This window comes from Bradyrhizobium sp. CCBAU 25360 (assembly GCF_028128695.1).
Classification (GTDB): Bacteria; Pseudomonadota; Alphaproteobacteria; order Rhizobiales; family Xanthobacteraceae; genus Bradyrhizobium; species Bradyrhizobium ottawaense.
In genome coordinates, this window is record NZ_LBJA01000045.1 from 840,751 (window position 1) to 897,104 (window position 56,354).

The following is a 56,354-nucleotide window of genomic DNA, read 5'->3' on the forward strand; positions in this document are numbered from 1 at the left end:
CAAAGCCCGCATCCGCGAGCGCTGCAGTCGCCGTGCTCGGCCTGCGCGGCAATGGCGGGCTCAAGGGAGCGCCCGATGAAATCGACGTCGTCGCGATCAAGGGCGATAAGGTCTACTTCCTCGCCACATCGGACGCGGTGAAGACCGCTGAAATTCCGGCCTGCGAGCGCGTGTGGAAACAGATGATGGCCAAACCCGTCAACAAGAAGGATCCGCGCGGCGACATGGCCCGCGAGGATCAGGCCATGGACGCCTACACGACATGCTTCGCCAAGGAAGCGCCGAGCCAGAGCTGGTACGCAGCGGCCGTGAAGAAGGCGCAGAGCCAGTTGGAGCTGCTGCCACTGCAGTAGCGCGCAGGTTAGGCCGACAATTCGACCGATCGGCCGGCCCCATCGATCAGATGCACGCGGTCGATGTCGACATGCGGCAAGAGCGATCGAATCTCATCTTCCGGTATCAGGCTGAACGCCGTCGACAATGCGTCCGCGGCGGTGGCGCTGCGGGACACAGTCGTCACGCTGCGATAGCGGTGGGCGCAGTCGCCTGATCGGGGATCGAACAAATGGTTGAAGCGCGCCCCGGAATCGAACTGGCAGCCGTAGCCGCCCGAGGTGGATACGGCGCGGTCGACGATCGGCAGCACCGTCTTCGTGCTGCCCACAATGTCGGGATCGGCGATGCCGATCTCCCAGGGCAGTCCGTCCGGACGCGCGCCGATCGCGCGGGGTTCGCCCATGTCGACCAGGCTGCGCGAGATGCCGTGCGCCCGCAGCAGGTCGACCACCTTGTCCGTGACGTAGCCCTGCGCGATCCCGTTCAGGGTGACGATCATGCCCTTGGGCATCACGATCCGGTCGCGGCTGATCGACAGTCGGCTGCTGCCGATGCGCGCGAGCGCGGTCTGGATATCGGCTGGCGCAGGACCGGCCGGATCCGCGTCATCTCGCGCGAAATGGCTGGCGTAGAGATCCCACAGCGGCTGCACCGTGACATCGAACAGACCGCCCGTCAGCGTGGAATAGTGCTGCGAGGTCGACAGCAGATCGACCATTTCGGCGGCGGGATCGATCAGGACACCGGTCCGGTTCAGCGCGACCAGGGCGGAATCGTTCAGATAAAGGCTGAACAGCCGCTCGAGCCGCCGCGCCTCGGCGCAGGCCAGCGAGACCAGCCGCTCCGCCCGGCTGCGGTCTTCGTCATGGATCTCCATCGTGGCGACCGCGCCCAGCATCGTGCCACGCCACGTCACCGTCGCGACCTCCGCACGAGCAGGATGTCCCGGGGACAGCGCGCCGAGGCCCGCTGCCGCCGCGCTGATCCGGATGAAGCGTCGGCGCGTCAGTGCTCGCGTCATGGCGTCCTCCTCGGTCGTTCGCCCGGCGGGGCTTCGGCCGCTTCGCCGGCCGCAGCGGCGCCGGTGACATTCACCGACGTCAAGACATAGTCCCGGGGCACGTCGTCGAAGCCGACGATCCTGCCGCCGTTCTCTCCGATGAACTTCTCCGCCGCCGCGCGGTCCGAGAACGGAACGGCCTCGTCTCCGCCCATGCCACTTTTGACCCGGCTCTCGATCACGTACAGCGCTTTGCGCGCCTCAATCCAGTTGTCGGCGCCGGGCTTGTCCCAGTCCGGCGCTTTGCCCATGTCGGACACGTAGATCGCCTGAATGTCCTTGGGCTCGTCCGGCAGCATGGTGAAGGCGATTGTGTCCCGCACCGACGAGAACCACACGGGCTCCATCAGGCTCGCGGCGAAGATATGGCCCTTCGGTCCCGGGTGCTCGAGCACGTTCATGCCGCAGTAATGGCCGATGTCTTCCGCGGTCATCCGATGCGGCGGCGGAATCTTCGCGGCCTGCTTCTCGTTGCAGCCCGCGAGTGCGAGCGGCACGAGCAAGGCGAAGAGGATCGTTCGGCGCCTCATAGCTCCCTCCGCGAGAAGGCGAGCGCGGCCAGCCCCAGCGGCAGCAACGTCCAGCAGAGCAGGGCGGTCAGAAGGACGGGTATCGTCAGGGATGTGGTTTGGGCAAGGCCAGCCATGCCGGCGAAGGTGCTGACATTGGCGAACCCGGTCAGGTTGATCAGCCGGTAGGCGTCGGTCGGATTCGACAGGAGCATGGCGTTGAGCACGCTCGCCGAGATGCTGCGTCCCTGATCGAGCGCAAGCACGCCCAGCAGCGCCATGTCGTAGATCAGTACCAGCAGCAGCCATAATCCGATGCAGATTCCGGCCGCGGTGCCGCGGTCGCGCACGAGCGCGCTGATCAGATATCCGATGGCGACGAAAGCGGCGCCGAGCAGCACCGAGGAGCCCACCATCGCCGCAAACGCCAGGAAGCTGTCGCTATCGATCTGGCTGCCCGTCGCCGCCAGCGCTCCGACCGCCGCGCCGTAGCCGAGGCAGGTCGCAAAGGCGAGGACGGCGAGGTGGCCCAAGAACTTGCCGAGCAGCACCTGCCATCGCGCGACCGGATAGCTCAGCAGCAACAGCATCGTCCCCCGTTCCATCTCGCCGACGATGGCGTCATGGGAGATCAGAAGCGCGATGAGCGGAACGAGAAAGATCGTCAGGCTCGACAGGCTGACGACGACCACGTCCAGCGTGCGAACGCCGACGTTCCCGGTCGGCGCGCTGCCGAGAAAGGTCAGTGACAGGGCAAGCCCGGCGAGCAGGAGCGTTGCGGCAAGCACCCAGCGATTGCGGATGGCCTGGTGGACTTCCTTGGCGGCGATGATCAGGACATTCATGGCGCCTGCTCCGATTGCCGGAGGAAATGAGCATAGAGCTCGTCGAGGGTGGGCGGGACCACGTCGACGTCCTCGACGGAATTGCCGACGGCCGTCGCACGATGCAGAAGCTCGATCTTCCGCTCCGGCGCGGCGTCGATCTCGACGATGTGGCCGTTCAAACGACGGCAGGCCACGTCTTTGGGCGCCCAGGGCGGCATCTCGCTCGGGGCAAGGCCGGCCACCTTGAGGCGGATCCTGGTGGGCAGGCGGGCGAGGCGACGCAGCTCGTCGATCGATCCGTCCGCGACCTTGATGCCGCGGTTCATGATGATGACCCGGCCGGCGCGCTCCTCGAGCTCGGTCAGCGCATGCGACGACAGCAGCACGGTCGCGCCCGCAGCGGAGAGCCGGGCGATGATGTCGTAGAAGGTCTGGCGCAGCTCCGGATCGAGACCGGTGGTCGGCTCGTCCAGCAGCAGCACGCGCGGCTCGCCAAGCAGCGCCTGCGCGAGCCCCAGCCGCTGTCGCATGCCCTTGGAGTAGGTGCCGACCCGGCGGCGGCTGGCGGCTCCGAGGCCCACGGCGTCGAGCAGCTCCAGCGACTTTGCGACCGGCTCTCGTTTCAGCCTGGCATAGAAGGCCTGCGTCTCGCGGCCGGTGAGGGCGGGGTCGAAGGAGACGTTTTCCGGCAGGTAGCCGAGCTGTCGTCGGCCGGCGAATTCGCCTGCGGCGGGATTGTCTCCGAGAACCTCGATGGCGCCGCTGGTCGGCCGGATCAACCCGAGCATGAGCTTCATGAGCGTGGTCTTGCCGGCGCCGTTGTGCCCGATCAAGGCGACCAGTTCGCCCTGGCCAAGCGTGAACGACGCACCGCGCACGGCCTCGACCCGGCCATACGCCTTGGTGACATCGCTGACGCGTACCGTGCTGGTCATCGTGTTTCCTTCGCCGAGGTCCGCGGCGGCGACACCAGCGGATGGCTGTCGACCACGCCGCCCGGCAGCAGCGCGGGAAACTGTGCCTGCGCCCAGCGGATCACCTGGACGGCAGGGCTGTTGATCAGGACCTTCGCAGCCGGCGCCGTCCACAGCACGCGATCGATGAGGTCGTTCGGCCGGTACGCCGTGTCGGCGATACCGTCGCCGTTGAGGTCGAATGCCGGATTATCGCTCCAGTAATTGCCGCGCCCCCCGGTCGACCAGTCGAGGTGCCGGGTGCCGACATATTTCACCTGGTTGGCGTTGCCGACGAAGGCGTTGCCCGTGATTTCGTTGCCTTCGGAGCCGGCCGTGAAGTGCACGCCGATGGCACAGCGTTCGAACCAGTTGTTGCGGAATTTGTTGTGATTGGTGTTGTAGATGAACACGCATTTCTCCGGGCCGCTCTTGAGAGTGGTCTCCCGTGCCTGCTGCGGAAGCATGCCTCGCTCGTCGGCGGGACCTTCCTCCGCACTCTGTGTCATCGAGCCGAGCGGGCCGCCCGTGACCCGGTTGTCCTCGATCTGGGCATAGTTCGCGTAGTTGAAGAGCATCCCATGGTCGCGGTCGTGATCGGAGGAGTTGCCGCGGATCACCAGACGGTTCGAATACATGATGGCGTAGCCGACGTGGTTGCCGATCGAGACGTTGCCGCTGACTTCGCTGTCGTTGGTGTACATGTAGTGGACTGCGAAGCGGACCTGCTCGAAGCGGTTGTCGATGAAGCGGTCCTTTCGGCTCGAAATCGTGAAGATGCCGTCGCGGCCGTAGCGGAACGTGTTGTCCGCGATGGTGACGTCGGGCGCGTTCCACAGCGAGACACCGTTGCCTGCCTCGCTGAGACGCCCGCCACGCAGTCCCTCGATCTCGTTGCGGACGACGCGCGAACCCTGGGCGCCATGCACATAGACGCCGAACAGGTTTCCCACCAGCCGGTTGTCCTCGATCTTGGCGCGTTCTGCCGTCTTTTGCAGGAATATCCCGGAATTCATCTCCTGCAGGTCGCGGCCGGATGCCCGGATGGTCACACCCCGGATCGTGACGTCGGGCGCGGTGACGGTGATGACGTTGCCGGAGCCGTCGCCGTCGAGCACCGCGCCACGGCTCCCAACCAGCTCCAGGGGACGGTCGATCCGGATCGAACCGTGATATTCCCCGGGGGAAAGTTCGACGACGTCGCCGGCGCGCGCGCCATCCAGCAGCGCCTGAAGCGGCTGCCCGGGCGCAGCCGTCAACGTCTCCGCATCGGCGAAGCCGGACAATCCGGCGGCGACCAGCGCCGCCGGAAACATGCGTAAGAGAAGACCCACGAGGTCGCTCCAATCAGACCGACGTCAAACCGACTTGGGTTCGACGAACATCCGGCCCTTCATCTCCATATGCATGGCGTGGCAGAACCAGGAGCAGTAGTACCAGTAGACTCCCGGCTTGTCGGCCGTGAAAGTCACCGACGAGGTGGCCATCGGGCCGATCTCCATGTTGATGCCGTAGTTGACGATGCAGAAGCCGTGCGTCAGGTCCTCGACCGCGTCGATATTGGTGATGAAGACGGTGACCTCATCGCCTTGCTTGACCTGGAACTGATCGAGGCCATAGGCGGGCGCGGTGGACGTCATGTAGACGCGCACCTTGTTGCCGTCGCGAATGATCTTCGAATCCGCCTCCAGATTGATGCCGTCCGCCTTGGCCTGCTTGACCGCATCGGCGAACATCGGATCCGCGCGATCGTAGATCGAGATCGGGTTGATCTTCGAGCGGTGGACGATGGTCGCGTCATGCGGCTCGGCGAAGCTCGGGCCGTCGTGCACCAGCTTCATCTGATCGCCCGAAATGTCGATCAGCTGATCATTCTCGGGCTTGAGCGGTCCGACGTTCAGGAAGCGATCCTTCGAGAACTTGTTCAGCGAGATCAGCCACTTTCCATCGGCCTCCTTGGTCTGGCCCATCGAGGAATGGTTGTGACCCGGCTGGTAGTGCACGTCGAGCTTCTGGATGATGGGATTGACCTTCTCACCCTTGAAAGCCCGCTTGGCGAGGTCGATGCTCCACTTGCAGACCTGGCTGTCGAGGAACAGCGTCGTGTAGGCGTTACCCTTGCCGTCATAGGCAGTATGCAACGGTCCGAGTCCCAGCTCGGGCTCCGCGACGACGACGTCGCGCGGCTTGATCTTGTCGTCGAACAGATCGTCGAATTTGCGCACGTCCATCACGGTCACGGTCGGCGAGAGCTTTCCGGCCGCCACGATGTGGATTCCGTCGGGCGCCGTGTTCATGCCGTGCGGATTATTCGAGACCGGAATGTAGCGGGTGTAAGCCGAGCCCTTGCGGCCGTCGATGACGGGCACGCCGTTCATTTCCTTGAAGTCGCCCTTCTTTACGGCCTCTTCGATCCGCTTGATGTTGAAGATGACGACCCAGTCCTGCTCGCTGGCGGTCATTTCGGCGAGCGTGACGCCTTCCTCGCCGTTGTAACAGGTCGCGAAGCAGTACTTGCCCTGGTAGTCGGCGTCGACATTGTCGAGATTTCCGCTGACGATCACCTGCCAGGCCACCTTCATCGTTTCGCCGTCGATCGCGCTGAAGATGGAGTGATACTGCTTGGGATCGTCGAGGACCTTGCCGTCATTGGGCAACGGCACGCCATCCTCGCCGTTGGCGAACACATAGCCCGTGCGCGGATATTTCTGCAGACGCAGACCGTGGACCGTGTGCTGGTTCGGCAGTTCGACGATCTTGTCGCATTTCATGATGTCGAGCCGCACCCGCGCGACGCGGCTGTTGGCCTTGTCGTTCATGTAGGCATAGCGACCGTCATAGGTGCCGTCCGTGAACGAAATATGGGGGTGGTGGAGATCGCCGTTCATGAACGTGCCGCCGCGGTTCTTGAGGAATTCGCGGGTGGCGGGCTGCATGCCTTCGGTCAGAACCTTGAGGCTTTCATTGGTCTGGCCCCAGCCGGTCGCACTGCAGCGGTTGAACACCGGAACACGCATCAATTCGCGCATCGAAGGAAGGCCGATGATGCGCATCTCGCCGGACTGGCCGCTCGAGAAGAACACGTAGTATTCGTCGAGCTCTCCCGGCGCGACCTCGGTCTTCTGCACCGCCGGCCTTGCCGCCGGCGCTTTCGGAGCTGCGTTCTTGGTCTGCGCGTCGGCAGACGAGACGAAGCCGCCGTCCTTCAGCGCCACTCCGCCCGCAAGGCCTACGCCCGCCGCAGCCGCCGTCGTTCCGAGCACTGCTCGCCGGCTAACGCCCTTTGCCTGTTCGTTCTCGCTCATGATTGCCTCCTCGGCTTTCGGTTCAGTTTGGTGGTGGAGTTGCGACGGGTGACGCCACGACAGGCTTGCCGCCGGCGGTGATGACGGTCGCGGGACCCTTGCCGCCTGAGCGCATCGCGGGCGAGGACATCGCCGCGAATTTCTCGCGCTTGAGCCGCACCTGGATCATGTGCGGGCAGCGGTGATCGTCGTAATAGAGTTCCTGGCAATGCATGCAGTAGATGCACTCATTGACGTTGATGTGACCCTCGGGATGGATCGACTGCACCGGGCATTCCTTGGCGCAGCGTTGGCAGGGTGACCCGCATTCTTCCCAGCGGCGGAGCCATTCGAAGGTTCGGATGCGGCCGGGGATCGCGAGCGCGGCGCCGAGCGGGCAGAGGTAGCGGCAGAAGAAGCGTTCGATGAAGAGTCCGATGACGAGCAGGGCGACTGCGTAGGCCACGTACGGCCAGCTTCGCGAAAACTTCAGGATGATCGCGGTCTTGAACGGTTCGACCTCGGCGAACCGCTCGGCCATGTCGACCGAATAGAGCGACAAGCCAAACAGACCGAGGAAGATGATGTACTTGATCGGCCATAGCCGTTCGTGCAGCCCCCACGGCACCGTTATCTGCGGCACCTTCAGCCATTTCGCGGCCGTGTTGGTGAGCTCCTGCAGTGCGCCGAAGGGGCACAGCCAGCCGCAGAACGGGCCGCGCCCCCAGAACAGAAGCCCGCCGGCCGTTGCAGCCCACAGAATGAAGATCAGCGGAGCGGCGAGGAAGAACTCCCAGCGGAAGCCCGTCACCAGCGCATTGGTAAAGGTGACGACGTTGACGACGGAGAGCTGCGCGTTTGCGTACCAGCCGAGCCAGACCAGAACGAGGGCGAGATACCCCCGCCGCACCCAGGTGTAGAACACCGGGCGGCGCACGAGCAGATTCTGGAAGAAGAAGATGCCGGTGAGGGTGGCCAGCATGAACGCGGTGATGCCGATCGAGACGGTGCTCGACCGCCAGATCCGCATCCACAACGGCTCGTCTGCATCCGGGGGCGGGGCGGCCGCAGCGGTGGCCTGCTGCGAGGCCGGAGGCGCCGCGCTCTCCGGTACCGTCACCGCACGCTGCTCGCGGCGTATATAACCGTCGGGCAGGGTGTAGCCGAGATCGAAAGTCAGGAACGCCTTGTCGCGGCCGCCGAGGCTGCGTTGCACCAGCAGTTGAAGCTGCCACGGCTGCGTCGGATCCAGGGTGAACTCAGGCGGGGTGACGAACAGGCCGATTTCCCTGAACTCGGGCGCGCCGACCGCGTCCAGTGCGCCAAGACGGGTGTGGTTGCGGTCGCGGAAGCGGGTGCTGTTGCCGTCCTGCAGGATTTCGATGCGGTCGAAGATGCCGCCGCGGACATAGGCCGACCCCTTGAAGGAGTAGGGGCCGTTGCCGGCGACGACGATGGCCTGCTGCCCCGGTTTCAGGCTGTCCTTCAGCCGCTGATAGCCGTCCTCGCCGAGCAGGCTGCGGCCGATCGTGGGCGCGGTCACGAGCGCCACGTAGAGCTCGATGAAGGTATCGCTCGCTTCACCCGGTTCGGGATACTGGCCCGCCGCGGCGCTGCCGGACTTCGCAAAGGCGTCGTTGATGTCGCCGATGCCGAGATGAAGCCGGCGTACCGAGCCATCGCCGACGAGGCTCTCCCAGTCGCGCACGTCACTGCGCGCGAGATCGAGCGTCTTGACGACGGGGGGAAGGGCTGCCGAAGCCGCCGCGCCGTCGCCGCCACCGACGCGACCGCTGCGAATGAGCTTGGATGCCGCACGGACGACACTGTCGCCCATTACCAGTACGGTGACGGTCGCGCCGCTCACGATGTCGACCTGCGGCGGCTTCTCGGCACCACTTGCGACCGGCTTCATGTCCTTGCCGATCAGGGCGTTCATGGCGGCGACGATGCGGGCCTCGGGAATGCCGACCAGCACGATCGGCTCCTTGTGATCGACGAGCTTGATTCCGGTGATGACGCCTTTCGGATCGATCCCGGCCAGCAAGTGAATCGGCTTGCCCGAGTACCCGACGGAGTTCGCGAAATCGGAGTTGAGGAAGATGAATCCCTGGAGCTGGTCGCCGCGGTACACTGGTACGATGGGCGGATCGCCTTGCGGCGGGCCGAAACGGTCCGCATTCGGGAAAAATTCCGCAGGCGTAATCTTCGGCAGGTATGTTGGTAAGTCACCGGCGGCGCACGCGGGCGAAATATAAGTCAGACACATCAGCAGCAAGCCTGCGAGCGCTAGCGCTGCACGCCTTGCGAAGGCGGTATCGTCATCCGGTCGCTTCAACATATCGATACAAATGCGATTTGCGCGACGGACAGAGGCGCGCGTGCCTTGATATCTTCTTCGATGATTTGTCGCCGCTGACATGCAACACTCATCGCGCGCGACTGACTCTGTCAACCCCGCTCTTGAGATTTGTGCGTGCGCGGAACCGGTTCAGAAATCTGCATGTGGAGTCCTTGGTATGACATTCCTACGCACATCATTGCTCAGTGCTGAGCCCGCAGGTGTATTGGAGTCTCTCGACGAGCTCTTTGCGCTAGCGCATGCAATGGAGCAGGAAGCCGCCAACAGGTACGAATCTCTCGCGCAAGACATGCGCGGGCAGGGCAAGGCTGATCTCGCCGAGGTATTCACTAAGCTCGCGGCCGCCGAGCGCGAGCACGTGGACAGCGTCACGCAGTGGTCGCAATCGCGCCGCGGCAAGAGCCCGGATCCCGCTTTGGTGCGTTGGGAAGCGCCGGAAGCGCTTGCCCCGGAAGCTGCCGCCGAAGTCAAGACATCGCGGCTGATGACACCGTACCGCGCGCTCGCCATGGCGGTCCGCAACGAAGAGCGAGCCTTCGCATTCTGGTCCTATCTCGCCGCCTATTCCAAGGACCCTGACATCAAGAGAGCATCCGAGGCGGTGGCCAGGGAAGAGCTCGGCCATGTCGCGACGCTGCGGAAGGAGAGGCGCCGCGCCTATCATCACGAACACGAACGGAGCAGCGCCGACGCATCGACACCTCGGCCGCCACAAATCGATGCGCGGCGGCTCGAGCTTCGCCTGATTGCTCAACTTGGCGATATCGAACGGCGCCTGAGCGGGCCGGCCGCGGTCCGGACACGGGACATGCGCCAACAGACGATCGCGATGGCCGACGCCGCCGCGGGCCTCGGCAGCTTTCCGGCCTCCATGGAACGAAAGGATCCACTGGAGATCGCCGAAGCCCTGGTCGATGGCTACCTCGACGGCGCCGAGCGGTCGAGCGACGCAGCCCACCTCGAAAGCCTGCAGCACCTGGCCGAGCGCGCGATCTCGAGACTGGCCTGGCTGCGATCGCTTGCGGCGGAGTGACGCGCTTACGGCAACAATCAGAGCTGCCGCACTTCAGAGCCGCATGGCCGCTTGGCCGGGGCAGTGGCCGCAGGTCCTTCGGCGGCGGAGCAGCTCAGCTCAGGCGAGATCTGACTGGCAGGCCGCGTATGGCCATAGCCCAATCCATAATTCGCATAAGGTATATTATGGAATATTCTTATATGCAATTAGATCAATTATTTAGGCGGAATTCCTGTCATCGCACCTTCGCCCTCACGCGATTTTCGGTCCGGGCCTCGACGCTGCCCCGGTTCTCGACGGCTCCTGTGCATGGGGTCGTTTTTCAGATTTTGAATCCGGCCCCATCTCTGCGAAAGCCGATATTGCCGGGACCTTGTCCGGCTGCAATAAGCGAGGCCTCGCGAGATCGCAGATGACCTTCAGGCCTTCCGTCCGTATAGGTTTGCGTCTCAGAACAACAACAAACTTCCGAGGAAGCAGACCCATGAGTTTTTCCCGACGCACGCTTCTCAAGGCCTCCGCCGCGACCGCGGTCCTGGGCGGCATCGGTGCGCCCCATGTGGCCCGCGCCCAGAGCGCCGAGTTCACCTACAAATACGCCAATAACCTGCCGGACACCCATCCGCTGAACGTACGCGCCAAGGAGATGGCGGCGGCGATCAAGACCGAGACCAACGGCAAGTTCGACCTCCAGATCTTCCCGAACAACCAGCTCGGGTCGGACACCGACATGCTGAGCCAGATCCGCTCCGGCGGCGTCGAGTTCTTCACGCTATCGGGCCTGATCCTGTCGACCCTGGTGCCGGCGGCCTCCATCAACGGCATCGGCTTCGCGTTCCCGGACTACGACACGGTCTGGAAGGCCATGGACGGCGACCTCGGCGCCCATGTCCGCGGCGAGATCAAGAAGGCCGGCCTCGAGGTCATGGACAAGATCTGGGACAACGGCTTCCGCCAGACCACCTCGTCGAGCAAGCCGATCACCGGCCCTGATGACCTCAAGAGCTTCAAGATCCGCGTGCCGGTGTCGCCGCTGTGGACCTCGATGTTCAAGGCGTTCGACGCGGCGCCCGCCTCGATCAATTTCAGTGAGGTCTATTCGGCGCTCCAGACCAAGATCGTCGAAGGCCAGGAGAACCCGCTGGCGATCATCTCGACTGCCAAGCTCTACGAGGTGCAGAAGTACTGCTCGCTGACCAACCACATGTGGGACGGCTTCTGGTTCCTGGCCAACCGCCGCGCCTGGGAGAAGCTGCCGCAGGACGTGCGCACCGTCGTCGCCAAGAACATCAACGCCGCTGCCGTCAAGGAGCGCGAGGACACCGCCAAGCTCAATGCCAATCTGCAGCAGGAGCTCGCGGCCAAGGGCCTGACCTTCAATCAGCCCACGGTGGCGCCGTTCCGCGACAAGCTGCGGACCGCCGGCTTCTATGCCGAGTGGAAGGGCAAGTATGGCGATCAGGCCTGGGACCTCCTGGAAAAGGCCGTCGGCAAGCTGTCGTAACGCGTTGGGGCCATCATGGCTCATGTCGAGGTCGAGGTGACCGCAGTGGTGGGCGAGGCGGCGTTTCAGTCCCCTCGCCGACCTTCCGTGCTGGCTTCGGTCGAGCGCATGCTCGGTCTCGTCGTCGAAATCCCGGCGGCGATCCTGGTCGTCGCCGAGATCGTGATCCTGTTTGCAGGCGTAGTCGCGCGCTACGGCCTGCACCGGCCGCTGATCTGGTCGGACGAGCTCGCCTCGATCCTGTTCCTGTGGCTCGCCATGCTGGGCGCAGCGGTGGCGTTCCGCCGCTCCGAGCACATGCGTATGACCGCGATCGTCGCCAGCGCCAAGCCTGCCATGCGGGCCTATCTGGATCTGGTCGCGACCTCGGCGGCGCTGGCGTTCCTGGTCTTGATCGTCTGGCCAGCCTGCGACTACGCCTACGAAGAGAGCTACATCACGACGCCGGCGCTGCAGATCTCCAATATGTGGCGCGCCGCCGCGCTGCCGGCCGGCATCGGGCTGATGGCGGCCTTTGCCTTGTTGCGACTGCTGCGCGCGGCCGATTACCGGATGGTCGCAGCTGCCGTCGTCAGCGTTGCCGTCATTACCGGCCTGTTCTGGCTGGCGGAGCCGTTGCTGCGGCCGCTCGGCAATCTCAACCTCATCATCTTCTTCGTCGGCGTCGCCGGCTTCTGCGTCTTTGCCGGCGTTCCCATTGCGTTCGGCTTCGGCCTTGCGATCTTCGGCTATCTCGCGCTGACCACGCGCACGCCAGTCATGGTGCTGGTCGGGCGGATGGACGAGGGCATGAGCCACCTCATCCTGCTCTCGGTGCCGCTATTCGTGTTCCTGGGGCTCCTGATCGAGATGACCGGCATGGCGCGGGCCATGGTGGCGTTCCTGGCGAGCCTGCTCGGCCATGTCCGCGGCGGCCTGCATTACGTGCTGGTCGGCGCCATGTACCTGGTCTCGGGCATATCAGGCGCCAAGGCCGCGGACATGGCGGCCGTTGCGCCCGTGCTGTTTCCGGAGATGAAACAACGCGGCGCCAAGCCCGGCGATCTCGTCGCGCTTCTGGCGGCGACCGGAGCGCAAACCGAAACCATTCCACCGAGCCTCGTGCTGATCACGATCGGCTCGGTGACGGGCGTCTCGATCGCCGCCCTGTTCACCGGCGGCCTGCTGCCCGGCGTCGTGCTCGCGATCACGCTCTGCATGCTGGTGTGGTGGCGCTACCGCCACGAGGACATGAGCCATGTCCGACGCGCCAGCGGTGGCGAGATCGGCAAGACGTTCTTCGTCGCCCTGCCCGCGCTGGCGCTGCCCTTCGTGATCCGCTACGCCGTGGTCGAGGGCATCGCGACCGCGACCGAAGTCTCCACCATCGGCATCGTCTATGGCGCCCTGGTCGGCCTCCTCGTCTACCGCCGGTTCGACTGGTCGCGGCTGTTTCCGATGCTGGTCGAGACTGCGGCGCTGTCGGGCGCCATCCTGCTGATCATCGGCACGGCGACAGGTATGGCCTGGGGCCTGACCCAATCAGGCTTCTCGCGCTCGCTGGCGGCGGCCATGACCGGATTGCCCGGGGGAGCGGCGACCTTCATCGCCGTGTCGATCCTGGCCTTCACCATCCTCGGCAGCGTGCTGGAGGGCATCCCGGCGATCGTGCTGTTCGGTCCGCTGCTGTTTCCGATCGCCCGGGCCGTCGGCGTGCACGAGGTGCACTACGCCATGGTGATCATTCTCGCCATGGGCATCGGACTATTCGCCCCGCCCTTCGGTGTCGGCTATTATGCCGCCTGCGCCATCGGACGCGTCGATCCGGCCGAAGGCATCCGCCCGATCTGGGGCTATCTGCTGGCGCTGCTGGTGGGATTGATCATCGTCGCGATCTTCCCGTGGATCTCGATCGGATTCCTTTGAGGCGTTTGACGGAGGGTGTCGATGAGTGAGCGGCAGAACCAATACAATATCGGGCTCGACAGGACACCCGCCAACTACGTGCCGCTGAGTCCGCTCAGCTTCCTCGCGCGCAGCGCCGCCGTCTATCCCGATCATGTCAGCACGGTCTATGAGGGCCGCAGCTTCACCTGGGCGCAGACCTATGAGCGCTGCAGGCGCTTCGCGTCCTGGCTCGCGCGCAAGGGCATCGGCGTCGGCGATACCGTGGCGGCGATGCTGCCGAACATCCCGGCGATGAACGAGGCGCATTTCGCCGTGCCCATGACCGGCGCCGTGCTCAACGCGCTCAACATCCGCCTCGATGCGCCTTCGATCGCATTCCAGCTCGACCATGGCGGCGCGAAGATCATCCTGGTCGATCCCGAGTTCTCGGGCGTCATAAGTGACGCGCTGGCGCAGATGAGCGGGCCAAAGCCATTCGTCGTCGACGTCGACGACGCATCGTTCAAAGGCGGCAGTCGCATCGGCGAGATCGAATATGAAGCGGCAGTCGCGGAAGGTGATCCCGCGTTCACGGCGATTCCGCCAAAGGACGAGTGGGATGCGATCGCGCTGAGCTACACCTCTGGCACGACCGGAAATCCCAAGGGCGTCGTCACCCATCATCGCGGCGCCTATCTCAACGCCGTCAGCAACATCCTTGCCGGCAATCTCGGCCAGCATCCGGTCTATCTCTGGACGCTGCCGATGTTCCACTGCAACGGCTGGTGCTTCCCCTGGACTATCGCGGCGGCCGCCGGCATCAATGTCTGCCTGCGCAAGGTCGAGCCGACCAGGATCTTCGAGCTGATCAAGAGCCGCGGCGTCACCCACATGTGCGGCGCGCCGATCGTCTACAACACACTGATCAACGCACCCGATGCGCCCAAGGGCGGTGCGGCCCGCCGCGTCGTCGGCCTGATCGCCGGCGCCGCGCCGCCGGTCGCGGTGCTCGAAGGTGCAGAGAGCATCGGCATCAAGCTGACCCATGTCTACGGCCTGACCGAGGTCTACGGCCCCGCCTCCGTCTGCGCCGAGCAGCCCGGCTGGGACGAGCTTCCGCCGGCCGAGCGCGCGCGCATGAAGCGCCGGCAGGGCGTGCCCTACCCGCTCGAGGAAGGCGTCACCGTCATCGATCCGCAGACGATGCAAGAGGTGCCGCGCGACGGCGAAACCATCGGCGAGGTCATGTTCCGCGGCAACATCGTGATGAAGGGCTATCTCAAGAACGAGAAGGCGACCAGGGAAGCCTTCGAGGGCGGCTGGTTTCACACCGGCGATCTCGGCGTGCTCGACGAGCACGGCTACGTCATCATCAAGGACCGCTCCAAGGACATCATCATCTCCGGCGGCGAGAACATCTCCTCCGTCGAGGTCGAGGACATCCTCTACAAGCATCCGGCCGTGCTGTTTGCCGCCGTGGTGGCAAAGCCCGATCCGAAATGGGGCGAAGTGCCCTGCGCCTTCGTCGAGTTGAAGGACGGCGCCAGCGCGAGCGAAGCCGACATCATCGCGTTCTGCCGCAAACACATGTCGGGCTTCAAGACACCGAAGGCCGTCGTGTTCGGGCCGATCCCGAAAACGTCCACGGGCAAGATCCAGAAGTTCCTGCTGCGCAACGAAGTGGGATCAGTGAAGGCGATCTCGGCCTGAGCTGATTTCCCATTTCAAATGCGGATCGACGCCGGCGGCGCCGGGAAGTCTCGGCAGCGTTGAGGCTCCCGCTCCATTGCCGGCGAGGCCGTATCGCGCCAGGCCGGTGCGCTCAGTGCGTCTCGAGCCGCAGCCCGTCAAAAGCGGGCACGACGCCCGCGGGCAGCGATTGCCGGATCACTTCGTAATCGACGTCGGCCGTCATGTTGGTGATGACCGCGCGCTTCGGCTTGAACCGTTCGATCCAGGACAGCGCGTCGTTGATGCTGAAATGGCTGACATGGTTGGTGTAGCGCAGGCCGTCGACGATCCAGAGGTCCAGATTCTCCAGCGCGCCCCAGCTCTCGCGCGGGATGTCGTTGAGGTCGGGTGTGTAGGCCGCATCCCCGATGCGGTAGCCGAGCGCGGGAATGTTGCCGTGCTGCACCAGGAAGGCCGTCATCGTCACGGCGCCGCCCTTCCCCAGAACAGTCTGGCTTTCGCCAGCTTCGATCGAATGCCGCGTCAGGATCGGCGGATAGTCGCTGCCCTCCGGCGAGATGAAGCAATAGGAGAACCGCGACAGGATGTCCTTGGCCGTCGACTGGTTGAAATAGGTCGGGATACGACGGCGCATGTGCATCACGACCGAACGCAAATCGTCCATGCCGTGGGTCTGATCGGCGTGCTCATGCGTCAGGAACACCGCGTCGATGTGATCGACATTGGTCGAGAGCAATTGCTCGCGCAGATCCGGCGAGGTGTCGATCAGGATGCGCGTGGTGCCGTGCTCGGAGGTCCGTTCGACCAGCAGCGAGCAGCGGCGGCGGCGGTTCTTGGGATTGTTGGGATCGCAGGCACCCCAGCCGAGCGCCGGGCGCGGCACGCCGGCGGAGGAGCCGCAGCCCAGGATGGTCAGCGTCAGCGTCATGCGGCTCCCGGTTTCAAGCTTTCACCTTCGAGAACAGGCGGAAGAAGTTTTCGCTGGTCTGGCGCGAGATCTCGTCAAGCGACACGCCGCGCGTCGCGGCCAGCACTTTTGCGACCTCGACTACATGAGCGGGCTCGTTGCGTTTGCCCCGGAACTTGCCGGGCGCAAGATAGGGCGAGTCCGTTTCGACCAGAATGCGATCGGCCGGCAGTTCGGCCGCCAGCGCCCGCAAGGTCTCCGATTTCTTGAAGGTCAGGATGCCCGTGAAACCGATATAGAGCCCGAGTGACACCGCTTTCAGCGCCAGCTCGCGCCCGCCGGTGTAACAATGCAGCACGGCGCGAAACGCCCCCTTGGCCGCCTCCTCTTCCAGGATGCGCGCGCAGTCCGCGTCGGCCTCGCGAGTGTGGATCACCAGCGGCAGGCCGGTGGTGCGGGCGGCGGCGATGTGGGCGCGAAAGCCCCTCGCCTGCGCCTCTGGCGAGCCGTTGTCGTAGAAATAATCGAGCCCGGCCTCGCCGAGCGCGACGACTTTGGGATGCTCCGTCAACGCAACCAGCTCGTCCGGCGCGATACCGTCCTCCTCATCCGCGTTATGTGGATGAGTGCCGACCGAGCAGTAGACATCGTCATAGCGTTCAGTGATGGCCAGAAGCTGGTCGAGCTTCCGGACCCGGGTCGAGATCGTGACCATGCGGCCGATGCCGGCCGCGCGTGCCCGCGATACGATCCCGTCGAGATCTTCCGCAAAATCCGGAAAATCCAGATGGCAGTGGCTGTCGACCAGCATCGCGCAAACGTCCTAGGCTGCCGGCTCGATGTAGCGCGGGAACGCCGGCGTTGGCGCCGGCAGGGTCGAGCCGGGTGCGATGCGCTTGGAACCGCCGAGCATGACGAAGTTGCGCTCCCCGTCCGGGATGCCGAGGCTGTCGAGCAGCAATCCTGAAGCGGTCGGCATCGCTGGCTGCGCCAGGATCGCGATCTGGCGCACGACTTCGGCCGTGACGTAGAGCACCGTCTTCTGCCTGGCCGGGTCGGTCTTGGCGAGCGCCCACGGCGCCTCGCCCGCGAAATAGCGGTTGGCCTCCGCAACCACGGCCCAGACGGCGTTGAGCCAGTGATGGATCTGCTGCGTTGCCATGGCCTCGCGCGATGCGGCGACCATGCCGTCGGCCATCGCCAGGATTGCCTTGTCGTTGGCGCTGAATTCGCCGGGCTCGGGCAGCACGCCGCCGAGTTGCTTGGCGATCATCGACAGCGAACGCTGCGCGAGGTTGCCAAGATCGTTGGCGAGGTCGGCGTTGATGCGCGCCACGATGGCCTCGTGGTTGTAGTTGCCGTCCTGTCCGAACGGCACCTCGCGCAGGAAGAAATAGCGCACCTGGTCGACGCCGTATTGGTCGGCAAGATTGAAGGGATCGACGACGTTGCCGACCGACTTCGACATCTTCTCGCCCCTGCTGAACAGGAAGCCGTGGGCATAGACCCGCTTCGGCAGCGGGATGCCGGCCGAAAGCAGGAACGCCGGCCAATACACCGCGTGGAAACGGATGATGTCCTTGCCGATGATGTGCACATCGGCCGGCCAATAGCGCCAGTTTTTGTCGCTCTCATCGGGGAAGCCGACGCCGGTGATGTAGTTGGTCAGCGCGTCGACCCAGACATACATCACGTGCTCTTCGTCGCCAGGCACCTTGACGCCCCAATCGAAGGTGGTGCGCGAGATCGAGAGATCACGCAGGCCGCCTCTGACGAAGCTCACCACCTCGTTCTTGCGGGAATCCGGCCCGATGAAATCGGGATGTTCCGCATAGAGCTTCAAGAGCCTGTCCTGGTATGCCGACAGGCGGAAGAAATAGCTCTTCTCCTCGACCCATTCGACCGGCGTGCCCTGCGGGCCGAGCCGGACGCCGTCATCGTTCAGGCGCGTCTCATCCTCAGCGTAATACGCCTCGTCCCGCACGGAATACCAGCCGGCATAGATGTCGGCATAGATATCGCCGCTCGCTTCCATGCGCCGCCAGATCTCCTGGCTGGAGCGATGATGCTGCTCCTCGGTGGTGCGGATGAAGCGGTCGAACGACACGTTCAGACGCTCGTCCATCTCCTTGAAGCGACCGGCATTGCGGGCAGCGAGCGCGGATACGGCCATGTTCTCGCCGGCCGCCGTCTGCACCATCTTCTGGCCGTGCTCGTCGGTACCGGTCAGGAAGAACACGTCCTTGCCGTCGAGCCGCGCAAAACGCGCGAGCACGTCGGTCGCGATCGCCTCATAGGCGTGGCCAATATGCGGACTGCCGTTGGGATAGGCGATGGCGGTCGTGATGTAGAAGACGTTGTCGCGTGCGGGGGCGGCAACGGGCGCGGCAGCCTTTGGTGCGGCTGCGGGCGCTGCGGCTTGCGGAGTTGCAGCGGGCTTCGGCGCGCGCGGGGCCTTCGGCTTGGCAGCCTTCGGCGGCGTGGCGGCGGGGGCCGGCGCTGCGATCACAGGCGCGACCAGCCTCGCCTTCTTGGCCACCGTCTTCGCAGGTAACTTGGCGGGGGTCTTGGCTGATTTGTTGGCTGGCTTCTTGGCGGCCTTCTTCACAGCCTTCTTGGCGACAGCCGGCTTCTTCGCAGCCTTCTTGACCGCCTTCTTTGCCGTCTTCACGGCGCTCTTCTTCGCGCCCTTCTTGGCCGTGGCCTTCTTGGTCTTCTTGACTTTCTTGGCCGCCTTGGCGTTGGCCTTGGACGCGCGCGCCTTCACGGCCTTCTTTGCGGCTTTCTTCGCAGCCTTGTTGCGGCCCTTGCCTTTAGCAGTTTTCTTAGCTCGCGTTGCCACGACGAATTCCTTTACCGGCTTCTCGAAATCTGGAGACGAACCTGGGTTCGATTATTGATTTGCGCATGATCTTTCGGAAAACCGCTGCGCACTGTTCCGGATCATGCTTTAGCGCGTTGCGTCCGCCAGCCAGCCGAACACCGAGAAAACCAAGGGCTTTCGTTCCAGATTGTAGGTTTCGGTGTCGCGCGCGGCGCGGACGATCTTTTCCCATACCTCGGCTAGGCGCGCAAGGCGCGGCAGGTTCTGGTTGGCATTGGCCTCGTCCGCATGCAGGCGTTCCGCGATCCAGCGATCGATGCCGTCGATGAAGGCCGCGAGCGCGACGCGGTCACTGGTGCCGAGCGAATCGCCGAGCGTGTGCAATTCGCGCGGATCGACCTGCGGCAGGCGCGCGAGCAGCGCCGCCGTGCGCTGCTGGAGCTTGAGCGCGTCGCCGCCGAGGAGAGTCAGAGCCCGTGCAACGCTGCCCTCGGAGGCCTCCGCCGCCTCGCGCAGCGCTGGATCGTTCGGATCGAGCTCGGCCGCCGACGCCGCCGCCCCGATCACATCATTCGTGGCGAGCGATCGCAGGCGAAGCTTGCGACAGCGCGACTGGATGGTGGCGAGCACGCGCGCGGGCGCGTGGCTCACCAAGAGGAACAGCGATTGCTGCGGCGGTTCCTCGAGGATTTTCAACAGCGCGTTGGCCGCGTTCGGATTGAGCTCGTCGACGGTATCGACGATGCAGACGCGCCAGCCTTCGGCCGCGGCAGTCGAGCCGAAGAAGCCGATCGTCTCGCGCGTCTCGTCCACGGTGATCACGGTGCGCATCACGCCGCGATCGTTGGCGGTACGCTCCAGCGTCAGCAGGCCGCCATGCGAGCCGGCCGCCACCTGCCGCGCCACGGCGTCATCGGGATCGATCGCGAGGTCTTCGGCGCGCTGCACGGAAGGCGCAAGCGGCTGGCCATGGGCTAGCACGAAGCGCGCCATGCGATAGGCCAGGGTCGCCTTGCCGATGCCCTGCGGCCCGCCGATCAGCCAGGCGTGAGGGATGCGGCCGCTGCGATAGGCCGTCAACAGCGCGGTCTCCGCCTCGCGATGACCGAACAGTTTCGATGTCTCGCGCGGATGCGGAATGCCGGTTTCGCGCTCGGTCTGACGCGGGCTCATACGGAAACCACCGAGGCTGGCGTGGGAAGAAGACGATCGCGCAGCGCGGTCCAAACACGGCCTGCAACCGTGTCAGGGTCGGAATTGGCGTCGATCAGCACGCAGCGTGCGGGATCGTCCTCGGCAATCTTGCGATAGGCCTCGCGCAGGCCCTGGTGGAAGCTCAGCTTCTCGCCCTCGAACCGGTCCGGCGTGCCACCGCCCCGGCGCGCGGCGGCGCGTTGCAGGCCGATCTCGACCGGCAGGTCGAGGATGATGGTGAGGTCCGGCTTGAGATCGCCGATCGTGACCCGCTGCATCGCGTTGATCAGGCCCTCAGGCACTTGGCCGAGGCTACCCTGATAGGCCCGCGTCGAGTCGGCGAAGCGGTCGCACAGCACCCAGGTGCCCTGGTTGAGCGCAGGCAGGATCACGGTGCGGACATGGTCATCGCGCGCAGCGGCAAACAGCAGCGTCTCCGCCTCGGGGCCGAGCAGCCTGCCCATGCCCGACAGCACGAGATGACGCATGATCTCGGCGCCCGGCGAGCCGCCCGGCTCCCGGGTGACGCGGATGCGGAGCTTTGCCGCCTTGAGACGGTCGGCGAGCTTTTTGATCTGGGTCGACTTGCCGGTGCCCTCGCCGCCTTCAAAGGTGATGAAGCGTCCGCGTCCGGACGGCCGCTGTGGCGCGCTCTCACTCATGATCAGAGCTTCTCGGCGCCTGCGCGGAACATGCCGATCACGAGCTCGCTGGCGCCGTCGATCGCGCGTCGCACGGTCGAGCCGGTGCCGATCGCTTCGGCCGCATAGACCGGCGTCTCCACCGCGATGTTGCCGCTGCGCCAGACCTTGACCACGCCGACCCGTTGGCCGGCCTCGACCGGCGCCCGCACCGGACCGCTATAGACGACGCGCGCAATCAGCTTGTCGCTGCCGTTCTTGTGCACCATCACCTTCACCGGAGTCTTGGCGACGAGCTTGACCGAACGGCTCTCGCCGCCGAACACCTTGGCGTAGCCGACCGGCTGCTCGGCCGCGATCAGCGTGCGGGTCTCGAAATTGCGGAAACCCCACTCCAGCATTTTCTTGGCTTCCGTGGCGCGATCCTCGGGATCTTCCAATCCGTTGACGACGACGATCAGCCGCGTGCCGTTCTGCACGGCCGAGCCGACCATACCGTAGCCGCCCTCCTTCGTATAACCGGTCTTCAGGCCGTCGGCGCCTTCCATCGAGTTGAGCAGCGGATTGCGGTTGGGCTGGCGGATCTTGTTCCAGGTGTACTCCTTCTCGCCGAACAGTTTGTAGAATTCGGGGAAGTCCAGGATGATGTGCCGGGCGAGGATTCCGAGCTCGCGCACCGTCATCTTGTTGGCGGGGTCGGGCAAGCCGTTGGAGTTGCCGAAGGTCGACTTGGTCATGCCGAGCTCACGCGCGCGCTTGGTCATGAAGTCGGCCGCGAAGATCTTCTCGTTGCCGGCCATGGCCTCGGCAAGCGCGATGCAGGCATCGTTGCCGCTCTGGATGATCGCGCCGTGCAGGAGATCGTCGACCGAGACCTTGCTGTTGATGGCGGCAAACATGGTCGAGCCGCCCGAGGGCGCGCCGCCCCGGCGCCAGGCATTCTCGCTGATCCGGTACTCGTCGGTGAGATTGATGTCGCCCTTCTTGATGGCATTGAAGACGACTTCCGCCGTCATCAGCTTCATCATGCTGGAGGGCGCGCGCAGCTCGTCGGCGTTCTTCTCGAACAGCACGCTGCCTGAGGAGGCCTCGATCAGGATCGCAGTCGGGGCATCGCCGTCGAAGCCGGCATCGTCCGGCTTCTTGGCCCCCTGGATGCTCTGGTTGGCGGCCAGAAGTGCCCCGCTCCAGACGACGCCCACGATCACAGCCGTCGCGATCAGGGCGCGCACCAGCGCCCTCGCGGTGAAGCGGCTGCGACGAAGCGAAGAAGGACGAAATGCCATGGCCAAGCCCTGAGAGCGGCGTTCTAACAGCTGGAACCGGTGCAAACAACACGACGTTGGACGCCTGCCGCGAGATTGCACGATTCTCGCCGCGCCCCTATCGTGGCGCCTTATGTTTCTCGACCAAACCCCTGAAACAAGGCGGAAAAGCGATGTCCTCCACCCGCGTGATCAAGGCCAACGGCATCGAACTCTTCATCCGCGAAGCCGGCCAGGGTCCGCTGGTCGTTCTGTGCCATGGCTGGCCGGAGCTGTCCTATTCCTGGCGCCACCAGATCCCCGCGCTCGCCGCGGCCGGATTTCACGTCGTCGCCCCCGACATGCGCGGCTACGGCCAAAGCGCCGCGCCGCCTGAGGTTGCCGCCTACTCGATCTTCGACACGGTCGGCGATGTGGTCGGCCTGGTGCAGGCGCTCGGCGAGACCAAGGCGATGGTGGTCGGCCACGATTGGGGCGCGCCGGTCGCCTGGCACGCGGCGCTGTTCCGGCCCGACATCTTCACGGCGGTCGCCGGCCTCAGCGTGCCGCCGCCGTTCCGCGGCCGCGGCAAGCCGCTCGACCTCTTGCGCCAGGGCGGCGTCACCAATTTCTACTGGCAGTACTTCCAGGCGCCCGGCGTCGCCGAGGCCGAGCTGGAACGCGACGTCGCCCGCACCATGCGCATCGTGCTCGGCGGACGCGGCCTTGCCGATCCCACCGCCGCCATGTTCGTGCAGGAGGGCAAGGGCTTTCTCAGCCACGCGACCGCCGAGGAGCCGCTGCCCGCCTGGCTCGGCGAGGCAGATCTCGCCTATTTCACCGAGAGCTTCCGCAAGTCCGGCTTTCGCGGCGGGCTGAACTGGTACCGCAACATCGACCGCAATTGGGAGCTGACGGCGCCCTGGCAGGATGCGCAGATCCATCAGCCCTCGTTGTTCATCGCCGGCTCCAGGGACGCCGTCATCACCGGCCTGATCGGCGCCAAGCGCGTCAACGAACTCGAGCGCGTGCTGCCCAATCTGAAGCGAAAGCTGATCATCGAGGGCGCCGGCCATTGGGTGCAGCAGGAACGGCCCGACGAGGTGAACGCGGCGCTGGTGCAATTCCTGAACGAAAGCGCAGTCTAGTAGAGCCCGCGGCCGCTCAGGATGCTGCGGGCCTCGGCAGCGCCGTCGGCCGACGACGGCGCGTTCTCCGCCGCGTAGCGGCCGTCCTCTTCATAGGACACGGCGCGGGCGTTGTGGACCGCCCGGCCCCGGCTGCGGCTCGAGGCCGACATTTCCGAGGTCGCGTTGAGCGAGGCCATGTCGGCGGAAGTGGTGCCGAGATTATAGGGCCGCCCCTCCGGCATCGGCACGTCGCCGCGAATGGCACCGCGGCTCGATCCCGGCAATTCCGGCACGAAGGGCTTGGCCGAGGCGACCCGGACCATCGAGGGCGACGGCGCCGGAACGCCGGTGCGCAGGGTCGCCAGAAGCTGGCGGTCGTCGGAGCCTTCGAGCGGCGCCCGGCCGACATATTCGACGCGGACCTTGGCGACGCCATTGCCTTTGAATTCAAGCAGTTCGGCCGCCTTGTTCGAGACGTCGATGAGGCGGTTGCCGTGATAGGGCCCGCGGTCGTTGACGCGCACGATCAGCGACTTGCCGTTCGAGACATTGGTCACCCGCGCATAGGACGGCATCGGCAGGGTCGGATGCGCCGCGGTCAGCGAGGTCATGTCGAACACTTCGCCATTGGCGGTCAGGCGGCCGTGGAAGTCGTCGCCGTACCAGGACGCCATGCCCTCGGCGCGATAGTTGACGTCTTCCTCCGGCACGTAGGTCCGGCCCGCCACGACATAGGGCTTGCCGACGCGGTAGGTGCCGCCGCCCTTCGGGACCGGGTCCCCGAACGCCACGACCCGGGGGCTCGAGGATACGCCGTATTTCGGATCGACGCGGCTGGCGAATTTGTTGGAGGAGGCGCAATTGGCAAGCGCAACGCAGGCCGCGACCGCCGCAGCACCACGCGCGGCCCGCAAAACCGAATCTGACCGACGGATCCCCATGCGCCCCAAATACCACTTTGCCGGAGGCGTACCCAACCCGCTTTGGCCACGGGGAGCGCTGTCCGGTCCTCTAATCCGAGGCGGCCCACCACCGCGTCGGAAGCGGTAACGATAACGCAACCCGAACACGGCGGAAATGGGGAGCCCACGGCGATCCCGCCGGGATGGTAAACGAGACGTTCGCATTTTTCCGTTGTTCTACGGAGCGATGGCACCGACTCTGTGCCACGGCTGGACATTCTGTTGCGCCAAATCCTCACTCCACCCCCATTGTCGCTGCCTTCACTGGAATTCTTTTGACTGTGCAAGGCCGCACGCGTTCTCTCGGATGCAAGGGCGGGATTTGGAATTTAACGATGATCGAGACGGTTTCGGCACTGATGGGTCTGGTAAGCGCGGGGATCTTCCTGGCCCATGCGTTTGAAGGTTACCGCACGAGGGCCTGAGGGCACTCGCGCGATCGGCAAGCATCACCTCTTTCAAGCGGCGCGTTCGGACAATTTTGATCGATCCGACCGAGCATCGAAAACGAGAGCGGCAGGTGTCACATGCGCAACCATGACCTGGTATCTGACGGCTTCCTGGCATTGACCGCCGGCGGCTTGGTCCTGCTCTGCTCGAGCCTCGTGGCACTGGCGTTCGCCTGAGCCCCGCTCCGCTTCGTTACCCTCCAGCACAGCTCCATCAGGCGCATCAGGCGCCGATGTCCCGCTCCCAATCCGTTGATTGAATTCCCGCGTTCGCTGCCTCGACTCATTTCCAGAGGCCATCACCAACGAGGGTGACGCGAATGCTTGCCGAGAAATTCTTCCTGGTCCTGGAATCCCTGATCCGCGGCGACCGCTCCTATCCCGACGGCAGCCCCCGGGTCATCAGCACCTCCCCGCACGTGCCGGTCAGGCTGCCGGCGCAGAAATAGCCGGCGTCAGGCGCCGCTCTCAGCGCAGGCCCAGCACGGAGCGACGATAGAAGCCGTCACGGGCCTCGTTCAGGCAGACGAAGCTGCCGTCGAACCCCTGGCCGTACCGCTTCTGACCCTTGCGGTAGTAGATGCCCTTCCTGAAGTCGAGCCAGACCACCTTGTCGTGCGGGCAATGACGCTGCGCCTGCGCCTCGTAGCGAAACGGCGTCAGCGGTGTCGCCGAGACCTCCGCGGTGCCCGCGCCGATCATGATCGCGCCGGCGAGCGCGATGCCGCCGGACCATCTGCGAAAGCCGCTCCTCGTCACTCCCCGCCTCCCGATCCACATCGTCGCGCGATGGCCGTTCGGCACGCTAGCACGAAATGGCCAGGTCCGCCGAAGGCGAGACACGCGGGGCGTCTTCCGCCGGCCATGTTGTCGGGCTAGATAAAAGCGATCGTTTCGATTGCGAGGATGCAGCCTGAATGTCGGTTGAGCCTTCACCCCAATCCGAACCTCGTGCCGAACCCCGTTCGCCCCCGCCGCGCCTGGGCCTGCTGCCGATGATCATCTTCGGCTCGCGCTGGCTGCAGCTGCCGCTCTATCTGGGACTGATCGTGGCGCAGTGCGTCTATATCGCGCTGTTCCTGAAAGAGCTCTGGCACCTCTCCTGGCACGCCCTCGATCTCACCGAGCAGCAGATCATGATGAGCGTGCTGGCGCTGATCGACGTCGTGATGATCTCCAATCTGCTGGTGATGGTGATCGTCGGCGGCTACGAGACGTTCGTCTCGCGGCTCGACCTGCAGGGCCATCCCGACGAGCCGGAATGGCTCGGCCACGTCAATGCAAGCGTCCTCAAGATCAAGCTCGCCATGGCCATCATCGGCATCTCCTCGATCGCGCTGCTGCGCACCTTCATCGAGGCCGGCAATCTCGGCTCGAACCGCGCCGGCTTCACCGAGACCGGCGTGATGTGGCAGGTGCTGATTCACCTCACCTTCGTCGTTTCGGCGATCGGCATTGCCTATGTCGACAAGCTCGGTGACTCCGGCACGCGCAAGCAGGCCGAGTGAGGTTACCAACGTCGGCCTTATTGCTTGTCCACTTCGAGCTGCGCCAGCGCCTGGTGCAGGCACTCCTGAAGCTTCAGCGCGACCTGCTCACGCGCGATGCCCTTGGCGGCGAGATCGCCTGACACCTTGTCCACGACATCGGCGATCGCCCGGCTCTCCAGATGGTCCGTCACCAGCGTGGTTGCGTAGCTTGCCGCGGCATCGCCGCTGAGCCCGAGCTGGCCTGCAGCCCAGAGCCCGAGCAGCTTGTTGGACCGGGCGGTGGCCTTGAACATGAACTCCTCGTCGTGGACGAATTTGGCCTCAAAGCCCTGCTCGCGCTTGTCGAACGTGGTCATGGTCAGCTCCATTTGCACTTGCGCTGATGGGTGTCGGACTGGCTGGGGGCGAACGTCTCCGTGCTTCACGTCAGTTCGGATCAGTTGAAGCTTCCGGCGGAAGCCAAACGCCGTCAAGCCTGCCGATGCGCCCCCGCGCCGGGCGCGTGCATGGCCCGCACAAGCCCGGCGCCAGCCGACTTGGCTAGGCAGAGACCGTTTACCGATCGTTAAGCAGACTCAGCGCCGCATGGCTTGGGGCATACCGAGAGCTGACGCATGAACAAAGAGCTGCGGGAGTTTCGACGGCTTGAACGGGTCTGCCTGGAGCAGGCCGCCCTCTCCACCATGGACCTCGCGCGAAGCGGGCTGCTCAAAGTCGCCGACGATTGCCGCATCGCAGCCGAAGCCATCGAAGCGCAATCGCCCCGTGGCGCGTTCACAGGTGCCGTCCAGGCGCTGAGGCTGGCCTGGAGCGCGACGAGGACGCCGAACCGGCACTAGCCGGCGGCATCGCACGGACAGATCGCGTCAGAATATTGCCGGAGGGACCCGCGCAGGATCAGGCCTTCGCCGCCGCCGCCTCGCGCGCCAGCCGTTCGGCCCTCAGCCGCTCCTTGTTGGCGTAAAACGCCTTCTGCGCCTCTTCATGGTCGCGCATGGCCTTTTCGGCCTCGATCCGGCGTGCCGCATCGCGCGCCTGGCGCTGCTCGGGGGTCAGGGGTTTGCGTCGGAAGGAAAGGTCTTCAGTCATGCGGAGACAACGCAGACGCGGCGAAAGGGTTCCATAAGGTGGACCCCGCGGACCCGCAAATTGGAACTCGAGCTGTTCGCCGTGCCCGAAGGCCGCTCCAGCAAATATCGAAAAACAACCCCATGCACAGTAGCTATGCTATTGGACAATAAAGATTTTCTTGGGTTCTCGAAGGCCCCTGGATCTCAACATCGGCAATGACGGGCAGATGGTCCGAGAAGGCTCTCGCCTCCACGTCGGTCCAGACCTTCTCGATCCGGCTATCAGACGTCGCATAAATCCGGTCAAGCCGCATAAGGGGTAGGCGCGATGGGAAGGTGCGCAGCCGCGTACGGTTGGGGCAGGCCTGCGCGAGCACCCGCCGCACCGACTTGACCCAAAACCAATCGTTGAAATCGCCGAGGACGACGGTCCTTCCGGGTTTCACCAGGCTCACCAGGGTTTGTGCCTGGGCATACCGCTCGTGGATGCTCAGGCCGAGATGCGTGGCAACCACGCGCACGTCACCGACCGGCGTCAGGAGGCCAGTGGCAATGGCCCTGCGCGGCTCGCGCTCCCGATACGACACGTCGACGATTTCGGGCACCCCGGAGAACGGAAAGCGGCTCAGCAGCATCTGACCGTAGTCGCCATCCGCAGTGACAATCGACTTGGCGTGAACGCGGTGATCGCCGACGACACTCGCCAGCTTCGCAAACGGATCGTCGGACCTCGATCGCGAATCCACCTCCTGAAGCGCGACGACATCAGGGGCCCATTTGCGAAGGATGGAGCAGACCCCCTCCAGATCGAACTTCGGATTGAGATTGAACGTGCCGTGCACATTCCACGTCATGAAACGCACCGGCGCCATCAGCGCCTCCCGGCGAGCCAGGTCGCGAGGAATTGCGCGCCCGCGCAGACGCCGAGCCAGCCCAGGAACGCCAGCACCAACAGCAACATGCTGCTCCAGGATGCGTTGCGGGCCAAATCCGCGATCTGAGCCCCCAGCACGGCCATGGCAAGAATACCAGGCGTCATGCCAAGCAGGGTTCCGAGCAGGAAGTCGCGTAAAGGCAGCGTGCTCGCGCCAGCCACGACATTCACGACCGAGAACGGTGCGATGGGAATCATCCGGATGACGACGACAGCCAGGACGCCCTTGCCGACAACGCGGTCCTGGATCCGCGCGGCACGTCGTCCGAGCAACTGCTGAAGCCGCTGCCGTCCGAGGGCGCGCCCGATCACGAAAAGGATGAAGGCGCTGAGCAAGACACCGGCGATCGCCGTGGCGAAACCCAGCCATGGCCCAAGCGCGGCAGCCGTTGCTGCAATGAGCACGAGCACCGGAAACACCACCAGCCCGCCGACGACAAAAACCGCGATTGCGAGTGGCGGCCCCCAGACGGACTGGGAATAGGTCGACAGCAAATTCGAGATGCGGCCCGTGTCGGCGAAATCGCCCAAGGAGGTGTACGACCAGGCTATTGCCAAGCCAAGAAGCGCCACGGCGATCGATAAGATCCCGATGACGGTCTTCGTGCTCCACATGCGCGATGCCGCCCGCTCGAGATGAAGGGGCCGCTCAGGGTCCGCCACCGGCTGAACCATCGTGGCAAGGGTGCTGGTCAGGACGGAGGCTTCCACTGCCCGCAGCGTCTTCGGGCCATCGGCTTTCGACACCTCGTCCATAAGAGCAAGAAGACGATCGTCGTTTTGCCTGACGCTCTGTTCGTCGAGGCCACAAAAATGGGCTATCAGGCGATGCCGAACTGAAGCGACGGACTCCCGATGTTCGTCGGATACGGCTTCAAAGATCAGATCACATTCGCTGTCGGCGCCCATCGACCGGTTGTTCAAATTGGCCGAGCCGATCCTCAAGATCCTGTCATCGACGATCATGAGCTTGCTGTGCACCATCACGGCCGCTTCCTTGTCTCCCTCTCGTGAGACCGGGTAGACGAAGCGGATGCGATCTGCCACGCCGGCCTCGCTGAAGCAGTCGATGAACGCGCCACGGCCATTCTGCATGGCCTGGGATTCCAGCCACGAGGAATGCAGTTTTGGAGCGACGACCAGAACCCGGAGCGACGGCACGCGCTGCATCTGCTCCGCCAACTCACGCGCGATCTTGATGGCGCTGGTGAACTGGTTCTCGATGTAGATAAAACTCGTCGCGGAACGGATCGCTGCAATCAAGGAGCGTTCGACCTCCCTGATGGTCGAACCTGCAGGACAGACCACCTCGGTCCGGGCGATCCCAACCGGCATGAGCTCAGCCTCGACCGGCACATCCGCCGGCCAGCGCATCCCCTTTTGCGCACGCCGATCCTGCATCTGTAGGCCTGCCGCACGCCAGCGCTCCTCGGCCAGCTCGAACAGCGAGGCGGCAGCATCCCCGTCGACCACGCATTGAACATCATGAAACGGCGGGTATGGCTTGCCCTGGGGGTCGCAGCGCAGTTCGTGATCGGCGCGATGGTCGCTCGTATCCCAGCGCCTGATCGTCAGATCGAGCCCGCCGACGAACGCCAGCGAACCATCGATACAGACGATCTTCTGGTGCTGGGCCGAACCGAACGGAAGCGTGGAGTCCAGATGAAATCGGACGCGGCCGTCCGTGTCGGCAGTGAATTTGGCCGCGGAATTCCATTCCCGTTCGGAGGCGTAGAACGAGACGAAGTCCCAGACGAGAATGTTGATCCGCAGGTCCGGCCGGCGGTGCACGAGGGCGCGCAGAAATGGGCCGAGCAGTTCCGGCAAGCCGTCGTCCGCCCGCCCCGACGCTCCGACCAGTCTGGTCTCGCTGTGGATGTCCCACCCGATGATGTAGACGATATCTTCCGCCGCGAGCAGCGCCTCGCGCAGGGCCGCGAAATAAGCGGCAGCATCGTTCAGAACCGCCACGTGCCGCGCCTTGCACCGCCGCCAGACGGTGTCGCCGGGGATCAGGGTGGATGAGCTCTGAAGCAGGTGGACCTCGCAATCGCATTCGCGTCTAAACGCGCTGAACGCTCAAGGGGTTCCACAAATCCAGGAGGTCGAGGTTGTCTGGCGCTGGGTCTGCGCTGTGCGAAGCCGCCGTCGCAATTTCGTGAGATCACGATCATTGAGACAGGTCAATACGAGCAAGCCGAAGCTCTGGGAACCTGCCGTCGGCAAGCAGATGGAGACGGCCATGTCACAGCAGAGCAGCATGCACTTCTACCTCAATTGGGCCAAGGAGCGGATCGACGAGATGGACGCCGCATTGGCCTCGTTCGAGGTCAAGGCCGGTCAGGCCAAGGCAGAGTCCAAGGTGAAGACGGATCAACTTCTGTCCGATCTGACGACGCGCCGTGACGCGTTTCAGGCGATGCTCAGGACCCAGGCGGAAGCAGGTGAAGCCGCCTGGACGGACGCCAAGGCTGACCTGGAGAAGCAGTGGGCTGGATTCGAGGCCCAGGTGAAAACCTACTTCGAAGGCGCCGGAAAACAGTTCGAGCAGCAGCAGGCCACCTTCAAGGACGTTGCAGCGGCCCAGGCAAAGGCGTGGCGCGAAGCGGCGGACAAATTCCGCGAAGCCGCGGGTAAAGTGGCTGCAGCCCGCACCGTCGATGTCGATGCCGCGCTCCAGCAGATGAAATCCGATGCGTCCGAAGCAGAAGCGCGTCTGCAGAAGCTGAAGCAGGCCGGCAGCGAATCTTGGTCGGTCCTGAGCGCCGCACTCGCCGAATCCCGCAAGGCGTTCGACCAGGCGAACCAGGCCGCCTGGAACGCGCTGAAGGGCGGCGATCCGAAGAGCTGAGGCTTTCTCTCCAGTCGAGCTGCCCGTCAGAACAGACGGGGGGACTCAAGCGTGTGGGGCCACGGCTGCGCGAGGAAGGGTGCAGATCATCCGCCTTCCTCGTACGCTTTGGTCAATGCTCAGGTGTTCAAGAGTCGCACGTTCTAGGCATCACTGTTCATGTTGGCGGACAAGCTTCCAATCTTAATTAGCCGCCCGAGTTGTCAACGAGCGGCAGCGGTCTGCTGGCTTGCGGAGTTATCCGCGTTGAACTCGCTCCAAGCCTGTCGGAGTATCTGGATCGAGGAGGTCAGGAAGATGCCACCCATCACGGCAGCGACGAGGAGGTCGGGCCAAGCTGTGTCGGTCCCCCAAACGCCCAAGGCGGCGACCATCACGATCACGTTGCCTATTGCGTCGTTTCGCGAGCAGAGCCAAACAGACCGGACGTTCGCGTCCCCATCCTTGTACGGCCTGAGCATCAAGACCGAACCGAGATTGGCCGCAAGAGCAAGAAATCCAATCACTCCCATAACTTCTGCTTTTGGCGTACCGAGAATGAGCGTTTGGTAGACAGTCGACCCGACAACCCAGAGCGCCATCACGCTGAGAGAGAGACCCTTGAAAAGGGCGGCTGTAGCTCGGCGTCGCAGGCTCGCCCCGATCACGGCCAAGCTGAGCCCATACGTCACCGTGTCACCAAGAAAATCCAGAGCATCGGCTTTCAGCGCCTGTGAACCTGCCAGTTGCCCAGCAAGCATCTCGATCAAGAACATCGAGCCGTTGACAGCGATTACCGTCCAGAGGACCCGCTTGTACGTGGGGTCCATTCCGTCGAAGACCGGAACACCGCCGGAACAACCACACGCCGCCTCTGCGGACCCGCACGCTGTGCGCCGAACAGGTTCGAGGTTCAATGGTGGGGGGCTGCAGCAAGAGCCGCTCTGTTCGCAGCAGTCCGTCGCCATGCTGTCGGTCCTCACTTCGTGCCGAACCTACCAGCTACTGACGCTTCGCGGTAGCTGCTGTTCCACTTCGAGTCCGGTGCCGGCTGCGCGACGAAGTCGCTACCGCCCCTCGTCGCTTCCGCTCTCACAGTCTCCGCCGAATTACGGTGACGCTGCATGTTATCAGCACGCCGGCAGCATAGACGACCGACATCGCCATGCTCTCGACTCCGGCCGAAGCCGCGCCCCTCAGCTTCCCTTGCGAGCGGTCTCTGACTGCGACTCGCCAAGGCCGGGATTGATGGCCAGCGACGCGCCGGCGGCGCCGCCGGCTTCATAGGCCGTCATCGACACCATCCGGCTGGTGCTGCGCGCGGTCCGGAGCTTGAGGTCGAGCTTGTCTAATTCTGCATCGACCACCGAGGTCTTGAGGACGACCAGCCCGCGACCGGTGCTTTCGTTGACCTGATCGCGACTGGCCTTCATCGCCACCAGCCTTTGCGCGATGGACGCCACCATCCCGAGCGCGAAGGAGGCATTGGCCAGATGCCGCTCCTGGTGCCGGAACCGGGCGTAGTCGACCGAGGTCTTGAAGCGGCCAAGTTCGGCGCGCACGGCGCCGTCGATCAATTCGGCCAGGTAATGCGCGACCTCGACATCGGCGCCGAGACCGAAGAACACATAGATGTTCTCGCCGGCCGGGTTCTTCTCGCGCCAGACCCGGCAATCGCAGAAATGAGCGATCGCGCCGATGCAGTCGTCGAGCGGAATTCGCTTCTTGCGATAGGTCTCATAGACCCTCCGTTCGCACGGCGAGGCGCGCAGCTCGACGTCGGAGAGTGACAAATCGTGGCGATCCAGCAGCTCGGCGACCTTGGCGGCGGCAGACAGCGCCTCGTCCTCGGTGCAGCCATTGGCGATGGTCTTGGCGCGCAACGCCTGAATGCGGAGCTTGAGCTTGCCGAGCCCGTCCGGATTTAACGCCTGGTCCACCGATCACCTGCTCGGGAAAGCCCGACCGAGAGACCCCGTTCGGATAGACTGGCGGAAGGGGTGGGATTCGAACCCACGGTACCCTTGCGGGCACGCCGGTTTTCAAGACCGGTGCCTTAAACCACTCGGCCACCCTTCCCTCGTAACAATGCCAGGGAGTTAGCTTAGCTTTGGACTGAGCGCAACGCGAACTTGGACCCAATTTGGACCGATCGGTACGATGCCGGCGGTCTCATGCCGATTGCCGGTTCGCATCCACAGATGCGGGCACCTGGGCTACACCGCGGCCTAGGGGCCTATTTCGGCAGGCATTCCACGTTGTACGCGATGATGATCTGAGCTGGATCCGCTTTACCCAGGCTCTTGAGATCCTCCAAGCCGATTCGGAGCTTGGCGCCCGCCCCGCTCAAGCTTCCTTCAAGCGTGGCTTTGGCCTTCCGGCACCGCTCTTCGTTGGAAAACTCCTGGAAGACGACAGTCGGAAGGAGTCGCCATTCCGCCTTGTCGTTCGTCGCGGCAGGACTGATCGAGTAGGAAAAGACATACATCAGCACCCACATCGCTTTACTCCAGCCTTGGCCGGCTCGATCCGTGCGCACTTAGATGGTCACGCCTGGACACAGCTACGCTTTACTTGGAGGGCGCGCGATCAAGCCGCGATCGCTGCGCCCTCATGCGCTTGATCTCTCGACGCAGGTCTTCACTCTTTTCGTCACGCTGCTCTCCGCTCGATTTGATCCGATCATCTTGGCGCAATTTTTCGAGAGCTTTCTCGACCGAGAGCTTGTTCGTTCCGGCCATAACCGACCTCACTTGCGCTTCTGCGTTCATCAATAGCGATAGTAGGAATTACCCTGCGGGCAGGTTCAGTTGCCAATAATCGCCGCGCTGGCGCTTGATGTCCAAAAAGAGGACGCTGCGTCGTCGTGCAAGGCATTCAAGAGGCGCCGCCATCGCTGAGGCGTTGATTTAAGTCAACGGTCAGCGACAAGCTGCGCAGGCCGCACGGCCCGGTCGATGCTGATCCAGGCCGCTGTGAGTTCCCAGGCGACCGAAAGAATGATCGGTCCGATGAACAGACCGATGATCCCATGCGCGAGCGTGCCACCGATCACTCCGATCAGGATGACGAGCGCCGGCGTGGAGAGGCCCCGTCCCATGACCAGCGGCTTCAGGATGTTGTCGAGAAGACCGACGATGACGAGAAACACAGTCAGGAGCAGCGCCGTGGTGACGTCCTTGTCCATCCAGATCCAGATGACGACCGGAATGAGGACGATCCCTGCACCGAGCTGCACGATCGACAGCAGCAGAACAATGACGGCGAGCAGCCCCGCGCTTGGGATGACCGCCAGCTTGAATCCGATGCCGGCGAGCAGCGCCTGGATAATGGCGACGCCGATGACGCCTTGCGACACCGCCCGGATGGTCCCAGCCGCCAGCTCGAGGAAATGTTCGCTCTGTTCCGGCACGATTCGGAACAGGAAACCGCGGATCGCGCTGACGAGCTGCGGACCATATGGAAAGAGAAATCCGGCGACCAGCACCGACATCAGGAACTGCAGGGTGCCAAGGCCGGCGCTGCCTGCGAATGACAGCATCTTGGCGGCAATCGGCTTCAGATATGGCGCAACTTCGCGCACGGCCGCGCGGATGTTGGTGTAGGCCTGATTCCAGAGATCGTAGAGCTGCGGCCCGACCAGCGGCCAGTCCCTGATCCGCTCCGGCGCCGCCTGCAGCGCGAGATCGCCACTACCGAGTTGCCCTGCGAGCTCCCTGACCCCTTCAACCGCACTGAGGCCGAGCCAGGCCGCCGGACCGATGACGATGCCGAGCATGGTGAAGGTAAGGAGCACCGCCGCTGTCCGCGGGCGGCCGCCCAGACATTTCGCGAGCCAGCTGAAGACCGGATAGAATGCCACGGCAAGTACCGCGCTCCAGGTCAGGATCGGCACGAAGGGACGGATGATCAGGAGCGTCCACAGTATTAGCAGCGCAAGCAAGCCGAGCCGGATCACGAGCTGAACGACGTCGCTGGTGGAAAAAAGTTGGCGAAGTGTCTTCAAGGTCTGCGGCCTGCGCCCGGCTGATTGGCTCCATGCGGAAAGCCTAGCGGCCGGACTGGGACTGCAGGCTTGATCCAAATCAACCGGCAAAGGACTGAAAGCGGCCTGATCGGACGGGTGCCGTTGTCACGTAGCGGCTCAACAATTGCGACGCGAACGCATGTTGGATGCAGCAAATTACGCGCGAAACGAACAGCTCCGCGACGGTACGGCCGTGGAGATCCGTGCTCTCCGGCCAGATGACCAGGCCGCCATGCTGGCCGCGCTTGGCGAGGTGGGCACACAGTCCCTCCAGCGCCGCTTCTTCATGCTAAAGCGTCATTTCTCCGAGAAGGAACGCGCCTTTTTCGTCGAGGTCGATTTCAAGGACCATGTGGCGCTGGTCGCGTGCGTGGCGAATGCAGGTCGGAGCACCATCGTGGGCGGCGCGCGATATGTCGCAGCCGGGCCGGGCTGCGCCGAGACGGCCTTCATGGTGATCGACGCCTGGCAAGGACGCGGCATCGGCGGACTGCTGCTGCGTCACCTGATCAGCCTTGCCCGCGAAGCCAGGCTGAAGGAACTGACCGCGGAGGTGCTGCCGGACAACGCTGCGATGCTCAGTCTTCTTGGCAGATTTGGGTTCGAACGCGCAGAACGCCGCGAAGCTGATACGGTCCATATGGTACTGACGCTGACCTGATAGAAGCTCTCGGACGACGCCTCAAGCTCGCGCAAAACGCTGCCGCCTTCTGATACATGTAGCTCGGCAACAAGGGCTTACCGGTTCAAAGATCCGCTCCCTTTACACCGCGCAAAAGAAAGCGGCGCCCCGTGAGGAGCGCCGCGCAAATGTTCTTCGTGACTGCCTCTAGCTCAGTACCCGCAGGACGCGCATCCCATCTGCACCGGGGCGTAATAGGAATAGCCCGGCGAGACCATCTGGACGCGCTGGCGCGTGGCGTATTGCGGGGGGATGCGCTCGTACTGGACGCTCGGCGGCGCGACCATCACGGTCTGAGGCACCATCACGGTGCGGTACTGCGCGGGCGAGCGGTGCGCGACGACGGAGCCCGGGGAGACCATCACGGTCTCGTCGACGGTGCGGTATTGCGGCTGCACGTATTGCTGCTGATAGCAGGTCTGGCACGGCGGCGGTGCGTAGCAATTGTAGCAGCCGGCGGAGGCTGCGCCCGTCATGGAAATCGCGGCGACGGCGGTCGAGAAAACAACAGCGAGAGTACGAGACATTGCGGTGGTGCCCCAGTTGCCCAAAAATGGATTTGCGAAGGTCGCAGGGCAGTATACGCCGCAAAATCCAGGGCTGCCGAACTTCGTCGGGGCATCCTTAATGCGAATGGCCGATCGCGGCCACCCGGTAAGAACTCATTGACCACGCGTATTAACGCGAAAGGCCCTCATCCGCCTCCGTCAAGCTCGCGCTTCAGCGCCTCGCCGCTCTTTCCAAAAACTCCAGCAGCGAGGGATCTGTCTCCTCGAATTCGACAAAGCGGCGGCGCAGCTCGTCCGCTATTTCTGCGGTGGCATCTCGTGACCATCCTTCCGCGGTATTGAAGGCCACGACACGTGCCGGATGGAGATATTGCCCCTCGACGAGATGTCTGAGCAGGGTCGCCCGATTGGCGTCCTCCTCGGCAGTTTCACACCAGGCGCGGCCGAGCCGCCGGCCGAAATCATCGAGCACGAGATAGACGTCCCGGTCTGTCGTCATGTGCGGCACGAGCGATGGAGATTGACTCATGGCTTACTCCGCTAATGGCATCCGGACTGTTGCGGAGGATTCGGCGACCGCCTGGCCGGATTCGGAAAAATGGATTTCGGCTATTTTTCTTAGGATTGCACGATTAAATAAAAAAACAACGAAAATAAATAAAAATTAAATAGCAAAGTGGGCACAAATACACTAAATTCACAGGGCCTGGCGGGCGAGCCCGCACGTCGGGTGCCCACTTCGCAAAGCGGCTCTCGCCTCCACCCCCCAATAGCCCACACCCCAGGAGGCGGGGGCCGTTTCTTTACCACCCGTCCCGGCTTCATTTGTCTGTCCTGCAAAGCGCATCTGCGCGCTCGCGGGGGGACCGCGAGCGCTTCGGAGAAATCGACTCCCGCCTGAGGCATGTCGAGGCGCTATTTCGAACGCCGCTTGACCTCGCGCACGGCGCCGCGCGCGGCGCTGGTGGTGAGCGCAGCGTAGGCCTGCAGCGCGGTCGAGACGTTGCGCTTGCGCGCAGCCGGCTGCCAGGCGGCATCACCCTTCGCCTCTTCCGCGGCGCGGCGCTTGGCGAGCTCCTCGTCGGAGACCTCTAAGCTGATGCTGCGGTTCGGGATGTCGATGGCGATGCGGTCGCCGGTGCGCACCAGGCCGATGTTGCCGCCTTCGGCGGCTTCCGGCGACAGATGGCCGATCGACAGGCCGGACGAGCCGCCGGAGAAGCGGCCGTCGGTGACGAGCGCGCAGGCTTTGCCGAGGCCCATCGATTTCAGGTAGCTCGTGGGATAGAGCATCTCCTGCATGCCGGGGCCGCCGCGCGGACCTTCGTAGATGATGACCACGATCTCGCCGGCGACGACCTTGCCGCCCAGGATGCCTTCGACGGCCGCATCCTGGCTTTCGAACACGCGCGCGGGGCCCGAGAATTTCAGGATGGAAGCATCGACGCCGGCGGTCTTCACGATGCAGCCGTCCTGCGCGAGGTTGCCGTAGAGCACGGCAAGGCCCCCGTCCTTGCTGAAGGCGTGCTCGAGGTCGCGCACCACGCCCTTCTCGCGGTCGGCATCGAGCTCGTCGTAGCGGCGCTCCTGGCTGAAGGCGACCTGGGTCGGGATGCCGCCGGGCGAAGCGCGGAAGAAGGTGCGGACCGCTTCGCTCTTGGAGCGCTTGATGTCCCAGCGTTCCAGAGCGTCGTTCATGGTCGGCGCGTGCACGGTCGAGACCGAGGTGTCGATCAGGCCGGCGCGGTCGAGCTCGCCCAGAATGCCCATGATGCCGCCGGCGCGGTGCACGTCCTCGACATGCACGTCGGCGACCGACGGCGCGACCTTGCACAGCACGGGCACGCGGCGGGAAAGCCGGTCGATGTCCTTCATGGTGAATTCCACCTGCCCTTCATGGGCGGCGGCGAGCAGATGCAGCACGGTGTTGGTCGAGCCGCCCATGGCGATGTCGAGCGTCATCGCGTTCTCGAACGCCTTGAAGTTTGCGACGTTGCGCGGCAGCACCGAAGCATCGTCCTGCTCGTAATAGCGGCGGACGAGATCGACGATGGTGTGGCCGGCCTCGACGAACAGGCGCTTGCGGTCGGCATGGGTTGCCACCACCGTGCCATTGCCGGGCAGTGCCAAGCCCAGTGCCTCGGTCAGGCAGTTCATGGAGTTGGCGGTGAACATGCCCGAGCAGGAGCCGCAGGTCGGGCACGCCGAGCGCTCGATCACCTTGACGTCGTCGTCGCTGACCTTGGAATCGGCTGCGGCGACCATGGCGTCGATGAGGTCGACGGCCTTGGTCTTGCCCTGCAGCTTGACCTTGCCGGCCTCCATCGGGCCGCCCGAGACGAACACGACGGGGATGTTGAGCCGCAGCGCGGCCATCAGCATGCCGGGGGTGATCTTGTCGCAATTGGAGATGCAGACGAGGCCGTCGGCGCAGTGCGCGTTGGCCATGTACTCGACGCTGTCGGCGATCAGCTCACGCGACGGCAGGCTGTAGAGCATGCCGTCATGGCCCATCGCGATGCCGTCGTCGACCGCGATGGTGTTGAACTCCTTGGCGACGCCACCGGCCTGCTCGATCTCGCGGGCGACCAGCTGGCCGAGGTCCTTGAGATGGACATGACCGGGCACGAACTGGGTGAAGGAATTGACGACCGCGATGATCGGCTTGCCGAAATCGGCGTCCTTCATGCCGGTCGCGCGCCAGAGGCCGCGGGCACCCGCCATGTTGCGGCCGTGGGTGGTGGTGCGGGAGCGATAGGCTGGCATGGCGGTTTCCGTCCTCGGTTTGACCGGCCGGGCGGGAAAATCTGGTGCCGCCTCAGGCCTTTGTGGCCGGATAGCGCACGCGGGGAACGCGCGCAACGGGAACTTGGGGCGGACAGGGCTCCCCTGCTCCCGGCGCGGGGTTTTCGGCGCCTAGCCTACCTCTCTCCGTCATTCCGGGGCGATGCGCAGCATCGAACCCGGAATCCATCGGGCGGCAGCACCCGCGGGACAATGGATTCCGGGCTCGCGCCTTCGGCGCGCCCCGGAATGACGGCGGATGATCGCGAGGCGCATCCGTTATTGCAACGTCGGATCGAGCCGGTCGCGCAGCCAGTCGCCGATCACCGAAACTGCCAGCGTGGTCACGACGATGGTGGCGGCCGGCGCCAGCATGATCCAGGGGGCCCGGGTCAGGTATTCGCGGCCGTAGCCGACCATGTTGCCGAGGCTGGTCATCGGCGGCTGCACGCCGAGGCCGAGGAAGGACAGGCCTGACTCCATCAGGATCACCTCGGGGAAGACAAGCGTGGTCGAGACGATCAGGGTCGAGGCGATGTTGGGCAGGATGTGCCGGAGGTAAATCCGGGGCGGCGTCGCCCCCAACTGGCGGACCGCCGCGGCGTAGCCTTGCGCATTGGCGGAGATGGCAAGGCCGCGGGCGATGCGGGCGTAGCGCTCCCAGCCGAACATGCCCATCAGGCCAATCAGCAGCGGCAGCGAATTGCCGAAGAAGGCGAGCACCGCGAGCGCCATGATCAGGAACGGCATGCTGGCCTGGAAGTCGGTCAGCATCAGCACGAACTGCTCCACGGCCCCGCGGAAATGCGCGGCGAGGAAGCCGAGCGTGGTGCCGACCACCGCCGAGATGGCGGTCGCGCCGAAGGCAATCAGCAGCGAGATGCGGATGGAGACCAGAAGGCGCGAGAGCACGTCGCGGCCGAGCTCGTCGGTGCCGAGCCAGTGCGCGACATTGCCGGGCGCGGCCAGCCGATTGCGCAGGTCGAGCTGGGTGAAGCTGTAGGGCGCGATCTTCTCCGCGAAAGCCGCAACCACCAGCATCGCGACGATCCAGGCGGCCGCAAGCAGGACCGAGACCGGGATCGCCGGCAGGCTGATGCGGCGGCGGACGCTAGATTCCAGTTTTAACGCGTTTTCTTTACGCGAACCGGAGACCACTTCGCTTGAAAACGCTTTGGTGTCCTTCAGCGTGGCGTCGGTCATGCGTGCGCTCCTTTGGCGCGCAACCGCGGATCGAGGAAGCCGTAGAGGAAGTCGACAATGAGGTTGGACGTGACCATGGTCATGGCGACCAGCAGCAAGATGCATTGCACGACGGCGAGGTCACGATTGGCAACCGCGACGACGAGAAGCCGCCCTACTCCCGGCCAGGCAAATACACTCTCGACCACGACCGCGCCCGCGATCAGCGTGCCCACCATGAAGCCGAGAATGGTGACGGTCGGGATCGCCGCATTCGGCAGCGCATGCGATGTCACCACCCTGCGCCACGGCACGCCCTTTGCGGATGCGGTGCGGATATAGGGCTGGCCCAGCACCTCCAGCATCGCGCTGCGGGTGAATCGCGCCAGCACGGCCGCGCCGCCGAGGCTCAGCGTCGCAATGGGAAGGATCGCGTGGCGCCAGCTGTCCTGCCCGCCCGAGGGCAGCCAGCCGAGCTGCACGGCGAACACGAGCACCAGCAGCAGCGCCAGCACGAAGCTCGGCACGGTGAAGCCGGCCACCGCCGTCATCATCACGGCGCGGTCAATTGCGGAGCCCCGGTGCAGCGCGGCGTAGATGCCGGCGGGAACGCCGAGCGCGACCTTGAAGGCGAAGGCCGGTAAGGTCAGCGCCAGCGTCGCCGGAATCCGCTCCAGCACCAGCTCGATCGCGGGCCGTCCGTCGCGCATGGAGCGGCCGAGCTCGCCCTTTGCGATGGCGCCGAAATAATCGAGATACTGAAACCAGATGGGATCATCGAGGCCCCAGGCCTTGCGGAACGCCGCGAGCACCTCGGGCGGCGCCTCCGGTCCCAAAATCATCAGCGCAGGGTCGCCTGACAGCCGCAGCACGACGAAGGCGAAGGTGACGACGAGCACGATCGTGAGCGCCGCGCGTCCAATGCGAATGGCGAAGTAGCGTCCCATCACGCCGCGTCCCGTGTCTCGGCGCCCGTGACGAGATGGCAGGCGACCTGCCTGTTGCCACCGACAGCCGCGAGCGCCGGCACCTCGCGCGCACAGCGCGCGATCGCGCGCGGGCAGCGCGGATGGAAGGTGCAGCCTTGCGGTCGCGCGGCTGGGTTCGGCGGATCGCCCGCGAGCACGATGCGGCCTGCGCTGCGGCGGCCCGGTGCCGGCGAGGCGGACACCAGCGCCTGGGTGTAGGGATGCTCCGGTCGCGCGAACAGATCGTCGGCGCTGCCGACCTCGACGATGCGGCCGAGATACATCACGGCGACGACATTGCTGATCTGCCTGACGACGCGCAGATCGTGGCTGATGAACAGCAAGGTGAGCGAGAGTTGGGCCTGGAGATCGCAAAGCAGGTTCACCACCTGCGCCTGGATCGAGACGTCGAGGGCGCTGACCGGCTCGTCGCAGACCAGGAAGTCGGGCTTTGTCGCCAGCGCCCGCGCCAGCACGATACGCTGACGCTGGCCGCCGGACAGTGCGCCCGGATAACGCGCGCCATGCGCAGGCGTCAGCTCGACGGCGCGCAGCAATTCGCGGACGCGCTCATCGCGCATCGTGGGTGAGCCGACGCCGTGAATGTCGAGGGGCTCACGGATTTGCGCCGCGACCGGCAAACGGCGGTCCAGCGCGCCGAGCGGGTCCTGGAAGATCATTTGCATGCGGGCGCGCTCTGCGCTCCAAGCCGGCGTGCCCGGCGCAGCCATCGGCTTGCCGTCGAACCTCACCTCGCCGCTATCGGGCGGCTCGAGGCCGAGCACGACGCGTCCGGTGGTCGACTTGCCCGAACCGGACTCGCCGACGAGGCCCAGCGTTTCGCCTTTGCGGATCGTCAGCGACACGCCATCGACCGCGTGCACGGCTGTGCTGCGCCCGAACATCCCGGAACGCTGGGAATAACTGCGAGCGATCGCGGACACCTCGACGAGCGGCGGGCTCATTCGGCCGCGATCCCGAGCAGCGCGCGGCGCGAGGCTTCGGCGCGGATGCAGGCGACAGCCCGATCATCGGCGATGGGCGCCAGACTCGGCGCGGAAACGCCGCACGCCTCGGCCGCCATCGCACAACGCGGCGCGAAGGCGCAGCCATCAGGCATCATCGCGGGATCGGGCACGGTGCCGGGAATGGCGGTGAGACGGCGGCGTGGTCCGTCGAGCGGCGGCAGCGCGCCGATCAGGCCCTGGGCATAGGGATGCACGGGATCGGCGAACAGCTGGTTGGCGGGGGCCTGCTCGACGATGCGGCCGGCATACATCACCGCGACGCGGTCGCAATTCTCCGCGACGACGCCGAGATCATGGCTGATCAGCACCATCGCCATGCCGAGTTCGCGGCGGACCGTCGAGAGCAGCTCCAGGATCTGGGCCTGAATGGTGGCATCCAGCGCCGTGGTCGGCTCGTCCGCGATCAGGAGATCCGGATTTCCGGCAAGCGCCATCGCGATCATGATGCGCTGGACCTGGCCGCCGGAGAATTCGTGCGGATAGGCCTCCAGCCGCCGGCCCGCATCGGGAATGCCGACGAGATCGAGCAGCCGCCGCGCTTCCGCCTTCACGGCGCTGCCTTGGAGATCGCGATGCAGCGCCAGTGCTTCGCAGAGCTGCTTGCGGATGGTCAAGACCGGGTTGAGCGCGCTCGCCGGATCCTGGAAGATCATGGCGACGCGCCCGCCCCTGACCTGGTCGAGCTCGGCGGCCGGCGCGCCGAGGATCTCGCGTCCGTCGAGCCGCACCGAGCCCGAGACCTTGGCATGCCGTGGCAACAGCCCGAGCGCGGCAAGCCAGGTCACCGACTTGCCCGATCCGGACTCGCCGACGAGGCCGAGCGCCTCGCCCTTGCCAAGAGCGAGATCGACACCGCGCAGGACCGGCACGCCGCTGAAGGCGACGCTCAGGCCTGCAATGCTGACCAGTGGTGACACCTCAGGCCTCGAAATTGCCGGCGCGGAAATCAATCGCGAACGCCGGCGAGGCCTTCCACTTGATCGACTTCGGCTTGGCCGTGAAGGTCGCGTTCTGGTGCAGCACCGTGTAGGCGGGGTCTTCGCGCTCGGCGATCTCCAGCATGCGGCGGAACGCCTTCTTGCGGGCGGCACGGTCGGTCGAGGTCTCCAGGAATTCCGAGAGCTTGTTCAGCTCGACATTGGTCCATTCGCCGATCTGCTGCTGCTGGCCGTTCGGGCCGTGCTGGGCGACCAGCGAGGAGACCGGATCGTTGAAGGCGGCCGAGTTAGACCAATCGCGCACGGCGCGCGTGGGCGCGCGCTCCATGATCTGCGACCAGTTCTCCTTGGTCTCTATCTGGACGTTGAGGCCGACCGACTTCCACATCTCGACCAGCACCTGTGCGGTCGCGACCTGGTTGGTGTAGTAATTGTTGAGCAGGCGATAGGGAATCGGATCGCCCTTGTAATTGGCCTGCTTGAGCAGATCCTGCGCCAGCTTTGGATCATAGGCTGGCACGCTCCAGTCGGAGTTGAACATGTCGCCGTAGAACTCCCACTGCAGCCCCTTCGGCACGCGGGTGCGGCCGGCCCACAGGCTGTCGACGATGGCCTGGCGGTCGATCGCGTGGGTGAAGGCGCGCCGCACCAAGGGATTGGCGAGCTGGGCGTGGTTCTTGTCGAACACGGTCAGGCGGTGGTTGAGGATGGTGCCGCCCTGCACTTCGAACGCGGCGTTCTTCTCGATGCCGGCGATCTGGTCCGGCGGGATGTCGCAGGCGAACTGGTACTCGCCCGAGAGCAGCCCGTTGATGCGGCTGGCAACCTCCGGCACTTCCAGGAAGCGGATGCGCTTGAGCGGCGGACGGCCGCCCCAATATTCGTCGTGCGCTTCCAGCGTCAGCGACACGTCGGGCTTGAGCTCGACAACCCTGTAGGGGCCGGTCGTCACGGGCTTGCGCGCCCAATCGAGATAGCTCGCGGATTCGTCCCAGGCGCGGCGGTTCATGATGTCGGAGCCGTAGCGCGACAGCCGGCCCTCGATCGTGACGTCGGGCGTCGCGTTGTAGAAGCGCACCGTGTATTTATCGACCGCATCGACCCGCACGAGGTCCGGCCAAATCCGGCGTGCGACCGCGGGGACGTCCGGCGGCAATTCCTTGCCCGGCCGCGGCGTCGGGATCTTCTCGAAGGCCTGGATGGTGGAGCGGCTCTTCGCCTCGGTCTCGCCGAACATGCGCTCGCGGCTGAAGGTGAAGACGACGTCCTCTGCGGTCAACTCGTCACCGTTGTGGAACTTGACGCCCTGGCGCAGCTTCACCTCGACGGTCTGGTCGTCGATGCGGCGCCATTCGGTGGCAAGGCCGGGCACGGCCTCGAGGCTGCCGCGCCAGTTCTTGGAGATCAGGCCTTCCCAGATCGAGGAGAAGAACACGCGCTCGCCGACATTGGACTGCTCGCGCAGCACGTCGAGCACGTTCGCATTCGTCACCTTCTGCACGGCGATCGTCACCGACGGACGGTTGTCGCCCTGCGCGATCGCAAAGCGCGGCAGCAGCAGCGTACCTGCGGCGGCGCCGCCGGTTTTCAGGATGGCGCGACGGGTGAATTTGCTCATGGCGGTAGCCCCAGATGATGCGGTTATTCGGCGAGACCGCGCGCGGCCAGATAGGCTGCGCCGGCGCGGACGTCGTCGTGGTTGCGGAGTTCGAGGATCAGCCGCGGGTTGGAATTCAGCCGTCCAAGGGCACGGAACACGGCGACCCAGGGGATGTTGCCTTCGCCCGGCGCCCAGTGCCGGTCGGCAAAGCCGTCGGTGTCCTGCAGATGCACATGGGTCAGCATGTCGCCAGCGGTCTCGACATAATAGTCGACCGGCGGCGCGCCGGTGGAGATGTGGGCGTAGTTGGCGTGCCCGGTGTCGAGCGAGACGCGGACCTTGGCGCTTTCCAGCGCCCTGGCGAGGCGCACCCGGTCGCGCGGATCCTTGTCCTCGATGTTCTCGATGACGATCTCGCAGCCGATGGTCTCGGCGCGCGCGATCACCTCGGCGAGCGTCGCCTTGACACGTTCGACCAGATTGCCGCGATTGTCAGGATAGAGATCGAGATTGTTGTGGTCCCAGGTCGTGAACGGCGAATGGATCACCATCTGCGTCGCGCCGAGGAACTCGGCGGCGTCGAGGCCCTGAAGCAGGCGCTTGGTCACGGCCTGGCGGATCATGGGATCGTGGCTGTCGATCTTGAAGCCCCAGAACGGGCCGTGAATGCCGAGCCGGCCGGTATGGCCTACCAGCATCTGCTTGATCTCGCCGGCCGTGCTCCGCCAGTCGCTGTCGAGAAGATCGGCGCGGAAGAAATCCTGGATTTCGAGATCGCGCTGCCGGTCGAGGAGCCAGTCGCGATGTGCAGGGATCGATTTGATGGACAATGCGGCGCCCAGCACCGGCTTCGACATGGCTTGCTCCTTCGCCGTCAGCGATGACGGGAGCAGCGCTAGACCAGTTCAATGACAGGCCCGTGAATTCGAGTTGCGCGGCGCCGAGGAGATGTGGACATCCTGCCGATCGCGTGCCGCGGACCAGGCAACAGCGATCAGACCACCGATGCAGAACGGGCACATGGCAAGCGGTATCTATGTCCGTAGTGATCCGGAATGGAATCCTATCGCGATGTCACGTACATCGCGTGCATCGATCGGCGGCCACTTCCACGGGCATCACCCTCTGATCGCGCTACATGGGGTTGGGGGACCACATGGGGCGGGGGATTGAAGGCTGGGGCAAGGTGACGAGGTCCGGACTCCTAGGCACTCCGGACCTCGAAACTTTCAGATTGAACGCAGCAACGCGCCGTCCGGTTGGGGCATCCGGGCGGCGCGTTGTCGTTTCAGCGTCGTCTTTCGATCAGCGCGTTTGCGGCTCGATCGTCACCGAGCAGTCGCCCTGCCCTTGCGTCGCGACCACGATATTGCCGGCGGCCGCCCCAAGGGCGACCGGTGCGGACGAGCTGCCATCCGGCATCTGAACCGTCACGCTCAGCGAATCCGTGCGCGCGGTCGAGCCGACCGTTGACGGCTCTGCCTGGGCGACATTGCCCGACGCATCACGCCGCATGATCTGACAATTCACGCTATTGTTCGTCGCGCTGCCGGCGGCTGCCACGTTCGACGAGGCCGCGCCGCCCATCTGCGCGCGGGCTCGCGACGGATCGCGCGGCACTTGGCTGACGATGCGATGCGTCCGCGGCTCCACGATGACGACGTCGTCATCGGTCGCGAAATACTCGTAATCCCGATATTGGGGCTCGATCGTGACGATCTCCGGCGGCAGCCGGTAGAGACGCACGCGCGGTGGGATCGTCTCGCCGATCCGGATCGAGATGTTCAGGTTGCGCTCCGGCTGCGCCAATCGCGCGCGGCTCACCGTTTCAGACATCCGCACCTGCTTCTCGGTGGTCACGCTGGTCTGCTGACCAACCTGCGTGTTGGTCTGGGTGGTCTGATTGGCTTGATTGGTCTGCGTACCGGAAGGTGCGGTTTGCGCATTGTTGGTCGGAGCTGCGCGGTTCGTGTCCGTCGCGGTGGCCGGCCGGTTGTTCTGTTGCGCCGGCTGTTGCTCGGCGGCATTGCGCGGAGGCTGGTTCTGCTCTTTCTGGTTGGCCGCAGCTCCCGTGCGCTCGTTCTGCTGGCCAGCCGGAACGGTCTTGGATTTCTCGGACTCGGCGGTTGATTTCTGCGGCGCAGACTTGTCCTGCTTCGTCTCGGCGCTGCTCTTGCCGGTCTCGCGACCTTGTTTCGCCGTGTCGGCTTCTCGGTTGCGATCTCGCGATGGCTCGCGAGACTCCTGGGCCTGCTCTTTCGCATTGGGCTGGCCGCGTTCAGCGGCGGTGCCTTGTCGTCCCTTCTCTTCCTCCGCACGGCGGCCGCCGCCTTTCTCCTCGCGGCCGGCTCCCTGCACCTTCTCTTGTGCGCCCTGGGCGCGATCTTGGACGCGTTCTTGAGCTGCACCACCGCGCTGGGGCGCGGCGCCTTTCGCCGGTTCCTCGGTCCGTTTTGGCTCGTCTCTGCGCTCACCGGGCGCCTGGGCGTAGGCGATGCCGGACGCGAGCATGAGCCCGACGGCCGCAGTCGATAACATCAAGTGTTGACGCATGGTCCCTCTCCTCGACAATTCGCAACAACAGACGCGAACGCTCTGTAGGTGCGAAGGTTCCTGAGCAGGAACGAGGGCCGATCACGCGGATTTAAATCGCGTCCTTCAATGTGAGGCGGGCCGTGAATGTCACGCTGGTCTTGCCGACCAGTGCCATGCCTTCGACCTCGGCACCGCCTGCGGAATAGTCGCCCGAGAAGCCGCAGGTGACCTCCCTGCCGCCGAACGCAAGCGTCCTGCCGACCGCTTCGGTATGCTGATTGACGATCATGTCGCCCCGCCACTTGCCGTTCCGGAAGGTGTAGGTGCCGGTGTAGTAGAAATAGCTGTCGCCGCCCATGATGCGTCCGTCGCACAGCACGACGACGCCCCTCGCCTGCCCGCGCTTGCCGTCGCGCATTTCGATGTCGAAGATGTAGAGGCCGTTGACGACCCTGGCCTCCTCCGCTTCCGCTCCATCCCCTGCCGACATCAGATCATCTCCCCAACGATCCGCCTCCCCGATCAGTTCGGCACGTTCCGCTCGAGATCCTCGAGCCATGCCGCCGCGCTCGAATCCGAGGGCGCACGCCAATCGCCGCGGGGCGACAGCGAGCCGCCCGCCGAGACCTTTGGGCCGTTCGGCATCGCCGAGCGCTTGAACTGGCTGAAGGCGAAGAAGCGGCGCAGGAACACCTCGAGCCAGCGGCGGATGTCCTTGAGATCATAGGCCTTGCGCCGGTCGCTCGGGAATGCCGGCGGCCATTCGCCATTGGCGACATCCTTCCACGCGTGCTGCGCCATGAAGGCGATCTTGGACGGACGCATGCCGAACCGCAGCGTGTAGAATAGGTTGAAATCCTGCAGCTCGTAAGGGCCGACGGATGCTTCGGTGCTCTGCGGCTTCTGGCCGGGCTCGACCGGCACCAGCTCAGGCGAGATCTCGGCGGCCAGGATCGAGCCAAGCGTCCGGTTGACGTCGTCGCCGAACTGCTTCGATGAGATTACCCAGCGGATCAGATGCTGGATCAGCGTCTTCGGCACGCCGGCATTGACGTTGTAATGTGCCATCTGGTCGCCGACGCCATAGGTGCACCAGCCGAGCGCGAGCTCGGAGAGATCGCCGGTTCCGATGACGATGCCGCCGTGATGGTTGGCGAGCCGGAACAGGTAATCCGTACGCAGGCCGGCCTGCACGTTCTCGAAGGTGACATCGTAGACCTTCTGGCCATTGCCGAAGGGATGGCCGATATCCTTCAGCATCTGCGTCGCGGTGGTGCGGATATCGAGCTCCTGCCAGCTCGTCTGCAACGCCTGCATCAGCGCCAATGCATGGGTCTTGCTTTCACTGCCGGTGGCAAAGCCCGGCATGGTGTAGGCCAGGATGTTTTCGCGCGGCAGGCCGAGCAGGTCGACTGCCTTGGCGGCGACGATCAGTGCATGGGTGGAATCAAGCCCGCCCGACACGCCGATCACGACGCGCTTGGTGCCGGTCGCGCGCATGCGCTGCACGAGGCCGGCGACCTGGATGTTGTAGGCCTCGTAGCAATCCTGCTCGAGCAGGCTTTCGTCGCTCGGCACGAACGGAAAGCGCTCGACCTTGCGCAGGAAGCCGATGTCGGCGGCCGGCGGCTTCAGCGCGAATGTCACCTTGCGGAAAAACGCCTCGCGCTGCCGGCGGTTGTCATCGAACGTCCCCATCGAGGCACGCTCCTGCCTGAGCAGATCGAGATCGACGTCAGCCAGCGTGATCTGGCCGCCCTGGCGGAACCGCTCGCCCTCGGCCAGCAGCACGCCGTTCTCGTAGATCGAGGTCTGGCCGTCCCAGGAAAGATCCGTGGTCGATTCCCCGGCCCCAGCGGCCGAATAGACGTACGCCGCGAGGCAGCGCGCCGATGTCGATTGGCACAGCAGCGCGCGCGAGCGCGCCCGGCCGATCGTGATCGGGCTGCCCGAGAGATTGATCAGCACGCTCGCGCCCGCAAGCGCCAGCTCCGAGGCCGGCGTCACCGGAATCCACATGTCCTCGCAGATCTCGACGCCAATGGTGAGGCCCGGAACGTCCTCGGCCGCAAACAAGAGGTCAACGCCGAACGGCGCATGCAGCCCGCCGAACGCGATCGTCTCTCCGACCATGCCGGCGCCGGAGGCGAAATGCCGCCCTTCGTAGAATTCGCGGTAGGTCGGCAGGTACGTCTTCGGCACCACGCCGAGGATGTTGCCGCGGTGAATGACGACGGCACAATTGTAGATGCGATGACCAAAGCGCAGCGGCGCTCCGACGATCAGGACCGTCATCAGTCCCGCTGAGGCCTCAACGAGGCCTACGAGGCCGCGCTCGACCGCATCGAGCAGCGGATCCTGCTTGACCAGGTCTTCGATCGCATAGCCGGACAGGCACAGCTCGGGAAACACCGCGACCGCCACCGACTGCTCATGGCAGGCATCGGCCGCCGCCAGCACGGCCTTTGCGTTGGCCGAGGGATCGGCGACATGGGACGTGGTGACACAGGCCGCCACGCGCGCAAATCCGTGGGCGTAGATCGAGTGGAAAGTCATCGAGCGCAGTACCCTTAATCTCTTCGCTGCCGAAGCCGTCAGCTCCAGACCCTATGTAGCCCATCGACCCGGTCCCGTGCAGGCCATCCGCCGTCATGCATAACGGATTTGCGCCGCGGTCTGCCCAGCGCCATCTGCCCAGCGCCTTGGTCTGCCCGGTACCTTGGCGAGCTCAGGCGCTGCGGGCCAGCACGCCGGACAGATCGTCGCGCAGCCACGCGGCGATCCGCGACCAGGCGTGCGCGTGGGTGCGCGCGCCCATGAACAGGCCGAGATGATTGCTCGGCTCGGAAGCCGCCGCAATGAAGGCTGGCGGCGTGCCGAGGAGACCGGCGGTGGCGAGCGCCTGCGCAGCCGGCACGACCTCGTCGTCGAGTCCGGCCAGCAGGAAGACCGGCGCCTTGACGTCCGTCGGATCGACCGTGCGACCAAGAGCGACGAAACTGCTGCTAGCGATCTGGTTCTCCCTGAAAATCCGGTTGACGATCTCCAGATAGTATTTGCCCGGCAGATCGAGCGTCTCGGCGTTCCAGCGGTCGAACCGCGCGAGCAGCGCCGCGCCCTCCTCGTCCGACAAGTCTCTCTGCAACGCCGTTACGATGTCGTCGCGGTTCGGCGCCTTGGACCAGAAGCGCAGCATCTCCTCGCCGCGGACATTGCCGCCGCCGCGTGCGACGAGCTGGTCGTAGACCATCTCGGGCGCGTTGCGGGTGAGCCGGCACAACGAAGATTCAATCGACAGATCCACGGGAGCGCCGACCAGCACCAGCCGCCGCACCTTGGCCGGAAAGCGCGCCGCATAAAGCAGCGACAGCCAGCCGCCCTGGCACAAGCCGACCAGATCGACCGGCGCGCCGATCTCGTCAACGGCGACATTGAGATCGCCGAGATAGCTGTCGATCGAGAGATAGCGCATATCCGGCGTCGCCGACCGCCAGTCGGTGAGATAGACCCGGTCGATGCCGCCGGTCTGCAGCGACTGCACTACACTGTGGCCGGGGGCGAAATCGGCGATCAGGGCCCGATGCAGCGCATAGGGCGCGCAGACCAGCGCCGGCTGGCCGGACCGCGTCTGCGAGCAATCGCGCAGGCGCATGGTCGCGAGCTCCAGCGCCACGGTGCTCGGGGTCGTCCAGGACAAAGTGCTGTCGTCCTGCTCCGCCGGACCGCGCTCCAGCCACCAGAAGCAGCTGTCCATGGCGAGGCGCGCCGCTGCCAACGGCCACAGCAGCGGGTCGTCCGGGACGGGCCCCTGCGCGCCGCTCTGTTTGCCGGCCTGATTCACCATGGCTATCTCACCATCGTCACAGGAACGCCTCGAGGCTCACGATGGAGATGCCGAGGTCGCGAAAACTCCGATGGGCCGCGGCGACGGAGCCGTCGAGATCGATGCCGCGGCAGGCGTCCTCGATGACGGCGACCTCGAACCCTGCCTTGCGCGCATCCTCCGCCGAGAAGCGGACGCAGAAATCAAGCGCGAGGCCGGCGACGAACACGGTCTTCAGTTCGCGTTCGCGCAAATATCCAAGCAGTCCCGTCGGCGTCCGCTTGTCGTTCTCGAACAGCGCCGAATAGGAATCGATGCCACGGCGAAAGCCCTTGCGCACCACGAGGCTCGCCCTGACCACGTCGAGATCGCGATGGAACTCCGCACCAGAGGTACCCTGCACGCAGTGCGCCGGCCAGAGCACCTGGGTGCCGTAGTCGAGTTCGATGGTCTGGAACGGCTGCTTGCCCGCATGGTTCGGCGCGAACGAGACGTGGTCGCGCGGATGCCAGTCCTGGGTCAGCACCACATTGGCGAATTTTTGGGCGATTCGGTTGATGGCAGGGACGACCTTCTCGCCGCCGGGAACGGCAAGCGCCCCGCCGGTGCAGAAATCGTTCTGCACGTCGATCACCAGCAAGACGTCGCGGTCGGAAATCTTCATCGCCGGTCTCATTCGATGTGCCCGGCGCGCCGGCGCCGGACAAGTCCGCTGAGTGTCGGCCTTCCCGCGCCGCTTCGCAACCGCCCACGCCATGCGAAGCCCCGCGCGAATTGGTCATGGGAAGACCCCCATGATGCAACGGTTTGGCCTCGTCCGTGTTGACTAGGCGCACCCAAGGGCGGATTCTCGCACTGTCCGCGCCTGCGCGGATCGGGTCGAAGGACTGGAGGACAGGGTTGTCGTGCCGCAAGGCGGCGGCAGCCACGGAGTCATGAATATCGGCAAGACAGGACAGATACTTCTCGCCGATATCGGCGGCACCAATGCGCGCTTCGCGCTGATCCGGAGCGAATTGGACCGCGGCGACCTCGGCAACGGCGACCAGACCGGACCGATCGACTATGTGAAGGTCGCCGACTTCCCGACCGTTCGGGAAGCCATCGTGGACGTGCTGGCGCGCCGGTCCGGCGGCGAGCAGCCGCAAAGAGCCGTGCTGGCCGTGGCGGGTCCCGTCACCAACAACCGCTGCGTCATGACCAACAGTCCCTGGGTCATCGACGGCAACGAGCTGCAGCCGGCTCTCGGCTTCGACAGCGTCCATGTGCTCAACGATTTCGAGGTGGTGGCCTGGTCCCTGCCCGCCTTGCGGCCTGCCGATCTGATCCCGCTCGGCGGACAGGATGGCCTGCCCGGCGAGCCGTTGCTGGTGGTCGGCCCCGGAACCGGCTTTGGCGTCTCGTGTCTGGTCGAACGCCATGGCGCGCGCCTCGCCGTCGTCACCGAGGCCGGACATGCGACCCTGCCGGCGGAGAACGAGCGCGAGGAACGTGTGATTGCGTGCTTGCGCCGACGCCTTGGCCACGTCTCCATCGAGCGTGGCGCGCTCTCGGGTTCCGGGCTGCAAAACCTCTACGAAGCCTTGGCTGAGGTTGACGGCGCCCAGGTGCCGCACCGCGACGCTGCCGCCATCACCAAGGTCGCGCTGGAAGGCACCTGTCCCGTCAGCCGCGCGACGCTGGAGATGTTTTGCGCCATCCTTGGGTCGGTCGCCGGCAATCTCGCGGTGACGTTCGGTGCCCGCGGCGGCGTCTATGTCGCCGGCGGAATCGTGCCGCGCTTCCCCGAGTTCCTTCTCGCTTCTGCGTTCCGGGCGCGCTTCGAAGCCAAGGGGCGCTTCCAGGACTATCTGCGCAACATCCCGACCAAGCTCGTGACCAAGCCAGACGCGAGCTTCGTCGGCCTGAAGATGTTCGCCGACTCCAATCCAAACTGAAGTCGGTCGTCCTCCCTGCTCATGGTTCCATTAATACACAGCTGATTGCCGCGCACACGCGGTTCCACGCAGGAACGTGCTTGCTTGCGTGTTCCGGATGAGAAACAATCCTGCCGTGTGTTTGTGTGTGGCGTAGTTGCGGGGGCGTGACATGCGTAAGCAGGATTTGGGTTTCGACTACCACCGCTATCATCGCCTGCTGAGCGAGGCGGATGACGAAGACAAGCGGCTGGCCCTGATCGACTTGCTGATCGAGGAAAAGGCGCGAGACCGGCTGGCCGCCCAGCGCGCTTCGGACCGCGCGGCCATGACGGCCCACACCATTGCCAGGGTGCTGAAGAACGGCCGCAACTGAGACTTGCAATCCGGCCCGCGACGCCGGAGAACGCGGGATCCAATTGGGATTCCGTTAAGGATGCCCCGCAATCTGACGTCAAACTTTTTGCTCTAGGGTTCCCTCACCTGATGCAATTCAGGGTCAAACAAGGGGGCAATGACATGAGCATGATTTCGATCGCCGCGATGCCGGCCGTCGTCGAAACGCGTTTCGCCGATTCGTCCTTCAAGACCATCTTGCTGTTCTGCTGCACGGGCCTGGTCGCCTCGTTCGGCCTGATGACGTACGGCATCGACCTCGGCGCCGGCCTGATGTGAGACCGCGACAAATTCCGCCGCCAGATGGCCGCCCCCGACGGGCGGCCATTTTCGTTGGGCTATCTCAGTGCGGCGTCTTCGCCGTCACCAGTGCGGCGCCTTGCCGTCACTCAGTGCGGCGCTTTGACCGGGGCTCCCGGAAACATGGAATCGATCATCGCCTTGAGCTGATCCATTGCGATCGGCTTGCGCAGGATCGGCCTGCGCCGGAGCAAGGACGGCAGCAGTTCGGGACCGTACCCCGTGGCGAACATGAACGGCTTTCCGCGACGTTCGATCAGGTCGGCGACGGGATCGACGTAAACGCCCATCAGATTGATGTCGAGGATGGCCATATCGTATTGCGCGGTCATGGCGAACGCGCTTGCGTCCCGGACATTGTCCGCTTCCGCGACGACGTGGTGGCCGAGTTCCACCACCATGTCGGCGATCATCATCCGGATCAACGCCTCGTCTTCGACCAGGAAAACGGAGAGTCCGTCCGCCATATCAACCCCGCAGTCAGCTTGCCAAACTAATCATAACTCAATTGCGGAGAAGATTCACGAATTCGTGGCGGGCGCCGTTAATTCACACGCGCCCGATCCGATTCAACTTGATCAATCCAATCCCCGCTCGTGGCTCAGCCGCACCATCTCCTGAATGAAGACCTGCTTCTGCTTGTCATCGAGGCTCGAAAACAGCGGCTCGGCGGCGTCGGCGACATTGCGCTGGTCGGCGGCGCGGTCGATCAGGAACTGCGCCTCGTTGCGCATCTGCTCGATAATGTCGTCGGGCGGATCCCGCTTGGCGCGCGCAACCCGCAAGTTGAGCCGCTCTGCACCATTATGCCCAAGGTAGTGCATTGCGCTCGAGAAGCCGTACCAGTGCTTCTCCTGATCAGCCGTGAGGTTCAGCTGAGTCTTGATCCGCTCGATATAGGAATCGCTGTTGGCGACGATCTGCTCGGCGGTCTGCTGCGGCGCGCCGGTCTGAGTGAGGACGGTGACATCCTTATTGTCCTTGCCCTGCGGTGCGTTCTTGGCCTCCTTGCTCGCCTTGGCGCCCTTGCCTGCCTTGGCGCCCTTTGCATCCTTGTCCTTGGCCGCGCCCTGTTGCTTGGCGTCCTTGCCTGCATCCTTGGCGGCCGGGGCCTGATTGCCATTGTTGTTGCCGACGCCGAGCACGCCGGTGAAAACGCCGACCACACCGCCGATTGCACCGCCGAGCACGCCACCGACGGGACCTGCCGCCTTGTTTCCGGCCGCCGCGCCGTCCTGAACGCCTTTGACCAAGCCTTGAGCTTGGGCCATTGCGGCCGCACCGAGCAGCAGCGTAAGCACGGCCCCCAGCGCAAGCCATCGCCGCATGTGAAGCCGCGCAGACGGCGCCGGGTTGATCATTCTCGTCTCCATCGTCGATCTGACTGGCCTGGCCTGTTAGGGCGGAGTCACCCGCCAGCTGCAACTCTATCGTTTCCGCCGCTTCGCGGTCCAGACGCAGCCGAATGCTGTCCACGTCCGAAAAGTCTTTCGCGCGAAGCGGTTATGCAGGCTTATTCGAAACTGCGGCGTAATTGCGCACGGATCGTTCGGGGCCGGTTCACGCGAAGTGTGCGTCGCAAAACAAACGATCGCAGCTCACGACCGGCACAGCGATGCCGCGTTCGGGGACGCAACGTTAGTTCTAGGCGCGAGACGTTCGGCTTTCTCGACAGACGCGGTCAATCATGATCTGATCGCGCTACCAATTTGCTGCGGCCTGCGTGAATTGTTCACTCGGGCCGATGGCATCAATAAGAAAATCCAACAAGAGCTCGGAAAAGAAGTCTTAGAGGAAACTCCAACAACAAACACCCAGGCGAGGAAACGAGATGTCACGCAAGACACTGACGCGACGTCAATTTGTGGCTGCCACTGCAATGTCCTCCGCGGCGCTGATCACAGCGCCCTATGTCCGGGGCGCTTACGCCGCCGGCAAACTCTCGATCGGCTTCTGGGACCATTGGGTGCCGGGCGCCAACAAGGCCTCCACCGATCTCGTCAATGAATGGGCCGCGAAGGAGAAGGTCGAAGTCTCCATCGACTACATCACCAGCAACAACAAGAAGATCGAGCTGACCGCCGCGGCCGAAGCCCAGGCCAAGTCCGGTCACGACATCCTCCAGATGCCGAGCTGGTGGCCGCAGGCCTATTCGGAGAATCTCGAGCCGCTCAACGACGTCATGGAGCCGCTCCTCAAGCAGAACGGTGAGGTGAACGGCACCGTCAAATATCTCGGTCAGTCGGGCGGCAAATGGCTCGCAGTGCCCGCGACACCCGGCAGCCAGATCAAGGGTCCCTGCTCCCGCATCGACCTGATGAAGAAGCATGCCGGCATCGACGTGCAGGAGATGTACCCGGCCGGCGGCCCACCCAAGGTCGAGAACTGGACCATGGAGTCCTTCCTGAAGGCAGCCGAGGCTTGCCACAAGGCCGGCGTTCCGTTCGGCATCGGTCTCGGCGAGACCACCGACAGCGTGGACACCGCCGGCGCGATCTTCCAGTCGTTCGGCGCCGAGCTCGTCAACGCCAAGGGCGACATCACGGTGAAGACCGATCAGGTTCGCCAGGCCATGGAGTTCTA

The 56,354-nt window shown here is 64.7% G+C and carries 55 protein-coding genes and 1 tRNA gene (2 of these 56 only partly in view); 15 read left to right on the plus strand and 41 right to left on the minus strand.

Annotated features, from left to right (window positions below):
* Window positions 1–353, plus strand: the 3' portion of a protein-coding gene (locus tag XH81_RS38220) for a hypothetical protein (RefSeq protein WP_271596813.1). The gene continues 475 nt to the left of window position 1, outside the view; the window shows 353 of its 828 coding nt (coding positions 476–828); its start codon lies beyond the left edge, outside the window; the stop codon is at window positions 351–353.
* Between the two features lie 8 nt (window positions 354–361).
* Here XH81_RS38220 and XH81_RS38225 read toward each other — a convergent pair whose 3' ends face one another.
* From XH81_RS38225 to XH81_RS38255, 7 genes are read right to left on the minus strand one after another with little or no spacing between them, the layout of a single operon-like run.
* A complete protein-coding gene (locus XH81_RS38225) occupies window positions 362–1,357 on the minus strand; it encodes an FAD:protein FMN transferase (RefSeq protein WP_271596814.1) in 996 nt (331 codons plus the stop codon).
* Window positions 1,354–1,926, minus strand: coding sequence for a nitrous oxide reductase accessory protein NosL (locus tag XH81_RS38230; protein ID WP_038970316.1), 573 nt, complete (start codon window positions 1,924–1,926; stop codon window positions 1,354–1,356). Before XH81_RS38230 ends, XH81_RS38225 begins: the two co-directional genes overlap by 4 nt.
* The gene (locus XH81_RS38235) at window positions 1,923–2,750 is read right to left on the minus strand and encodes an ABC transporter permease subunit (RefSeq protein ID WP_271596815.1); all 828 of its coding nucleotides are present in this window, start codon (window positions 2,748–2,750) and stop codon (window positions 1,923–1,925) included. The genes XH81_RS38230 and XH81_RS38235 overlap by 4 nt, the downstream gene beginning before the upstream one ends.
* Complete coding sequence (locus tag XH81_RS38240) at window positions 2,747–3,667, minus strand: ABC transporter ATP-binding protein (RefSeq protein ID WP_271596816.1); 921 nt, start codon at window positions 3,665–3,667, stop codon at window positions 2,747–2,749. The genes XH81_RS38235 and XH81_RS38240 overlap by 4 nt, the downstream gene beginning before the upstream one ends.
* Window positions 3,664–5,019 (minus strand): nitrous oxide reductase family maturation protein NosD, encoded by a 1,356-nt coding sequence (locus tag XH81_RS38245; protein ID WP_271596817.1) that lies wholly within the window; start codon window positions 5,017–5,019, stop codon window positions 3,664–3,666. Before XH81_RS38245 ends, XH81_RS38240 begins: the two co-directional genes overlap by 4 nt.
* 24 nt (window positions 5,020–5,043) lie before the next feature.
* A complete protein-coding gene (gene nosZ / locus XH81_RS38250) occupies window positions 5,044–6,990 on the minus strand; it encodes a TAT-dependent nitrous-oxide reductase (RefSeq protein WP_038974086.1) in 1,947 nt (648 codons plus the stop codon).
* Window positions 6,991–7,012: 22 nt separating this feature from the next.
* Window positions 7,013–9,238, minus strand: a complete 2,226-nt coding sequence (locus XH81_RS38255; protein WP_244625903.1) for a NosR/NirI family protein — start codon at window positions 9,236–9,238, stop codon at window positions 7,013–7,015.
* 250 nt (window positions 9,239–9,488) lie between these two features.
* Here XH81_RS38255 and XH81_RS38260 point away from each other — a divergent pair, with 250 nt between their 5' ends.
* The 4 genes from XH81_RS38260 (at window position 9,489) to XH81_RS38275 (ending at window position 15,426) form a co-directional block, all read left to right on the plus strand.
* On the plus strand, window positions 9,489–10,364 hold the full coding sequence (locus XH81_RS38260; RefSeq protein WP_271596825.1) for a ferritin-like domain-containing protein: 876 nt from the start codon (window positions 9,489–9,491) through the stop codon (window positions 10,362–10,364).
* Window positions 10,365–10,830: 466 nt separating this feature from the next.
* Window positions 10,831–11,850 carry a TRAP transporter substrate-binding protein gene (locus tag XH81_RS38265; protein ID WP_028144644.1) on the plus strand — a complete coding sequence of 340 codons (1,020 nt, stop codon included), beginning with the start codon at window positions 10,831–10,833 and terminating at the stop codon, window positions 11,848–11,850.
* Between the two features lie 15 nt (window positions 11,851–11,865).
* On the plus strand, window positions 11,866–13,755 hold the full coding sequence (locus tag XH81_RS38270) for a TRAP transporter large permease (protein ID WP_095424157.1): 1,890 nt from the start codon (window positions 11,866–11,868) through the stop codon (window positions 13,753–13,755).
* A gap of 21 nt (window positions 13,756–13,776) precedes the next feature.
* On the plus strand, window positions 13,777–15,426 hold the full coding sequence (locus XH81_RS38275; RefSeq protein ID WP_038946784.1) for an acyl-CoA synthetase: 1,650 nt from the start codon (window positions 13,777–13,779) through the stop codon (window positions 15,424–15,426).
* 112 nt (window positions 15,427–15,538) lie between these two features.
* Here the strand turns inward: XH81_RS38275 and XH81_RS38280 are convergent, their stop codons facing one another.
* From XH81_RS38280 to XH81_RS38305, 6 genes are all read right to left on the minus strand, one after another.
* Window positions 15,539–16,336 (minus strand): MBL fold metallo-hydrolase, encoded by a 798-nt coding sequence (locus tag XH81_RS38280; protein ID WP_028144641.1) that lies wholly within the window; start codon window positions 16,334–16,336, stop codon window positions 15,539–15,541.
* Window positions 16,337–16,349: 13 nt separating this feature from the next.
* Complete coding sequence (locus XH81_RS38285; protein WP_038946785.1) at window positions 16,350–17,126, minus strand: TatD family hydrolase; 777 nt, start codon at window positions 17,124–17,126, stop codon at window positions 16,350–16,352.
* Between the two features lie 12 nt (window positions 17,127–17,138).
* A complete protein-coding gene (gene metG / locus XH81_RS38290; RefSeq protein ID WP_271596818.1) occupies window positions 17,139–19,157 on the minus strand; it encodes a methionine--tRNA ligase in 2,019 nt (672 codons plus the stop codon).
* 108 nt (window positions 19,158–19,265) lie between these two features.
* Window positions 19,266–20,312, minus strand: coding sequence for a DNA polymerase III subunit delta' (locus tag XH81_RS38295; protein ID WP_028144638.1), 1,047 nt, complete (start codon window positions 20,310–20,312; stop codon window positions 19,266–19,268).
* Complete coding sequence (tmk, locus tag XH81_RS38300; protein WP_028144637.1) at window positions 20,309–20,995, minus strand: dTMP kinase; 687 nt, start codon at window positions 20,993–20,995, stop codon at window positions 20,309–20,311. Before tmk ends, XH81_RS38295 begins: the two co-directional genes overlap by 4 nt.
* A 2-nt stretch (window positions 20,996–20,997) precedes the next feature.
* Window positions 20,998–22,260 (minus strand): D-alanyl-D-alanine carboxypeptidase family protein, encoded by a 1,263-nt coding sequence (locus tag XH81_RS38305; RefSeq protein ID WP_271596819.1) that lies wholly within the window; start codon window positions 22,258–22,260, stop codon window positions 20,998–21,000.
* Between the two features lie 152 nt (window positions 22,261–22,412).
* Between XH81_RS38305 and XH81_RS38310 the strand changes: the two genes are divergently transcribed.
* Window positions 22,413–23,366, plus strand: coding sequence for an alpha/beta fold hydrolase (locus tag XH81_RS38310; protein ID WP_271596820.1), 954 nt, complete (start codon window positions 22,413–22,415; stop codon window positions 23,364–23,366).
* Here the strand turns inward: XH81_RS38310 and XH81_RS38315 are convergent.
* Window positions 23,363–24,289, minus strand: a complete 927-nt coding sequence (locus XH81_RS38315) for a septal ring lytic transglycosylase RlpA family protein (protein ID WP_049801968.1) — start codon at window positions 24,287–24,289, stop codon at window positions 23,363–23,365. The two genes, XH81_RS38310 and XH81_RS38315, sit on opposite strands and share 4 nt — an antisense overlap.
* 790 nt (window positions 24,290–25,079) lie before the next feature.
* Between XH81_RS38315 and XH81_RS38320 the strand changes: the two genes are divergently transcribed.
* Entirely contained in the window at window positions 25,080–25,208 is a 129-nt protein-coding gene (locus tag XH81_RS38320; RefSeq protein ID WP_256379428.1) for a hypothetical protein, read from the plus strand.
* A gap of 19 nt (window positions 25,209–25,227) precedes the next feature.
* Here the strand turns inward: XH81_RS38320 and XH81_RS38325 are convergent, their stop codons facing one another.
* Window positions 25,228–25,518 carry a hypothetical protein gene (locus tag XH81_RS38325; protein WP_028144633.1) on the minus strand — a complete coding sequence of 97 codons (291 nt, stop codon included), beginning with the start codon at window positions 25,516–25,518 and terminating at the stop codon, window positions 25,228–25,230.
* Between the two features lie 158 nt (window positions 25,519–25,676).
* Between XH81_RS38325 and XH81_RS38330 the strand changes: the two genes are divergently transcribed.
* Window positions 25,677–26,267, plus strand: coding sequence for a TIGR00645 family protein (locus XH81_RS38330; RefSeq protein WP_028144632.1), 591 nt, complete (start codon window positions 25,677–25,679; stop codon window positions 26,265–26,267).
* A 17-nt stretch (window positions 26,268–26,284) separates the two neighbouring features.
* On the opposite strand, the gene XH81_RS38335 is transcribed toward XH81_RS38330, so the two are convergent.
* Window positions 26,285–26,605: a DUF1476 domain-containing protein gene (locus XH81_RS38335; RefSeq protein WP_038970337.1), complete on the minus strand. Its 321-nt coding sequence runs from the start codon at window positions 26,603–26,605 to the stop codon at window positions 26,285–26,287.
* Window positions 26,606–26,863: 258 nt separating this feature from the next.
* Here XH81_RS38335 and XH81_RS38340 point away from each other — a divergent pair, with 258 nt between their 5' ends.
* The gene (locus XH81_RS38340) at window positions 26,864–27,088 is read left to right on the plus strand and encodes a hypothetical protein (protein ID WP_028144631.1); all 225 of its coding nucleotides are present in this window, start codon (window positions 26,864–26,866) and stop codon (window positions 27,086–27,088) included.
* A 58-nt stretch (window positions 27,089–27,146) separates the two neighbouring features.
* Here XH81_RS38340 and XH81_RS38345 read toward each other — a convergent pair whose 3' ends face one another.
* The 3 genes from XH81_RS38345 to XH81_RS38355 form a co-directional block, all read right to left on the minus strand.
* Window positions 27,147–27,338, minus strand: coding sequence for a hypothetical protein (locus tag XH81_RS38345; RefSeq protein WP_028144630.1), 192 nt, complete (start codon window positions 27,336–27,338; stop codon window positions 27,147–27,149).
* 133 nt (window positions 27,339–27,471) lie between these two features.
* Entirely contained in the window at window positions 27,472–28,191 is a 720-nt protein-coding gene (locus XH81_RS38350) for an endonuclease/exonuclease/phosphatase family protein (RefSeq protein ID WP_038946790.1), read from the minus strand.
* A complete protein-coding gene (locus tag XH81_RS38355; protein WP_271596821.1) occupies window positions 28,191–30,224 on the minus strand; it encodes a VTT domain-containing protein in 2,034 nt (677 codons plus the stop codon). Before XH81_RS38355 ends, XH81_RS38350 begins: the two co-directional genes overlap by 1 nt.
* A gap of 271 nt (window positions 30,225–30,495) precedes the next feature.
* On the opposite strand from XH81_RS38355, the gene XH81_RS38360 reads away from it, so the two are divergent.
* Window positions 30,496–31,104: a hypothetical protein gene (locus tag XH81_RS38360; protein WP_028144628.1), complete on the plus strand. Its 609-nt coding sequence runs from the start codon at window positions 30,496–30,498 to the stop codon at window positions 31,102–31,104.
* 203 nt (window positions 31,105–31,307) lie between these two features.
* Here the strand turns inward: XH81_RS38360 and XH81_RS38365 are convergent, their stop codons facing one another.
* The 6 genes from XH81_RS38365 to XH81_RS38390 form a co-directional block, all read right to left on the minus strand.
* Complete coding sequence (locus XH81_RS38365; RefSeq protein ID WP_049801972.1) at window positions 31,308–32,051, minus strand: cation transporter; 744 nt, start codon at window positions 32,049–32,051, stop codon at window positions 31,308–31,310.
* Between the two features lie 228 nt (window positions 32,052–32,279).
* Window positions 32,280–33,023, minus strand: coding sequence for a DUF7168 domain-containing protein (locus XH81_RS38370; RefSeq protein WP_028144627.1), 744 nt, complete (start codon window positions 33,021–33,023; stop codon window positions 32,280–32,282).
* 49 nt (window positions 33,024–33,072) lie between these two features.
* Window positions 33,073–33,162 (minus strand) — tRNA-Ser (locus XH81_RS38375).
* Window positions 33,163–33,319: 157 nt separating this feature from the next.
* Window positions 33,320–33,583 carry a hypothetical protein gene (locus tag XH81_RS38380; protein ID WP_028144611.1) on the minus strand — a complete coding sequence of 88 codons (264 nt, stop codon included), beginning with the start codon at window positions 33,581–33,583 and terminating at the stop codon, window positions 33,320–33,322.
* Window positions 33,584–33,653: 70 nt separating this feature from the next.
* Complete coding sequence (locus tag XH81_RS38385) at window positions 33,654–33,824, minus strand: hypothetical protein (protein WP_162832270.1); 171 nt, start codon at window positions 33,822–33,824, stop codon at window positions 33,654–33,656.
* 173 nt (window positions 33,825–33,997) lie between these two features.
* The gene (locus XH81_RS38390) at window positions 33,998–35,089 is read right to left on the minus strand and encodes an AI-2E family transporter (RefSeq protein ID WP_271596822.1); all 1,092 of its coding nucleotides are present in this window, start codon (window positions 35,087–35,089) and stop codon (window positions 33,998–34,000) included.
* A gap of 160 nt (window positions 35,090–35,249) precedes the next feature.
* Here XH81_RS38390 and XH81_RS38395 point away from each other — a divergent pair, with 160 nt between their 5' ends.
* Window positions 35,250–35,771: a GNAT family N-acetyltransferase gene (locus XH81_RS38395; protein WP_271596823.1), complete on the plus strand. Its 522-nt coding sequence runs from the start codon at window positions 35,250–35,252 to the stop codon at window positions 35,769–35,771.
* Window positions 35,772–35,944: 173 nt separating this feature from the next.
* On the opposite strand, the gene XH81_RS38400 is transcribed toward XH81_RS38395, so the two are convergent.
* From XH81_RS38400 to pncA, 14 genes are all read right to left on the minus strand, one after another.
* Window positions 35,945–36,268, minus strand: a complete 324-nt coding sequence (locus tag XH81_RS38400; protein ID WP_038970325.1) for a hypothetical protein — start codon at window positions 36,266–36,268, stop codon at window positions 35,945–35,947.
* A gap of 244 nt (window positions 36,269–36,512) precedes the next feature.
* Complete coding sequence (locus tag XH81_RS38405; RefSeq protein WP_028144607.1) at window positions 36,513–36,830, minus strand: hypothetical protein; 318 nt, start codon at window positions 36,828–36,830, stop codon at window positions 36,513–36,515.
* A 386-nt stretch (window positions 36,831–37,216) separates the two neighbouring features.
* Window positions 37,217–39,067, minus strand: coding sequence for a dihydroxy-acid dehydratase (ilvD, locus tag XH81_RS38410; RefSeq protein ID WP_038946817.1), 1,851 nt, complete (start codon window positions 39,065–39,067; stop codon window positions 37,217–37,219).
* A 297-nt stretch (window positions 39,068–39,364) separates the two neighbouring features.
* A complete protein-coding gene (locus tag XH81_RS38415) occupies window positions 39,365–40,288 on the minus strand; it encodes an ABC transporter permease (protein WP_442868220.1) in 924 nt (307 codons plus the stop codon).
* The gene (locus XH81_RS38420; protein ID WP_028144604.1) at window positions 40,285–41,214 is read right to left on the minus strand and encodes an ABC transporter permease; all 930 of its coding nucleotides are present in this window, start codon (window positions 41,212–41,214) and stop codon (window positions 40,285–40,287) included. Before XH81_RS38420 ends, XH81_RS38415 begins: the two co-directional genes overlap by 4 nt.
* Window positions 41,214–42,200, minus strand: a complete 987-nt coding sequence (locus XH81_RS38425; protein ID WP_028144603.1) for an ABC transporter ATP-binding protein — start codon at window positions 42,198–42,200, stop codon at window positions 41,214–41,216. Before XH81_RS38425 ends, XH81_RS38420 begins: the two co-directional genes overlap by 1 nt.
* Window positions 42,197–43,180: an ABC transporter ATP-binding protein gene (locus XH81_RS38430; RefSeq protein ID WP_028144602.1), complete on the minus strand. Its 984-nt coding sequence runs from the start codon at window positions 43,178–43,180 to the stop codon at window positions 42,197–42,199. The genes XH81_RS38425 and XH81_RS38430 overlap by 4 nt, the downstream gene beginning before the upstream one ends.
* Window position 43,181: 1 nt before the next feature.
* Window positions 43,182–44,819: an ABC transporter substrate-binding protein gene (locus XH81_RS38435; protein ID WP_028144601.1), complete on the minus strand. Its 1,638-nt coding sequence runs from the start codon at window positions 44,817–44,819 to the stop codon at window positions 43,182–43,184.
* Window positions 44,820–44,842: 23 nt separating this feature from the next.
* Window positions 44,843–45,658, minus strand: coding sequence for a sugar phosphate isomerase/epimerase family protein (locus XH81_RS38440; protein WP_028144600.1), 816 nt, complete (start codon window positions 45,656–45,658; stop codon window positions 44,843–44,845).
* Window positions 45,659–46,106: 448 nt separating this feature from the next.
* Window positions 46,107–47,312: a DUF1236 domain-containing protein gene (locus XH81_RS38445; protein ID WP_244626215.1), complete on the minus strand. Its 1,206-nt coding sequence runs from the start codon at window positions 47,310–47,312 to the stop codon at window positions 46,107–46,109.
* 133 nt (window positions 47,313–47,445) lie between these two features.
* Entirely contained in the window at window positions 47,446–47,826 is a 381-nt protein-coding gene (locus XH81_RS38450; protein WP_028144598.1) for a GrlR family regulatory protein, read from the minus strand.
* Window positions 47,827–47,858: 32 nt separating this feature from the next.
* The gene (locus XH81_RS38455) at window positions 47,859–49,892 is read right to left on the minus strand and encodes an NAD(+) synthase (protein ID WP_028144597.1); all 2,034 of its coding nucleotides are present in this window, start codon (window positions 49,890–49,892) and stop codon (window positions 47,859–47,861) included.
* Window positions 49,893–50,064: 172 nt separating this feature from the next.
* Entirely contained in the window at window positions 50,065–51,180 is a 1,116-nt protein-coding gene (locus tag XH81_RS38460) for an alpha/beta fold hydrolase (RefSeq protein WP_028144596.1), read from the minus strand.
* A 16-nt stretch (window positions 51,181–51,196) separates the two neighbouring features.
* Window positions 51,197–51,835, minus strand: coding sequence for a bifunctional nicotinamidase/pyrazinamidase (pncA, locus tag XH81_RS38465; protein ID WP_028144595.1), 639 nt, complete (start codon window positions 51,833–51,835; stop codon window positions 51,197–51,199).
* A gap of 259 nt (window positions 51,836–52,094) precedes the next feature.
* On the opposite strand from pncA, the gene glk reads away from it, so the two are divergent.
* The 3 genes from glk to XH81_RS38480 all read left to right on the plus strand — a co-directional run bounded on the left by glk (window position 52,095) and on the right by XH81_RS38480 (window position 53,750).
* Complete coding sequence (glk, locus tag XH81_RS38470; RefSeq protein WP_028144594.1) at window positions 52,095–53,096, plus strand: glucokinase; 1,002 nt, start codon at window positions 52,095–52,097, stop codon at window positions 53,094–53,096.
* A 151-nt stretch (window positions 53,097–53,247) separates the two neighbouring features.
* Window positions 53,248–53,451, plus strand: coding sequence for a hypothetical protein (locus XH81_RS38475; RefSeq protein WP_028136378.1), 204 nt, complete (start codon window positions 53,248–53,250; stop codon window positions 53,449–53,451).
* 143 nt (window positions 53,452–53,594) lie between these two features.
* A complete protein-coding gene (locus tag XH81_RS38480) occupies window positions 53,595–53,750 on the plus strand; it encodes a hypothetical protein (RefSeq protein ID WP_162832271.1) in 156 nt (51 codons plus the stop codon).
* A gap of 110 nt (window positions 53,751–53,860) precedes the next feature.
* On the opposite strand, the gene XH81_RS38485 is transcribed toward XH81_RS38480, so the two are convergent.
* Together XH81_RS38485 and XH81_RS38490 are read right to left on the minus strand one after the other, a co-directional pair.
* A complete protein-coding gene (locus XH81_RS38485) occupies window positions 53,861–54,238 on the minus strand; it encodes a response regulator (RefSeq protein WP_028144593.1) in 378 nt (125 codons plus the stop codon).
* A gap of 111 nt (window positions 54,239–54,349) precedes the next feature.
* Window positions 54,350–55,132 carry a Spy/CpxP family protein refolding chaperone gene (locus XH81_RS38490; RefSeq protein WP_028144592.1) on the minus strand — a complete coding sequence of 261 codons (783 nt, stop codon included), beginning with the start codon at window positions 55,130–55,132 and terminating at the stop codon, window positions 54,350–54,352.
* A 470-nt stretch (window positions 55,133–55,602) separates the two neighbouring features.
* Here XH81_RS38490 and XH81_RS38495 point away from each other — a divergent pair, with 470 nt between their 5' ends.
* On the plus strand, window positions 55,603–56,354 hold the 5' portion of the coding sequence (locus XH81_RS38495; protein ID WP_028144591.1) for an ABC transporter substrate-binding protein. It continues 589 nt past the right edge of the window; only the first 752 of its 1,341 coding nucleotides appear in the window; its start codon is at window positions 55,603–55,605; its stop codon lies off the right edge, out of view.

Bases quoted from the DNA above. Each gene is read 5' to 3' on its own strand.
- nosZ (WP_038974086.1), bottom strand. From the start codon at position 6,990: ATGAGCGAGAACGAACAGGCAAAGGGCGTTAGCCGGCGAGCAGTGCTC.
- XH81_RS38270 (WP_095424157.1), top strand. From the start codon at position 11,866: ATGGCTCATGTCGAGGTCGAGGTGACCGCAGTGGTGGGCGAGGCGGCG.
- XH81_RS38260 (WP_271596825.1), top strand. From the start codon at position 9,489: ATGACATTCCTACGCACATCATTGCTCAGTGCTGAGCCCGCAGGTGTA.
- XH81_RS38460 (WP_028144596.1), bottom strand. From the start codon at position 51,180: ATGGTGAATCAGGCCGGCAAACAGAGCGGCGCGCAGGGGCCCGTCCCG.
- XH81_RS38455 (WP_028144597.1), bottom strand. From the start codon at position 49,892: ATGACTTTCCACTCGATCTACGCCCACGGATTTGCGCGCGTGGCGGCC.
- XH81_RS38330 (WP_028144632.1), top strand. From the start codon at position 25,677: ATGTCGGTTGAGCCTTCACCCCAATCCGAACCTCGTGCCGAACCCCGT.
- XH81_RS38385 (WP_162832270.1), bottom strand. From the start codon at position 33,824: ATGGCCGGAACGAACAAGCTCTCGGTCGAGAAAGCTCTCGAAAAATTG.
- XH81_RS38225 (WP_271596814.1), bottom strand. From the start codon at position 1,357: ATGACGCGAGCACTGACGCGCCGACGCTTCATCCGGATCAGCGCGGCG.
- XH81_RS38240 (WP_271596816.1), bottom strand. From the start codon at position 3,667: ATGACCAGCACGGTACGCGTCAGCGATGTCACCAAGGCGTATGGCCGG.
- XH81_RS38475 (WP_028136378.1), top strand. From the start codon at position 53,248: ATGCGTAAGCAGGATTTGGGTTTCGACTACCACCGCTATCATCGCCTG.
- XH81_RS38420 (WP_028144604.1), bottom strand. From the start codon at position 41,214: ATGGGACGCTACTTCGCCATTCGCATTGGACGCGCGGCGCTCACGATC.
- XH81_RS38360 (WP_028144628.1), top strand. From the start codon at position 30,496: ATGTCACAGCAGAGCAGCATGCACTTCTACCTCAATTGGGCCAAGGAG.
- XH81_RS38275 (WP_038946784.1), top strand. From the start codon at position 13,777: ATGAGTGAGCGGCAGAACCAATACAATATCGGGCTCGACAGGACACCC.
- XH81_RS38315 (WP_049801968.1), bottom strand. From the start codon at position 24,289: ATGGGGATCCGTCGGTCAGATTCGGTTTTGCGGGCCGCGCGTGGTGCT.
- XH81_RS38345 (WP_028144630.1), bottom strand. From the start codon at position 27,338: ATGACTGAAGACCTTTCCTTCCGACGCAAACCCCTGACCCCCGAGCAG.
- XH81_RS38320 (WP_256379428.1), top strand. From the start codon at position 25,080: ATGCTTGCCGAGAAATTCTTCCTGGTCCTGGAATCCCTGATCCGCGGC.
- XH81_RS38255 (WP_244625903.1), bottom strand. From the start codon at position 9,238: ATGTGTCTGACTTATATTTCGCCCGCGTGCGCCGCCGGTGACTTACCA.
- XH81_RS38350 (WP_038946790.1), bottom strand. From the start codon at position 28,191: ATGGCGCCGGTGCGTTTCATGACGTGGAATGTGCACGGCACGTTCAAT.
- XH81_RS38340 (WP_028144631.1), top strand. From the start codon at position 26,864: ATGAACAAAGAGCTGCGGGAGTTTCGACGGCTTGAACGGGTCTGCCTG.
- XH81_RS38295 (WP_028144638.1), bottom strand. From the start codon at position 20,312: ATGAGCCCGCGTCAGACCGAGCGCGAAACCGGCATTCCGCATCCGCGC.
- XH81_RS38445 (WP_244626215.1), bottom strand. From the start codon at position 47,312: ATGCTCGCGTCCGGCATCGCCTACGCCCAGGCGCCCGGTGAGCGCAGA.
- glk (WP_028144594.1), top strand. From the start codon at position 52,095: ATGAATATCGGCAAGACAGGACAGATACTTCTCGCCGATATCGGCGGC.
- XH81_RS38380 (WP_028144611.1), bottom strand. From the start codon at position 33,583: ATGTGGGTGCTGATGTATGTCTTTTCCTACTCGATCAGTCCTGCCGCG.
- XH81_RS38310 (WP_271596820.1), top strand. From the start codon at position 22,413: ATGTCCTCCACCCGCGTGATCAAGGCCAACGGCATCGAACTCTTCATC.
- XH81_RS38485 (WP_028144593.1), bottom strand. From the start codon at position 54,238: ATGGCGGACGGACTCTCCGTTTTCCTGGTCGAAGACGAGGCGTTGATC.
- XH81_RS38435 (WP_028144601.1), bottom strand. From the start codon at position 44,819: ATGAGCAAATTCACCCGTCGCGCCATCCTGAAAACCGGCGGCGCCGCC.
- XH81_RS38425 (WP_028144603.1), bottom strand. From the start codon at position 42,200: ATGAGCCCGCCGCTCGTCGAGGTGTCCGCGATCGCTCGCAGTTATTCC.
- XH81_RS38285 (WP_038946785.1), bottom strand. From the start codon at position 17,126: ATGCTGGTCGACAGCCACTGCCATCTGGATTTTCCGGATTTTGCGGAA.
- XH81_RS38305 (WP_271596819.1), bottom strand. From the start codon at position 22,260: ATGGCATTTCGTCCTTCTTCGCTTCGTCGCAGCCGCTTCACCGCGAGG.
- XH81_RS38280 (WP_028144641.1), bottom strand. From the start codon at position 16,336: ATGACGCTGACGCTGACCATCCTGGGCTGCGGCTCCTCCGCCGGCGTG.
- XH81_RS38265 (WP_028144644.1), top strand. From the start codon at position 10,831: ATGAGTTTTTCCCGACGCACGCTTCTCAAGGCCTCCGCCGCGACCGCG.
- pncA (WP_028144595.1), bottom strand. From the start codon at position 51,835: ATGAGACCGGCGATGAAGATTTCCGACCGCGACGTCTTGCTGGTGATC.
- XH81_RS38365 (WP_049801972.1), bottom strand. From the start codon at position 32,051: ATGGCGACGGACTGCTGCGAACAGAGCGGCTCTTGCTGCAGCCCCCCA.
- XH81_RS38400 (WP_038970325.1), bottom strand. From the start codon at position 36,268: ATGACGGGCGCAGCCTCCGCCGGCTGCTACAATTGCTACGCACCGCCG.
- ilvD (WP_038946817.1), bottom strand. From the start codon at position 39,067: ATGCCAGCCTATCGCTCCCGCACCACCACCCACGGCCGCAACATGGCG.
- XH81_RS38450 (WP_028144598.1), bottom strand. From the start codon at position 47,826: ATGTCGGCAGGGGATGGAGCGGAAGCGGAGGAGGCCAGGGTCGTCAAC.
- XH81_RS38490 (WP_028144592.1), bottom strand. From the start codon at position 55,132: ATGATCAACCCGGCGCCGTCTGCGCGGCTTCACATGCGGCGATGGCTT.
- XH81_RS38405 (WP_028144607.1), bottom strand. From the start codon at position 36,830: ATGAGTCAATCTCCATCGCTCGTGCCGCACATGACGACAGACCGGGAC.
- XH81_RS38440 (WP_028144600.1), bottom strand. From the start codon at position 45,658: ATGTCGAAGCCGGTGCTGGGCGCCGCATTGTCCATCAAATCGATCCCT.
- XH81_RS38415 (WP_442868220.1), bottom strand. From the start codon at position 40,288: ATGACCGACGCCACGCTGAAGGACACCAAAGCGTTTTCAAGCGAAGTG.
- XH81_RS38235 (WP_271596815.1), bottom strand. From the start codon at position 2,750: ATGAATGTCCTGATCATCGCCGCCAAGGAAGTCCACCAGGCCATCCGC.
- tmk (WP_028144637.1), bottom strand. From the start codon at position 20,995: ATGAGTGAGAGCGCGCCACAGCGGCCGTCCGGACGCGGACGCTTCATC.
- XH81_RS38335 (WP_038970337.1), bottom strand. From the start codon at position 26,605: ATGACCACGTTCGACAAGCGCGAGCAGGGCTTTGAGGCCAAATTCGTC.
- XH81_RS38395 (WP_271596823.1), top strand. From the start codon at position 35,250: ATGTTGGATGCAGCAAATTACGCGCGAAACGAACAGCTCCGCGACGGT.
- XH81_RS38480 (WP_162832271.1), top strand. From the start codon at position 53,595: ATGAGCATGATTTCGATCGCCGCGATGCCGGCCGTCGTCGAAACGCGT.
- XH81_RS38230 (WP_038970316.1), bottom strand. From the start codon at position 1,926: ATGAGGCGCCGAACGATCCTCTTCGCCTTGCTCGTGCCGCTCGCACTC.